Here is a 48,322-nt window from a genome sequence, read left to right as displayed (position 1 = left end):
CTGATAGAAACAGAAGCCACTGGAGCACCTCAAAAACACCATCATACACTAAATCAGTAAGTTGGCAGCATCACCTACGCTTCCATATTATATTCATCATTTTTCCTTAATTATATTGTACAGTAAATTGCAATGCGGATTTTACCTGGCCGGTGGTTATGTTATTAACATCGTCAATGTAATAAGCTACTTTATATTCGGGTATTGTATAATCACCTGAGCCGATATAATTCAATGCAAAGTTATTGTTAAACTGATCGAATCCGCTTCCATCGGGGTTTTGAAATTGCACATATACGCCTTGCGCATAGCCGGTTCCGGTCTCACCGTTCATCACGCCATCCACCGAGCCGTGAGTGCCGTATAAGGCGCTAAATTTGTAAGAGATACCCGTAATTGCGCCCGGACAATTTGTTAATGTTATCGTAGGTATTGGCGTAGCCAGTTGTGCCCCACTGACTGCATTACCGCCATAAAGTGTTGTAAGATTCACTTCTTTTGGGGCATTTATCGTGCATGGCGTCATGGTAGGCTGCGAAGAAACTCCCGAGCGTGCAAGAAATGATTTATCCGAATAAGTGCTTCCCGGCGGGTTGTGATAATTTAATGTGACGTCAGGAACAGCGACAAGAGGTCCTGGCGGTATCTGCTCTGTAAGACGAACTAATTCATACTTGATGTGTATGTAACCACTCTTGCTTAAACCTTCCGGGAAAGTCAGCGTGTGAGGTGCTGCTTTCGCCAAATTTGGTGTGGTATCTGTTGGGGTTGAAAAATTGAGTTGATATGCAATGCCAATACCTGGATTGCTAGTTTGATATATGGTTGCTCCGTCGCCCGTTGTTCCGACCACCGTCCCATTTACTGTAAGATCGGCATATGCACTGCCAGAACCTCCGGACGCGATATTGATCCAATAAAATTTATTCCAGTCATCAAACCAGGTTGTTCCACCTACACTCGTTGGTATGCTCCACGTTGAAAAATCATGAGGGTAAGTGACTACCTGTGCAGTATCAGTCTGAAATTGCGATGCTGTTGTTGTTAACGGCAGTGATGCAATGCCTGAGATAAGAAAGATGATTACCCTTTGTTTATTCATAGCATTGTTTCCTCTTTTCTGGCTCAATTTATTCGCACCTTCCATGGCTCTCTAATACACTATTTGTCGATTGCTGTTGAGTGACATTGAATTCAACCCGGCAATTTTGGTGCGCATCGTTTCCCCATTTAACAGCGAGTACACCACTGTCTGGCATACCTGTCATATAGACTTGTCCGTTATCGCCGACGATAAAGCTGTTTGCATTTTCACTGTTAAGCAGGGTGACAATGGCTCCGAAAGGTATTGCTTCTCCCGATGGTTTATCCAGCATCATTAATACACGATTACCTACGCGAATATTAAAGTTTGCTCGCGCGATAGCGCCACGTGTCGGCGTTACTGTACGTGAGGAGAGCTCAACATCTGCATTTTCAGGTAATGCTTCAGTGTTAAGTGAAATAGTGTTTTCACGATAGGGGCTGATATAAGGAACGATCGTGTAGCCACGAAAGTCGGTGTTTACACCGGTCTGGTTACTGATATTTACACCGCTGGCACCTGGCGCTTCAACCAGTGCAGTGGTTTCTCCCAGGGACTGGCTTAGTGTGATGCCATTGGCATGAACAACAATACCCCCATCAATACCATAGTTCACCCGGTGCTGGTTCTGGTCATAACTGTACGCAGCATTGACGCGACCATAGGTTCCCTGATAGTCCAGGCTGGCATAACCGCCATTACCTACACCGTGATCCGTTTCACTTTCCTGAATATTCCAGTTGAGGTTCTGATCGTCAAGCGCAGAACCATTCAGGCCTACAGAATGACTGGTATCGCCGTGTTTACTGGTATTCAGACTGTAGCTCGCCCAACTGTTATTCAACCAGCGATTTAATGGAATATTGATATTAAATGAGAAAATCTGATCGCTATTGTAGTACTTATTACGCGTTGTATTATTGTCGCGGTAATTACTATTGTCGTTGGTATTACGGTTATAACTGTAATTCAGGCTGTAAGTCATGCCGCTCCAGCTATTACTGTAGCCAACGCCAACAGAACGCATTTGTCGATCGCTGTTCCAATAATCTTCGCTAATGGCATTAAGCGATACTGAACCAGCATTCTGTCCAAGATTTTGGTTAAGCAGGAACTCCGCTCGATTACGCCGCCGTTCTGGCATGTTTTGATTATTTTCACGCCAGGTGTCGAGCGTTTCTTGTAGTGAATAATAACCCGATGTGGAATAGCGGTAGCCCGCGATAGAAACGTTAGTCCCGGTGGCGAGAATGTTTTTACTATAGCGTACCCGTACTGACTGACCGCTGGTTTTCTCTTGTTCCTGCTGTTGGGACCAGGCCTGGGCGGTATCGATAGATAAGGCGCCCATTTCACCCAGGTTTTTACCCATACCGAAAATTAATGATTGATAATGTTGCGAGAATTGCCCACCGCCATATAAGGTAAATCCAACGGGCAGGCCATATATGGCAGTTGCTTGCGTGAAATACTCTTTATCAACACGACTGTCATAAGAGCGGTATTTTCCGCTGGTCACGCTATATTTCAGGCGGCCTTCACGTTGCAACACGGGGAGCGATGCAAAGGGAACAACCTGGTGCTGTTCACTGCCATCCGCTTCTTTGACCGTTACGTCCAGATCGCCGCTACTTCCGGTCGGATACATATCCGTGATTTCAAATGCGCCTGGCGAAACATAAGTTTGATAAATGGTATAACCATTTTGTTTAACAATAACCTGCGCATTGGTTCTGGCGATTCCGCGTACAACAGGTGCATAACCACGCATACTGTCAGGTAACATATCGTCATCAGAAGCTAGCTGCACACCGCGAAACGGAACGCTATCAAACATATCTGACGGAGAAGAGCTTTCTCCAAGCGTGAGCTGGCTCTTGAGCGAAATGATATTTCGCTGGGCATAGGTATACAGAGAATCCCAGTTGTTCTGGGTATCACTACCAAAAGTGTTACGACTCCAGGTACTGTAATTACGTAAGCGCCATGGCCCGATATTTAATCCAGGAAGGAGATTAAGATAATAGCTGTCAGAATCAGATGAATTGCTATCACGCGATTTTGTATTAGCACCGGTGAAATTGTAGTTCAGCAGTAACGCATTTATTCCTTCATCCAGATTTTCAGGCGCCACGTATCCACGCGGTTTCGCTTCTACTGCCGCTTGAGGTATTTCCACCATTAGCTGCTGACGGTTAAAAATGAGTTTTGCCGAGGCCATCGGAATTGCCGCGAGATTGGCGCAGCCTTCATTATTGATCAGTTGCGGGAATAACTCGGTACGAACACCAAATTGCTTTAATTTTTCCACCGATATGCATGGTTGCAATATGTTCTGACCCTGAAGGTCTTTCTGCATACTGAAAGTAATATCGTGTGTACCCAGCGACATTTTGTTTAGGTAAACGTCAACACGATAGGTTCCAGGAATCTGACCGACACCCTCTTCAAAAGCGATAAGATCTGAAATACCTGAGCCAGGGCCGTCGATTCCCAGTAATGCGGGGTTAAAATATTCGCGTGCATATGCCGATGAGGCGAGAGACAGGGCGCATTGCAGAGCAACGAAACAGGCAATTTTGTTCCGTATCATTTTCTTTTTATTGATTCTTGAACTCATTACACATCCTTATGCAGTTAAATGACGTCTTACAAAGAAGCGTTGTGTACGTCGCCTGCTGCACCGTAATCACTGATGATTGTCCAGCTTACATTTCCTGTTGTGTTGGCTGGAATTTGAAATGTCGCACTACTCATAGGAGCAACATATGTGGCATCAGGTAATGCTTTTCCGCCAATCTTGACCTGACTGAAGTTCATATAGTAAGCAGTTGGGTTGGTGACAGTGATTTGCTGTCCGCTACGTCGCCAGGTCAAATTTTTCACGACTTGTTCTGGTAATGTGGACGAAATCTCATGTGGTCGATAAATCAATTTAATTCGCGTTTTAATGGCAATTTGCAAGGTGTTGACATTTTCCTGCTTTTCAGTTGCAGGTATCGTTTTAATATTCATCCAGTACATCGTTTCGCGATCTGTCGGCAGATTGCCGCCAGCGCGAATAATGCGCAACGCATTTTCTTCAGTGGCGCCCAGGCGGAACAGAGGGGGGGTAATAATAAAAGGGGCTTTGGCGTTGGTTTGCGGATCTCCATCGACCCATGATTGAATAAGGTAGGAGGATTTATCCGGATTTTTCAGGTGCAGAGACGTTTCTTTTTTATCGCCGTTATAAATAACTCGTGTTCCTCCAACAATGACACCCGCCTGTGCAACAGAGTTGGATAATAACAATGCAGTAGCAAGAAAATAAGTCGATAATTTCATCTCAAAAACCTTTAAAAGGTAAAACCGAGTAACTCGGTTTTACCTGACGTAATTATATTAAAATCAGGCGTATCTTAGTTATACGCTAACGTAAAGTTCACAGTACCATTTGCACTACCAACCGCTATGGTATCTTCTGTAGCGATATAACGTGCAAAGAAGTCCAGGTTAGTGTCGCCAGTGCTATTGAGAGCCGTGCTATCGGATTCAGTACCGAGAGGCAGCACGCTACCGGAAGAATTCATGAGCTGAATTGCAACACCTTTTGCTACACCGGTTGTACCGTAATCAGTAACTTGTAAAGCATCCTGATTGATCTGATCCGGAGTACCATCGTATTTAACAGCAACATTTTTGAGCTCATTCGGGCAATTTTTTAATACCAGTGTAAATTTGGTATTTGCAGCAGTAGTCCCAGCCGTAGCGTTAAAAGCTGTTTTAGCAATTGTGCCTAATTTCACTGTCATTGGAGATGACAGCGTACTGTTAACTTCACAGCCTGATTCAATGATATCTCCAATAAAATTTATTTTACCATCATCTGCAGAGGCGACAGAGCTAAGACCAGCGGTTGTTACTAAAACCAGAGCGGCTAGTTTGAATTTCATTTACATTATCCTTGAGATTGCAGCAAATATGCTTACTTTGACAGTACTAAGGCACTGCCATCACTCCAGTGAATTTTAAATTCCTCAGGAAAAAATATAATATTAAAGCACGAAACGTTAAACACCTTATTTTTACTTAAATATGTTTTTAGGCATACTTAATTGATTCGTATTGCGTATGATTGGTGGTGAAGTTTGTGAGGATTGCTGGGGGGGGGTACAATCATATTGATGATTTAAATGTGTGCTGTCGTATAAATATCTTTGGGCAATCAAAAAGAGGCCAGTGAACAGATAAATTTGAACATAGAAGCTAAAATAATTTATTGTATTTCTTTGTTTATTGGGGAAGTGAATGTTTTTAATTAATGGAAAATGTAACAATGAGTTACCGGCTTGTGACAGGAGCATACAGTTCGGTGATGGATGTTTTACAACGGCTGTGATAAACCGTGGGCAGGTAGTACTCTTGACCGCGCATTTAACACGTTTACGTGAAGCCTGCTCCCGTTTAAGCATTCCTTATTCCGACTGGTCTATACTGGAAGATGAGATGCAAAGTCTGGCACGACAAGCTGAGCGTGGCGTTTTAAAAGTTATTATCACTCGCGGCAGTGGTGGTCGAGGATATAGCATCGCCCACTGCGAATCGCCTGGGCGCATTTTATCTGTCTCCCCCTTTCCTGAACATTACACCCGCTGGCGGCGGGAAGGTATTACTCTGGCGCTAAGTCCAGTACGCCTTGGGCGTAATCCTTATCTCGCAGGAATTAAACATCTTAATCGGCTTGAGCAAGTACTGATCCGCTCTCATCTTGAGCAGACAAACGCCGATGAGGCGCTGGTTCTTGACAGCGATGGGTGGGTTACGGAATGCTGTGCGGCTAATTTGTTCTGGCGCAAGGGCAACGTAGTTTATACGCCGCGTCTGGATCAGGCTGGTGTCAACGGAATTATGCGACAATTCTGCATCGGTTTACTGGCACAATCCTCTTATCAGCTTGTCGAAGTACAAGCCTCGCTGGAGGAGGTGATGCAGGCAGATGAGATGGTAGTCTGTAATGCGTTGATGCCAGTGATTCCCGTGCGTGCCTGTGGCGAAGCCACCTTTTCGTCAACAACGCTATATGAATATTTAGCCCCACTTTGTGAGCACCCGAATTAGTCATGAAAAAAGTGTTATTGATTGTCTTGTTATTGCTGGTGGTACTGGGTATCGCCGCTGGTGTGGGCGTCTGGAAGGTTCGCCATCTCGCCGACAGCAAATTACTTATTAAAGAAGAGACGATATTTACCCTCAAACCGGGAACCGGACGTCTGGCGCTCGGTGAACAGCTTTATGCCGATAAGATCATCAATCGCCCACGGGTATTTCAATGGCTGTTGCGTATCGAGCCGGATCTTTCTCATTTCAAAGCCGGAACTTACCGCTTTACACCGCAGATGACTGTGCGTGAGATGCTGAAATTGCTGGAAAGCGGTAAAGAAGCACAGTTTCCACTACGCCTGGTGGAAGGGATGCGTCTGAGCGATTACCTCAAACAATTGCGTGAGGCACCGTATGTCAAGCACACGCTGAGCGACGATAAATATACCACCGTGGCACAGGCGCTGGAGCTGGAAAACCCGGAGTGGATTGAAGGCTGGTTCTGGCCAGACACCTGGATGTATACCGCCAATACCACCGATGTTGCGTTACTCAAGCGAGCACACAAGAAAATGGTGAAAGCGGTTGATAGCGCCTGGGAAGGGCGTGCGGACGGTCTACCTTATAAAGATAAAAACCAGCTGGTGACGATGGCATCAATTATCGAAAAAGAAACCGCCGTTGCCAGTGAGCGAGATCAGGTTGCCTCGGTCTTTATCAACCGTTTACGCATTGGTATGCGCCTGCAGACCGACCCGACGGTGATTTACGGGATGGGAGAGCGTTATAATGGCAAACTTTCTCGTGCAGATCTGGAAACGCCAACAGCGTATAACACCTACACCATTACCGGTTTGCCGCCAGGCGCGATTGCTACGCCGGGGGCGGATTCGCTGAAGGCTGCTGCGCATCCGGCGAAAACGCCGTATCTCTATTTTGTGGCCGATGGTAAAGGTGGTCACACGTTTAATACCAATCTTGCCAGTCATAACAAGTCTGTGCAGGATTATCTGAAAGTGCTTAAGGAAAAAAATGCGCAGTAAGTATATCGTCATTGAGGGGCTGGAAGGTGCAGGCAAAACCACCGCGCGCAACGTGGTGGTTGAGACGCTTGAGCAACTGGGTATCCGCGACATGGTTTTCACTCGGGAACCTGGCGGTACGCAACTTGCCGAAAAGTTAAGAAGCCTGGTGCTGGATATCAAATCGGTAGGCGATGAAGTCATTACCGATAAAGCCGAAGTGCTGATGTTTTATGCCGCGCGTGTACAGCTGGTAGAAACCGTCATCAAACCGGCACTGGCAAACGGCACCTGGGTGATTGGCGATCGCCACGATCTCTCCACTCAGGCGTATCAGGGCGGTGGTCGTGGTATTGACCAGCATATGCTGGCAACGTTGCGTGATGCCGTTCTTGGGGATTTTCGCCCTGATTTAACGCTCTATCTCGATGTTACCCCAGAAGTCGGCCTTAAGCGCGCGCGCGCGCGCGGCGAGCTGGATCGCATTGAGCAAGAGTCTTTTGATTTCTTTAATCGCACCCGCGCCCGCTATCTGGAACTGGCTGCACAAGATAAAAGCATTCACACTATTGATGCAACACAATCGCTGGAAGCCGTCATGGACGCGATTCGCACCACCGTGACTCACTGGGTTAAGGAGCAGGGCGAATGAGATGGTATCCATGGTTACGACCTGATTTCGAAAAACTGGTAGCCAGCTATCAGGCCGGAAGGGGTCACCATGCGCTACTGATTCAGGCATTACCTGGCATGGGCGATGATGCCTTAATCTACGCTCTTAGCCGTTATTTACTTTGCCAACAACCGCAGGGGCACAAAAGTTGTGGTCATTGTCGCGGATGCCAGTTGATGCAGGCGGGGACGCATCCCGATTATTACACTCTTGCTCCCGAAAAAGGGAAGAATGCTCTGGGCATTGATGCCGTGCGTGAAGTCACTGAAAAGCTGAATGAACACGCACGATTAGGCGGTGCGAAAGTTGTCTGGGTCACTGATGCCGCCTTGCTGACCGATGCTGCTGCCAATGCCTTGCTGAAAACGCTGGAAGAGCCGCCAGCGGAAACCTGGTTTTTCCTCGCTACACGAGAACTTGAACGCTTACTGGCAACACTGCGCAGCCGTTGTCGCTTACATTACCTTGCACCGCCGCCAGAACAGTACGCAGTGAGCTGGCTTGCGCGTGAAGTGACAATGTCACAAGAGGCCATAATAACCGCATTGCGTCTGAGCGCCGGTTCGCCTGGCGCGGCGTTGGGGCTGTTTCAGGGAGATATCTGGCAGGCACGTGAGATACTTTGTCAGGCATTGGCACACAGCGTGCAATCGGGTGACTGGTATTCGATGTTGTCGGCACTGAACCACGAACAAGCTCCGGCGCGTCTGCACTGGTTGGCAACTTTGTTGATGGATGCGCTCAAATGCCATTATGGTGCTTCACAAGTCACCAATGTTGATGTTCCTGGTGTTGTCACCGCACTGGCAAACCAGCTTTCTCCCTCTCGCCTGCAGGCTATACTGGGGGATGTTTGCCAAAGTCGTGAGCAGTTAATTTCTGTCACAGGCGTAAACCGCGAGCTTGTCATCACCGATCTTTTACTGCGTATTGAGCATTACCTGCAACCGGGTGTTGTGTTACCGGTTCCTCATCTTTAAGAGAGACATTATGTTTTTAGTCGACTCACACTGCCATCTCGATGGTCTGAATTATGAATCTTTGCACAAGGACGTGGATGACGTTCTGGCGAAAGCCGCTGCGCGCGATGTGAAATTTTGTCTGGCGGTCGCCACAACATTGCCCGGTTACCTGCATATGCGGGATCTGGTCGGTGAACGTGACAACGTCGTTTTTTCTTGCGGCGTGCATCCGCTAAATCAGAATGATCCCTACGATGTGGAAGATTTACGCCGTCTGGCAACAGAAGAGGGCGTTGTTGCGCTGGGTGAAACCGGGCTGGATTATTATTACACGCCGGAAACAAAAGTCCGTCAGCAAGAATCCTTTATTCACCATATCCAGATTAGTCGCGAACTGAACAAGCCGGTTATCGTCCATACACGTGACGCCCGCGCCGATACGCTGGCTATTCTGCGCGAAGAAAAAGTGACGGATTGTGGTGGCGTACTACACTGTTTTACAGAGGACAAAGAAACGGCGGGCAAGTTACTGGATCTCGGATTTTACATCTCCTTTTCCGGCATTGTGACCTTCCGTAATGCGGAACAACTGCGCGATGCCGCGCGTTATGTCCCGCTGGATCGACTCCTGGTGGAAACTGATTCGCCTTACCTGGCGCCAGTGCCACATCGAGGAAAAGAGAATCAACCTGCAATGGTTCGTGACGTTGCAGAATACATGGCTGTGTTGAAAGGTGTTGCCGTTGAAGAACTGGCGCAGGTAACCACCGATAACTTCGCCCGTCTGTTTCACATCGACGCTTCCCGCCTTCAGTCCATCAGTTGAATGAATTTTTTTTAAGCTCGTAATTAATGGTTAAAACGAGTAAAGTTCACCGCCGCAAATTGGGCGGTGGCTAACCATGTTTGTAATATCTTGACATATGTTTTGTCAAAATGTGCAACTTCGCTAAAGACCTGAAGTTGAAACGTGATAGCCGTCAAACAAATCGACACTGAATTATTTTACTCTGTGTAATAAATAAAGGGCGCTTAGATGCCCTGTACACGGCAAGGTTCTCCCCCCTTGCCACGCGTGAGAACGTAAAAAGCACCCATACTCAGGAGCACTCTCAATTATGTTTAAGAATGCATTTGCTAACCTGCAAAAGGTCGGTAAATCGCTGATGCTGCCGGTATCCGTACTGCCTATCGCAGGTATTCTGCTGGGCGTCGGTTCCGCGAATTTCAGCTGGCTGCCAGCCGTTGTATCGCATGTTATGGCAGAAGCAGGCGGTTCCGTCTTTGCAAACATGCCACTTATTTTTGCGATCGGTGTCGCCCTTGGCTTTACCAATAACGATGGCGTATCCGCTCTTGCCGCAGTTGTTGCCTATGGCATCATGGTAAAAACCATGGCTGTGGTCGCGCCGCTGGTACTGCATTTACCTGCTGAAGAAATTGCCGCTAAACATCTGGCGGATACTGGCGTACTTGGGGGGATCATCTCCGGTGCGATTGCAGCGTACATGTTTAACCGTTTCTACCGTATTAAGCTGCCTGAGTATCTTGGCTTCTTTGCCGGTAAACGCTTTGTACCGATCATTTCTGGTTTGGCTGCCATCTTTACTGGCGTTGTGCTGTCCTTCATTTGGCCGCCGATTGGTTCCGCAATCCAGACCTTCTCCCAGTGGGCTGCTTACCAGAACCCGGTAGTTGCGTTTGGTATTTACGGCTTCATCGAACGTTGTCTGGTGCCGTTTGGTCTGCACCATATCTGGAACGTACCTTTCCAGATGCAGATTGGTGAATACACCAACGCAGCAGGTCAGGTTTTCCACGGCGATATTCCGCGTTATATGGCGGGTGACCCGACTGCGGGTAAACTGTCTGGCGGCTTCCTGTTCAAAATGTACGGTCTGCCGGCAGCTGCGATTGCTATCTGGCACTCTGCTAAACCAGAAAACCGCGCTAAAGTTGGCGGTATCATGATCTCCGCTGCGTTGACCTCGTTCCTGACCGGTATCACCGAGCCGATCGAGTTCTCCTTCATGTTCGTTGCGCCGATCCTGTACATCATCCACGCGATACTGGCTGGTCTGGCATTCCCAATCTGTATTTTGCTGGGAATGCGCGACGGTACGTCGTTCTCACACGGCCTGATCGACTTCATCGTACTGTCTGGTAACAGCAGCAAACTGTGGCTGTTCCCGATTGTCGGTATTGGTTATGCGATTGTTTACTACACCATCTTCCGTGTGCTGATTAAAGCTCTGGATCTGAAAACGCCGGGCCGTGAAGACGCAACTGAAGATGCGAAAGCTACCGGCACCAGCGAAATGGCACCGGCTCTGGTTGCCGCATTTGGTGGTAAAGAAAACATCACTAACCTCGATGCATGTATTACTCGTCTGCGCGTCAGCGTTGCTGATGTGTCCAAAGTGGATCAGGCTGGCCTGAAGAAACTGGGCGCAGCGGGCGTAGTGGTTGCTGGTTCTGGTGTTCAGGCAATTTTCGGTACTAAATCCGATAACCTGAAAACCGAGATGGATGAGTACATCCGCAACAACTAATCAGTAAAATGTTGGGGAGACTAAGGCAGCCGGATGGCTGCCTTTTTTACAGGTGTTAATCAGAACTGATACGTGCCGGTAATACTAAAATTACGTGGTGCGCCGTAGACGACAGAACCTTCCACGTTAGTGTCATAGGTTTTATCGAACAGATTATTGACGTTACCCTGCAACGAGAAGTTTTTTGTCACCTGGTAGCGGGTGAACAGATCCACCAGCGCGTAGCTACCTTGCTCGACGCGGAAGGTGCCATACGGTGTCACGGTGTCGGTATACACGCGATTTTGCCAGTTAACACCACCGCCGACCGTCAACTCTGGCATGACAGGCAACCGATAGCTGGTAAACATTTTAACCGTGGTACGCGGCAGATTCGGGTTAACGGCATTCCCTTCGTTATCTTCCGCCAGATAGCGCGTTGCGCCAAACGTCAGTTGCCAGTTGTCGGTAATTGCGCCGTTAAGTTCAAATTCCACGCCTTTACTTACTGTCCCATCCACCGCTTTATAGGCGGTTTCGCCGTTACTGCCGGGGATAGGCATTCCGGTGGACTGGGCGACATTATCCTGCTCAATACGGAAGATGGCTAACGTGGTGGTCAGACGGCTATTCATCCAGTCTGATTTCAGACCCAGTTCGTAGTTGTTACCGGTGATCGGCGCCAGATATTTACCCGCACTGTCACGATCATTTTGTGGCTGGAAAATAGAGGTATAGCTGGCGTAGGTCGACCAGTTGTCATTGATGTCAAACACCAGACCAGCATAAGGCGTGGTGTGGTTTTTCTCCATGCTGTAAGTCAGCGTATCAACCCGCCAGTTGGTATAACGTGCGCCGAGGATCAGATGCAGCGGATCGGCAAGGGTGACACGAGTGGCAGCATATAACGATTTCATATGTGTGGTATCGTCCTGTGCCAGGCTTTGCGGTGCCCAGTTGGTCTGCGGGAAGTTACCGTTGAAGTTGTAGAAACTGCCAATTTCATTGGGGAAAACGTTGGCCCAGGAGCTGAAATAGCGGTTGTTTTGTTTACTGTAGCTACCGCCGAGCATCAGATTGTGCTGGCGACCAAACACTTCATAACTACCGTCGGCAAACAGATCCAGCGCGTCAACTTTACGTTTGCCACTGTTCCAGCCAGTGCCGCCCACATAATCAAATCCGGGGCCATAGCTGCCATATGGTCCCACCAGCGTTCCATCTGCTTTATTTACGTAGGCGTCGACATACATCATTTTGCTGTCAAATTCGACTTCGGAATGGGTGGCATTCAGCGTCGCCTGCCAGGTATCGGCAAATCGTTGCTTCAGTGACAGAAAGACTTTGTTGATCTCTTTGTCGTTATACGCCCAGTCAGGCGCGGTGCTGCGGGCGCGATCGTAACTGTTGCTGCTGCCATCGGTATTCCAGCGTGGCAGGCCACCCCAGGTTGGGCTATTAACATCAATACGTTGATATTCATAACCGGCAGAAAGCGTGGTCAGCTCGCCCAAATCAGCATCCACAATGCCGGAGAAGAAAGTTTTTTCGCTGTTGTAGCGATCCAGCCATAAATCGTTGTTCTGATAGCCGCCGATAATTCGCGCGCGGACTTTACCATCTTCCGTGAGCGGACTTTGTAAATCCGCCACATAACGTTCTTTGTTCCAGCTTCCGTATTCCGCCGAGACATCGCCTTTAAATTCACGGCTGGTGGCATGTTTACGAACCATATTAATCGCCGCAGAAGGATTGCCAGTACCCGTCATTAGCCCGGTCGCGCCACGCACCACTTCTACACGCTCGAACAACGCCATATCAGTGAGTGCATCGCCCAGATTCCAGCGTGATTCAAAATAGGTGGGAATACCATCGACCATATAGTTATCGATCTGGAATCCACGCGAATAATAGAGGGTACGGTCGGAGTCAGCCTGGCTTTTGCTAATCCCGAGGGTATTTTCCATCACTTCGCCCAGCGTTTGAAGTTGCTGATCCTCCATTCGCTGCTGGCTGACAATAGTGACCGACTGTGGAATATCACGTTGGGTCATCTGCATTTTAGTACCTACAGAGGTAGACGTTACGCTGTAATCATTTTCGTCATCAACTGGAGCATTGGTTGCTCCCTCAACAATCACCGTTTCTTCGGCGGTTGGCACGGCCAGAGTGGAGGAAGGAAATAAGGCCAGAGCAATGCAGGCTGCGAGCAGCGACGGCGTGGCTGCGGCTTGATGCTGATTATCCCTGTTAAATTGTGTCGAAAGCATCTGAAATCTCTTGATTTATGTTGTAGTCAGGCTCATTCCAGAGGAAGGTGATGAGCGTTTATATTTAGCGCGCTAATAATTTTGCATGGTAATGCAAATGAGAAATATACGCATTCATATTCAACATGTAAACCAAAGAGAAAGTGTGTTTTCGGTTCATTCATAGGCATAAAGGGGAATAATGGCGATGTATGCGGCAGTAAAACGGTTTTTTGCTTAATAAATCGTGGGTTAAGGTTGAAAGAGCGGGTTTAACTCGACCATACTCTATACTCGCAGTGTGGCGCGGCGTAGCATGGCGCAACGCATGGCTATTTAAAAAAGGAAAATGTCGTGGCAGAAGAAACTATTTTCAGCAAAATTATTCGTCGTGAGATCCCCTCCGATATCGTCTACCAGGATGATCTGGTAACGGCGTTTCGCGATATTTCGCCGCAAGCGCCAACACATATTCTCATCATTCCTAATATCCTGATTCCTACCGTGAACGACGTCTCTGCCGAGCATGAGCAGGCGCTGGGACGCATGATCACTGTAGCGGCAAAAATTGCTGAGCAAGAAGGCATTGCCGAAGATGGCTATCGTCTGATCATGAACACCAACCGCCATGGCGGGCAAGAGGTGTACCACATCCATATGCACTTGCTGGGTGGCCGTCCTCTTGGCCCAATGCTGGCGCATAAAGGTCTGTAACGATGAGAAAAGGATGCTTTGGGCTGGTGTCTCTGGCGCTGTTATTGCTGGTGGGGTGTCGTTCACATCCGGAAATTCCGGTGAATGAAGAACAGTCGCTGGTGATGGAGTCATCTCTTCTGGCTGCGGGCATCAGTGCAGAAAAGCCCGTTCTTTCAATGTCTGATATTCAGCCTTCAGCATCCTCGACGCTTTATAACGAAAGGCAAGAACCCGTTACCGTTCATTATCGTTTTTACTGGTATGACGCCAGAGGGCTGGAGATGCATCCTCTGGAAACGCCCCGCAGCGTTACCATTCCCGCACGTTCGGCGGTAACTCTGTACGGCAGCGCCAATTATCTGGGGGCGCACAAAGTCAGACTTTATCTATATTTGTAAGGGGTGAATCTTGATGACAAAAATGAGTCGCTACGCCTTAATCACCGCGCTGGCGATGTTTCTCGCCGGGTGTGTGGGGCCTCGAGAACCTGCACCGGTAGAAGAGGTGAAACCTGCGCCGGAGCAACCAGCCGAGCCGCAACAGCCAGTACCAACCGTGCCATCGGTGCCGACGATCCCGCAGCAGCCAGGGCCAATTGAGCACGAAGATCAAACTGCACCGCCTGCGCCGCATATTCGTCATTATGACTGGAACGGCGCAATGCAGCCGATGGTCAGTAAAATGCTTGGGGCTGATGGTGTGACCGCAGGCAGCGTTCTGCTGGTTGATAGCGTTAATAACCGTACTAACGGTTCGCTGAATGCCGGAGAAGCGACCGAAACGCTACGTAATGCGCTGGCCAATAACGGTAAATTTACACTCGTTTCTGCCCAACAGCTTTCAATGGCCAAACAGCAGTTAGGTTTGTCGCCGCAGGACAGTTTAGGCACTCGCAGTAAAGCGATTGGCATTGCCCGTAACGTCGGCGCTCATTATGTGCTGTACTCCAGTGCCTCTGGTAACGTCAACGCACCGACCCTGCAAATGCAACTCATGCTGGTGCAGACGGGTGAAATTATCTGGTCAGGTAAAGGTGCCGTTCAGCAACAATAATCCCATCACGCGCGACGAATTATTGTCGCGCTATTTCCCGCAGTATCATCCCGTCGCGACGTTTAATCATGGACTTAGCGGCGGGAGTTTTCTCATTGAACATCAGGATCTGCGTTTCGTTGTGCGTCAGACTCACGATCCTGATGCACCGCAGTCCGTGTTTCTGCGCCAGTATCGGGCGTTATCACGATTGCCGGCATACCTTGCACCGAAGCCACATCTCTATCTCCGTGGCTGGATGGTGGTCGACTATTTGCCCGGCGAGGTAAAAACGCAATTGCCGGATACCGACGAACTGGCAGGCTTGCTGTATTATCTGCATCAACAACCGCGTTTTGGCTGGCGAATAACCCTGCTACCGTTACTGGAACGGTACTGGCAGCGAAGCGATCCGGCGCGGCGGACAGCGGATTGGCTGCGACTATTAAAACGTCTGCGCAAAATACGGGAACCACAGCCATTACGCTTAAGCCCATTGCATATGGATGTTCATGCCGGAAACTTAGTGCATAGTGAGTCAGGGTTAAAACTCATTGACTGGGAGTATGCCGGTGATGGCGATATCGCACTGGAACTGGCGGCGGTGTGGGTGGAAAATACTCACCAGCATCGGCAATTGGTCAATGACTATGCCGCGCGGGCGAAGATTAATCCGGCGCAATTATGGCGTCAGGTCAGGCGCTGGTTTCCCTGGTTGCTGATGCTCAAAGCAGGGTGGTTTGAGTACCGTTGGCAACAAACCGGCGATCAACAATTTATCAGGCTTGCCGATGACACCTGGCGGCAGCTATCAATAAAACAATAAGGAGAGCAGTGTGGGTCCAGTAATGTTGGATGTTGAAGGTTACGAACTGGACGCGGAAGAGCGTGAAATACTGGCGCACCCGCTGGTGGGAGGGCTGATTCTCTTTACGCGTAACTATCATGATCCTGCGCAATTACGCGAACTGGTGCGCCAAATCCGCACAGCTTCGCGCAATCATCTGGTGGTGGCGGTGGATCAGGAAGGTGGGCGAGTGCAGCGTTTTCGTGAAGGTTTTACCCGCTTGCCAGCGGCGCAATCATTCGCTGCGCTGTTGGGAATGGAAGAAGGCGGCAAACTGGCGCAAGAGGCAGGCTGGTTGATGGCCAGCGAAATGATCGCCATGGATATTGATATCAGCTTTGCACCCGTGCTGGACGTAGGGCACATTAGCGCGGCGATTGGCGAGCGTTCTTACCATGCCGATCCCGAAAAAACCCTCGCAATCGCCAGCCAGTTTATTGATGGTATGCATGAAGCCGGAATGAAAAGCACCGGTAAACATTTTCCTGGCCACGGTGCAGTAACGGCAGATTCGCACAAAGAGACACCGTGCGACCCACGTCCGCAAGCGGAAATTCGCGCCAAAGATATGTCGGTCTTCAGTACGTTAATTCGCGAAAATAAACTCGACGCCATTATGCCTGCGCATGTAATCTACAGCGATGTTGATCCGCGTCCGGCTAGCGGTTCTCCCTACTGGTTGAAAACTGTTTTACGTCAGGAGCTGGGGTTTGACGGCGTGATTTTCTCAGACGATTTATCGATGGAAGGTGCCGCGATTATGGGCAGTTATGCCGAACGTGGGCAGGCATCACTGGATGCGGGTTGCGATATGATCCTGGTCTGCAATAATCGTAAAGGGGCCGTCAGCGTGTTAGATAATCTGTCACCGATCAAGGCAGAGCGTGTTACACGTTTGTATCATAAAGGTTCATTTTCGCGACAGGAGCTGATGGACTCGGCTCGCTGGAAAGAGATCAGCGCCCGTCTGAATCAGTTACATGAACGCTGGCAGGAAGAGAAAGCAGGTCACTAACCCTGGCTTATGTGAGGAAGCGATGATTATCTATTTACACGGTTTTGACTCTAACAGTCCGGGTAACCACGAGAAAGTTTTACAATTGCAGTTTATTGACCCGGATGTGCGCTTGATAAGCTACAGCACTCTGCATCCGAAACACGATATGCAGCATCTGCTCAAAGAAGTAGACAAAATGCTGCAACTGAACGTCGACGAGCGCCCGCTAATTTGCGGCGTTGGTCTGGGCGGATACTGGGCGGAACGGATTGGTTTTCTCTGTGATATCCGCCAGGTGATCTTCAACCCTAATTTGTTCCCTTACGAGAACATGGAAGGGAAGATTGATCGCCCGGAAGAGTACGCCGACATCGCGACTAAATGTGTGACTAACTTCCGCGAGAAGAATCGCGATCGTTGTCTGGTGATATTGTCGCGTAATGATGAGGCGCTTAATAGTCAGCGGACATCTGAAGAGTTGCATCATTATTACGAGATTGTCTGGGACGAAGATCAGACGCACAAATTCAAAAATATCTCTCCGCATTTGCAGCGCATTAAGGCGTTCAAAACCCTCGGTTAAAGCTATCCTCGGTCGCATCAGGTAACCTTGCCTATATCTGATGCGCCCCGGATTCTGTAGGTTGGATGAAGCGTCCACGCCACATCCGACAGCCGTGTACCAATGCCTGATGCGATGCTGCGCATCTTATCAGGCCCACCAATTGCCCTCTATATACGCCTCACTCTCCCGAGTCCGCTTAAATAATAAACAATAAACTCTGTTTTTTGATCTCACCCGGTAAAGTCGCCTATCTTTTCAGCAACAAAACTTGATTAACATCAATTTTGGTATGACCAATGCACCATTCATGTTATTCTCAATAGCGAAGAACATTTTCATTGCTGTAACCTGTTGTTAATTAAGAGCTATCTTAATAACTATTAATTAACAATTGGTTAATAAATTTAAGGGGGTCACGTTGACTACGCCATTGAAAAAAATTGTGATTGTCGGCGGCGGTGCTGGTGGGCTGGAAATGGCGACACAGCTGGGGCATAAGCTGGGACGCAAGAAAAAAGCCAAAATTACGCTGGTCGATCGTAACCACAGCCACCTGTGGAAACCGCTGCTGCACGAAGTGGCGACTGGCTCGCTTGATGAAGGCGTCGATGCACTGAGCTACCTGGCTCATGCGCGTAATCATGGTTTTCAGTTCCAGCTGGGTTCCGTAATTGATATTGATCGTGAAGCGAAAACAATCACTATTGCAGAACTGCGCGACGAAAAAGGTGAACTGCTGGTTCCGGAACGTAAAATCGCCTATGACACGCTGGTGATGGCGCTGGGCAGCACCTCTAACGATTTCAATACGCCGGGTGTAAAAGAGAACTGTATTTTCCTCGATAACCCGCATCAGGCGCGTCGTTTCCATCAGGAGATGCTGAATCTGTTCCTGAAATACTCCGCCAACCTGGGCGCGAATGGCAAAGTGAATATTGCGATTGTTGGCGGCGGCGCGACGGGTGTAGAACTCTCCGCTGAATTGCACAACGCCGTCAAGCAACTGCACAGCTACGGTTACAAAGGCCTGACAAACGAAGCGTTGAACGTAACGCTGGTAGAAGCGGGCGAACGTATTTTGCCTGCGCTGCCGCCACGTATCTCTGCTGCCGCCCACAATGAGTTAACGAAACTGGGCGTTCGCGTGCTGACGCAAACCATGGTCACCAGCGCCGATGAAGGGGGGCTGCACACTAAAGATGGCGAATATATTGAGGCTGATCTGATGGTGTGGGCTGCCGGGATCAAAGCGCCAGATTTCCTGAAGGATATTGGTGGGCTGGAGACCAACCGTATCAACCAGCTGGTGGTGGAACCGACGCTGCAAACCACGCGCGATCCAGACATTTATGCTATTGGCGACTGTGCGTCATGCCCGCGTCCGGAAGGGGGTTTTGTTCCGCCGCGCGCTCAGGCCGCACACCAGATGGCTACCTGCGCAATGAACAATATTCTGGCGCAGATGAATGGCAAACCGCTGAAAAATTATCAGTATAAAGATCACGGTTCGCTGGTATCGCTGTCGAACTTCTCTACCGTCGGTAGCCTGATGGGTAACCTGACGCGCGGCTCAATGATGATTGAAGGACGTATTGCGCGCTTTGTGTATATCTCGCTGTACCGAATGCATCAGATTGCGCTACATGGTTACTTTAAAACCGGATTAATGATGCTGGTGGGGAGTATCAACCGCGTTATCCGTCCGCGTTTGAAACTGCATTAATCAACTTGTACTGGCGGATGCGGCGTAAATGCCTTATCCGCCCAGGATAAATAGTATGAGCGGCAGGCCTGATAAGACGCGTTAAGCGTCGCATCAGGCATTCCCTCAGACTCCTCCGAATCCTTAAGTATTTCCTGCCATTCCTGCGCTTTTCATCTTCTGTCTGATGGTTGTTTCACCCCTTCGCTTGCATGATTGACATAACTGCAAAGAAGGAGGTGTTCCCGTGAATAAATCAATGTTGGCGGGTATCGGGATTGGTGTCGCGGCTGCGCTGGGCGTAGCGGCAGTGGCCAGCCTGAACGTGTTTGAACGTGGCCCGCAATACGCTCAGGTTGTTTCTGCAATCCCAATCAAGGAAACGGTTAAAACACCGCGCCAGGAGTGCCGCAATGTCACAGTGACTCATCGCCGACCGGTGCAGGATGAAAATCGCATTGCGGGTTCGGTTCTGGGCGCTGTGGCTGGTGGGGTGATAGGGCATCAGTTTGGCGGTGGTCGCGGTAAGGATGTTGCTACAGTCGTCGGGGCGCTCGGTGGTGGATATGCTGGTAACCAGATTCAGGGCTCTCTCCAGGAACGTGATACTTACACCACCACCCAACAGCGTTGTAAAACGGTGTATGACAAGTCAGAAAAAATGCTCGGCTATGACGTGACCTATAAGATTGGCGATCAGCAGGGCAAAATCCGTATGGACCGCGATCCGGGTACACAAATCCAATTAGATAACAACGGACAACTGGTTCTGAATAACAAAGTATAACAAGGCTGTACTCTGCAATTTAGCCCCTCATTCGCTCAGGCTGAGGGGCTTTTTTTGCGCTTTATTTCACCAGTTCCGGCCATAAACGCAAAGTGGTTCGGGCAATCTGCATCAGTTTTTCCAGCGATGCGCCTTCGCGGGCGCTGATCGACATCCCCTGAATAATACAGTTAAGGAATTCCGCCAGATGCGTTACGTCACAGTGGGCAGGGATTTCCCCGCGCGCCTGGCGTTGACATAAAAACTGATGCAAGGTGCGTTCTTGCATCGCGTGGCGTGATTTCAACGTATTGGCGATATCTCCTGAATCCGGGGAGAGCGTGGTGCAGTTGTTGATCATAAAGCAGCCAGCAGGGGTGTCTTTGCTAGTAAAGCAGTTGGCGATGGCAGCGAAATAGTCAGTCAGCGCAGACTCCACACTTTTCTCTTCACAAAACAGTTGTGCTTCGTGCTTTGCGGCAAAACGGTCGATATAGCGATCAAGTACGGCGCGGAATAATCCCTCTTTATTGGTGAACTCCGCATATAGCGTTGGCGCTTTGGCTCCGGTCGCTTCGACGAGATCGGCAAGAGAAGTGGCTTCATAACCATGCTGCCAGAACAACTTCATGGCCTTATCAAGCGCGGCTTCCCTGTCGAACACTTTTGGGCGACCACGGCTTTTTTTTACACAATGTGTTGAGTCAGTTGCCATGATGCCGTTGTACCTTGTAGCTGTGAATGAACGGTTATTATAAAAATAATCACTTCTGTTCACCAGTCCAGAAGACAGAAAAATAATTTCCCTCTATTTAACTGAAATTTAAAGGGTTTTAATTTAATTAATGATTGTTATAAAAACATCTTGTATGTGATCAAGATCACATCTATCATTTAGTTATCGATCGTTAAGTAATTGCTTGCGACGCTATTCATCTGCATAAGGTCACTATTATGAAAAATGTAAAAACCCTCATCGCTGCGGCGATTTTAAGCTCCATGTCATTTGCCAGCTTTGCGGCTGTCGAAGTTCAGGCAACACCAGAAGGTCAACAAAAAGTGGGCACTATCAGTGCTAACGCGGGGACAAATCTGGGATCGCTGGAAGAACAACTGGCACAAAAAGCAGATGAGATGGGCGCAAAATCTTTCCGTATTACTTCAGTAACCGGTCCGAATACCCTCCACGGAACGGCAGTAATTTATAAATAAGCATTAACCCTCATTAATGCCTGTTATTGCTGCTATTTCCCCGCAACACCCTGTGCTGCGGGGATTTTTTTGTCCGCGATTTACAGCGTTTGCTGATTCACTTGATGACGACGCACATCAGCCGGCATTCCGGAACGCACGTCCATTACGTGCTGCATCACTTCGGCGTCAGTTTGCGCAGCATTTTTAAATGCCTGCATCGCACTGTTGAGCGTAATCGGCAACAATTGCGGATCGTCATCTATCTTCTCTGACAGCGGCTGGTGCACTTCCACCAGACGTGCGCCGTTTGGCTCGGCGGAGACTTTAATCGGCGTGTTGATAATGTTCACTTTGGTGCCGGGGCTGACCTGGCTGAAAAGTGTTTTGATATCGTCATCACGCAGACGAATACAGCCAGAACTTACCCGCATACCAATACCGAAATCGGCGTTCGTACCGTGAAGCAAATAGACACCGCCATAGGCCGCCAGACGAATCGCATGATGGCCCATCGGGTTATCCGGTCCTGCCGGAACGACTGGTGGAAGCTCAATCCCCTGGGCTTTATAACGGGCGCGGATGTTTGCAGTCGGCGTCCAGGTTGGGTTTGCACGCTTGTCCGAAACGGTAGTCACCATTGTCGGCGTCAGCGTGTCACCCCCCAACTGACCAATGCCGATGGGGTACACGGTCACTGAATTTTTGCCTGGTGGGTAGTAATAGAGACGCAACTCCGCAATGTTGATCACAATGCCTTCACGCGGCGCGTCTGGCAGTAAAGTTTGCAATGGAATGGTTAACACACTGCCTGCGCGCGGTACATACGGATCAACGCCGGGGTTAGCCTGTAACAGCGCGAGAAAGCCGACGTTATATTTTTTGGCGATCGCTTCCAGCGAACCGCCGTCATTTTCCACCACATGAAATTTGTTTTCGCCCACCAGACGACTGCCCGCAGGCGGCAGCGGCCAGGTGTTGGCTTTTGCCGGTAGCGTCAGCGCCACGGCAGCGGCGAACGTAAAAAACGTTAGCCAGCGAGAAAAACGCGTTTTGATCATCACCAAAAGTCCATAATAAATATAAGGTTATTGTAATAAAAAGATAAGTCTGAATTATGGATGGTGACAGTGTCGGATAGTGCAGGGAAGTGCAAAGAATTTGTAAATGTTGGGGATGGGGGCGAAGAAACGCCCCCAATTTACCATTAAGCGATCGCGTTCTCTTCCAGTTCACGCATAAACTGGCGCACCCATTCGATTCGCGTTTTCCGCTCGCTCAAATCCTGAATAAACTTCAGGCGCGTCGGGCCATCAAGGCGGTAATGCTGCGGCTGTTTTTGCAGCAAACCAATCAGCCAGGCAGGATTCACGTGATTCTTCTCAGCAAATTCGATCACACCGCCTTTCTCGTTTCCTTCCAGCTTCCTGATCCCCAGCTTCTGCGCTTGCTGGCGCAGACGGGCAATATCCAGTAGGGTTCGCGCCGGATCCGGCAGCAGGCCGAAGCGATCGATAAGTTCGACTTTGATCTCTTCCAGCTCGCTTTCCGTTTTGGCGCTGGCAATACGTTTATAGAACGACAGACGGGTATTTACATCAGGAATGAAGTCATCCGGCAACAGCGACGGCATCCGCAGTTCGACTTCCGTTTGCTGGCTGGTGAGATCTTCGAGCGACGGCTCGCGTCCGGCTTTCAGTGCATCGACGGCATTTTCCAGCAACTCCATATAAAGCGAGAAACCGATAGTTTCCATCGAGCCACTTTGTTCTTCGCCGAGCAGTTCACCGGCGCCGCGAATCTCCAGATCGTGCGTTGCCAGCGCAAAGCCCGCGCCAAGGTCTTCCAGAGAAGCAATCGCTTCGAGACGTTTTTGCGCATCGGTAGTCATCGCTTTTGGATGCGGCGTCAGCAGCCATGCATATGCCTGATGATGTGAACGTCCGACGCGACCGCGCAACTGGTGCAGCTGCGCCAGACCGAAGTGATCCGCGCGTTCAATAATAATGGTGTTGGCGGTAGGGATGTCGATCCCGGTTTCGATAATTGTGGTACAAACCAGCACGTTAAAACGCTGATGATGGAAATCATTCATCACCCGTTCCAGTTCGCGCTCACGCATCTGCCCGTGACCGATGGCGATCCGCGCTTCTGGCACCAGTTCTGCCAGCCGTTCGGCGGCTTTCTGGATGTTTTCCACATCATTGTAGAGATAATAAACCTGTCCCCCGCGCAGAATTTCACGCAGGACAGCCTCTCTGACCACCAGACTGTCATACTCACGGACAAAGGTTTTAACTGCCAGACGACGGGCGGGCGGCGTGGCGATAATCGACAGATCGCGCATTCCGCTCATCGCCATATTCAGCGTTCGTGGGATCGGCGTTGCGGTAAGTGTCAGAATATCCACGTTCGCGCGCATCGCTTTAATGCGCTCTTTATGACGCACCCCGAAGCGGTGTTCTTCATCGACAATCAGCAGGCCTAAATCTTTAAACTTGACGTCACTTTGCAGCAGTTTGTGCGTACCGATCAGAATATCGATTTTCCCTTCCGCCACTTCCGTAAGGATTTGCGTCTGCTCTTTGGCGCTGCGGAAACGGGAGATCATTTCGATGCGTACCGGCCAGTTGGCGAAACGGTCGCGGAAGTTGTCGTAATGCTGCTGCGCGAGCAGAGTTGTTGGCACCAGCACCGCCACCTGCTTGTGGTTCTCTACCGCCAGGAAAGCGGCGCGCATCGCTACTTCTGTTTTACCAAAGCCAACATCGCCGCACACCAGACGATCCATTGCCAGCGGCTGACACATGTCGCTAAGCACCGCATTAATGGCCTGCGCCTGATCCGGCGTGGTTTCGAACGGGAAGCTGTCGCAGAACAATTGATATTGCTCACGATCGTGTTTAAACGCGAAACCCTCTTTGGCGGCGCGTTGAGCGTAGATATCCAGCAATTCCGCCGCCACATCACGCACTTTTTCTGCCGCTTTCTGCCGAGCGCGTGACCACGCATCGCTGCCAAGTTTATGCAGCGGGGCATTTTCTTCTGCACCACCCGCGTAACGGCTAATCAGATGCAGCGACGACACCGGAACATACAGTTTGGCGTCGTTGGCATAGGTGAGCATCAGATACTCGCCAGTAATGCCGCCAGCTTCCAGCGTGGTCATTCCGGCATAGCGCCCGACACCGTGCTCCAGATGCACCACCGGCTGACCAATATGCAGCTCCGCGAGGTTACGGATCAGTGTATCGGGGTTGATGGTGCGGCGAGAGTCCTGACGACGACGGGCAACGCGTTCACCGAGCAGATCGCTTTCGCAAATCAGCGCCAGATTACGTACCGTATCGACAAAACCATGCTCTGCAGCGCCAATCATCAGATAACGCCCACGGTCGCTGGCTTCATCAAGACGCATAATGCGTTGCGGAGCAATTTTAATTCGCGCGAGCAGTTCACCCAACGCTTCACGGCGGCCTTCACTTTCTACCGAGAACACCACCGGACCGTCGAAAGACTCGAGGAACTTACGCAGCGCATCCAGCGGCGCTTTTTGTTGTGCCTGAATGGCCAGGTCTGGCAGTTTCTGGAAACCTAAATTGGCATTCGCTGCTTTTGTCGGTAAATGTTCAGTTTTTAGCTGCACACGCGGCCAGTTTTTCAGCTCTGAAAAGAGCTCGTCTACCCGCAGCCAGAGCGATTGTGGTGGCAACAGTGGACGCATCGGATCGACGCCGCGATTCTCAAAACGCGCCAGCGTGTCAGCCTGGAAACGTTCGGCACTGTTTTCCAGATCGCCAGTATTCACCAGCAGTGTATTTGCAGGGAAATAACTGAACAGTGGCGGCAACGGTTCGCTGAAGAACAGTGGTTGCCAGTACTCGATCCCGGCAGGCAATGTGCCTTTGCTCACTTGTTGATAAATATGTTCTGGATCGCGTTTTACTTCGAAAGAATCACGCCACTGACTGCGGAACAGTTCAATTGCCGCTTTATCGGTCGGAAATTCGTGTGCGGGCAGTAGGTTGATGGCTTCAACTTCCTCCAGCGTGCGCTGGCTATCGACATCAAATACTCGCAGGCTGTCGATTTCATCATCAAAGAAATCAAGACGATAAGGCAACTCACTCCCCATCGGGAAGAGATCCAACAACGCACCGCGCGTGGCGTATTCACCGTGCTCCATTACCTGATCAACATGGCGATAACCGGCGCTGTCCAGTTGGGTACGCAATGCATCTCGTGACAGGCGCTGACCTTTTTTCATCACCAGCGCATGACCGTGGAGAAAACTGTGCGGGCAAACGCGCTGCATAAGCGTATTCACCGGAACAATCAGTACACCACGCTGCATTGTTGGTAACTGGTAAAGAGTGGAAAGACGCGAGGAGATAATATCCTGATGAGGCGAAAAACTGTCGTAAGGGAGGGTTTCCCAGTCCGCCAGATTCATCACCATCTGGTCGGTGAACTGGCTGATTTCATCATGCAAACGCAGAGCATTTTGCATATCTGGTGCGATGAGCACCACCGGTCCGGCGTGACGTTCGGCAATTTCCGCTACCAGCGTCGCACAGGCAGCGCCGGTTAACTCGCCCAGCAGACGCTGTTCACCCGCTTTGACGGGCAGCGTATAACGATATTGTTCAGGCATAACGGTTGTCAGATTCTCGTTAGGATATGCCTCAACATATGGGGGCATATCTCTGATAAGCAATGCTGTTCATTATCCGGAATCGACATGGTTTAGCAAATTGAATCGCCCCGGCTGGGGCGATGGCTTAGCGAGAGTAACTGGTTGCAGGCAGAGAAGGCGGGGAGAACAACAGATCGCTGAATGCGCGTTGTGAAATTTTGCGTACCAACAAGCCAGCAACAGTACAAATCAACAAACTGACAAAGGGGTAAACCAGCAGGAGCGTCAGTTCGAGTTGCGGCGACCAGCGTGCTGCGTTCATTTGCGGAATCAGACTCAAGCTGAATATCTCTACCAGAATGCGATGGGTGGTGTAGATGGCAATGGTGTTGGAACCAATCACATTCAGCAGGCTGGAGGAGCGCATACCGAAACGCTGCTCGTACTGATAAAACAGCTTCATGATCACCACAATCGATACCAGCGACAGGAGTAGCGACACGTTAAACAACCAGGCACTGACCGCCAGAACGGCCAGCAGCGAAGACATCAGCAGATGGCGGCGCAACGGTACTTCTTTAACACAGGTCATTAATGTTGCGCCAAACCAAGCGCCAAGGCTGTAATAAGGCAAATTGCGGATCACACTGTTCATTCCCCACCACGGCGTGGGAACGAAATTAACAGCCACACTCATTAGTACAAACAGGGCGAATAATGGCAGCGCCTGGCGGTTAAAAATTTTACACACCACGAAATAGACAATTAAAGCATACAGATACCACAAGCTGGTGCTGGCGGTGATCATCCCGTGCAGGAACTCACCGGTGGAATCGGCATAAGCAGCATTTGAGGCATTGCTGTAATCGCGCTCAGGTGCCAGCCACTGATTCAGTGCGCTCAGCGCCAGCCACTGGACGATACCCCACAGCGCCAGCACCCAGAAGATGCTCCAGATCCGTTTATCGAGACAATTTCCCCACGGCACACTGTCGATATAGCGGCGAATCAAATAGCCGGAGATAAAGAAAAAAACCGGCATACGAAAGGGTGCAAGATAAAGATTGAAATAGATCCAGCATTTGCTCAGGACTTCCGATAACGGATGCTGAAAAGTGGTCATATGCGGATAAAAGGTAATGACCGAGTGATAAACCACCACCAGACAGATGCATAACCCTTTGATCTGGTTAATCCATAGTTCTTTTTGTTTCATCAGAAGAACACGCTCTTTTATTAATTTACCAACAACTGATCCTGCTGGTTATTAACCGAGGTGTAATGGGTATCTGTCTGTATTAGATGATTTTTCAGATTAAGATCAGGCTGCAAGCCTGCTGGTAAAATATGGCAATTTAGCCGATTGATTTATGGATGCTTTTCAGATTAGCCCTGATGATCACTTACAGTTCAGGCGTTTACCCATCCTGCTTTCGCTTATATACTCGTGTCTTTGCTAACAGCAACCAGACGGATTTCATGTACCAACCTGTCGCTCTATTTATTGGCCTGCGTTACATGCGTGGGCGTGCAGCGGATCGCTTCGGTCGTTTCGTCTCCTGGCTTTCTACCATCGGCATTACCCTCGGGGTGATGGCGCTGGTCACAGTATTGTCAGTGATGAACGGCTTTGAGCGCGAGCTGCAAAACAACATCCTTGGCCTGATGCCACAGGCGATCCTCTCTTCGGAGCAGGGCTCTCTTAACCCGCAGAAACTCCCGGAATCGGCAGTCAAACTGGACGGCGTAAATCGCGTCGCGCCTATCACTACTGGTGATGTGGTGCTGCAAAGCGCACGCAGCGTGGCGGTAGGCGTCATGCTAGGTATCGATCCGGCGCAAAAAGATCCGCTAACCCCGTATCTGGTCAATGTGAAGCAAGCCAACCTCGAGCCGGGGAAATATAATGTCATCCTCGGTGAACAGCTTGCCTTACAGTTAGGTGTCAATCGCGGCGACCAAATCCGCGTGATGGTGCCTTCCGCCAGCCAGTTCACGCCGATGGGGCGTATTCCAAGTCAGCGTCTGTTCAATGTGATTGGCACTTTTGCCGCCAACAGTGAAGTCGACGGCTATGAAATGCTGGTGAATATTGAGGATGCCTCGCGTCTGATGCGTTATCCGGCAGGTAATATCACCGGCTGGCGTCTGTGGCTGGATGAGCCGCTGAAAGTGGATTCGTTAAGCCAGCAAAAACTGCCAGAAGGCAGTAAATGGCAGGACTGGCGCGACCGTAAAGGTGAGCTGTTCCAGGCCGTGCGTATGGAAAAAAATATGATGGGTTTGCTGCTGAGCCTGATTGTCGCCGTTGCGGCGTTTAACATTATTACCTCGCTGGGGCTGATGGTGATGGAGAAGCAGGCCGAAGTGGCGATTTTGCAAACGCAAGGTTTAACTCCGCGACAAATCATGATGGTCTTTATGGTACAGGGTGCCAGCGCCGGAATTATTGGTGCGATCCTGGGCGCGGCGCTTGGTGCGCTGCTTGCCAGCCAGTTGAATAATCTGATGCCGATAATCGGCGTCCTGCTTGATGGCGCGGCGCTGCCGGTCGCTATCGAACCTTTACAGGTCATTATTATTGCGCTGGTGGCGATGGCTATCGCGCTGCTTTCTACGCTTTACCCTTCCTGGCGCGCTGCCGCCACTCAACCCGCTGAGGCTTTACGTTATGAATAAGATCCTGTTGCAATGCGACAACCTGTGCAAACGCTATCAGGAAGGCAGTGTGCAAACCGACGTGCTGCACAATGTCAGTTTCAGCGTGGGTGAAGGCGAAATGATGGCTATCGTCGGCAGTTCAGGTTCCGGTAAAAGTACCTTACTGCACCTGCTGGGCGGGCTGGATACGCCAACTTCCGGCGATGTGATTTTTAACGGTCAGCCGATGAGCAAACTGTCGTCGGCGGCAAAAGCAGAACTGCGCAACCAGAAGCTGGGCTTTATTTATCAGTTTCACCACCTGCTACCGGATTTTACCGCCCTGGAAAACGTAGCTATGCCGCTGCTGATTGGCAAGAAAAAGCCCGCTGAAATCAACAGTCGAGCGTTGGAAATGTTAAAAGCGGTGGGGCTGGAGCATCGCGCGAATCACCGTCCATCCGAACTTTCCGGCGGCGAACGTCAGCGTGTGGCGATTGCCCGTGCGCTGGTCAATAACCCGCGTCTGGTACTGGCAGATGAACCTACCGGTAACCTTGACGCACGTAACGCCGATAGCATTTTCCAGTTGCTTGGGGAATTGAATCGCTTGCAGGGCACCGCCTTCCTGGTGGTTACTCACGACCTGCAACTGGCGAAACGTATGAGCCGCCAGTTAGAAATGCGTGATGGTCGTCTGACGGCGGAACTGAGCCTGATGGGGGCGGAGTAATGGCGATGCCTTTATCGTTATTAATTGGTCTGCGTTTTAGTCGCGGACGGCGGCGTGGCGGCATGGTGTCGTTGATCTCCGTCATTTCTACCATTGGCATTGCACTTGGCGTGGCGGTATTGATCGTCGGCTTAAGCGCGATGAACGGCTTTGAACGTGAACTGAATAACCGCATTCTGGCGGTAGTACCGCATGGCGAAATTGAAGCAGTGGATCAGCCGTGGACTAACTGGCAGGAAGCACTGGATAACGTGCAAAAAGTGCCAGGTATTGCCGCTGCTGCGCCGTATATCAATTTCACGGGGCTGGTGGAAAGCGGAGCAAATCTGCGCGCGCTTCAGGTTAAAGGGGTTGATCCGCAACAGGAACAGCGCCTAAGTGCGCTGCCCTCGTTTGTCCAGGGTGATGCCTGGAACAATTTTAAAGCCGGTGAGCAGCAGATTATTATCGGCAAAGGCGTAGCGGATGCGTTAAAAGTGAAGCAGGGCGATTGGGTGTCGATCATGATCCCAAATTCGAATCCCGAGCATAAACTGATGCAGCCAAAACGTGTGCGCTTGCAAATTGCCGGAATTTTGCAGCTGAGCGGTCAACTCGATCACAGTTTTGCCATGATCCCGCTGGCGGATGCCCAACAATATCTTGATATGGGTTCCAGTGTGTCAGGTATTGCCCTTAAAATGACGGATGTATTTAACGCCAACAAACTGGTGCGTGACGCGGGCGGAGTGACCAATAGCTATGTTTATATCAAGAGCTGGATCGGCACTTACGGCTATATGTATCGTGATATCCAGATGATCCGCGCCATTATGTATCTGGCGATGGTACTGGTGATTGGCGTAGCCTGTTTCAACATCGTCTCCACTTTAGTGATGGCGGTAAAAGACAAGAGTGGCGATATCGCAGTATTAAGAACGCTGGGCGCGAAAGACGGTTTAATTCGCGCCATTTTTGTCTGGTATGGATTACTGGCAGGGTTGTTCGGCAGCTTGTGTGGTGTGATTATCGGCGTAGTGGTTTCGCTGCAACTTACTCCGATCATCGAGTGGATTGAAAAGCTGATCGGTCATCAGTTCCTCTCCAGCGATATCTATTTTATTGACTTCCTGCCATCGGAATTGCACTGGCTGGATGTCTTCTACGTACTGGTCACAGCATTGTTGCTGAGTCTTTTGGCAAGTTGGTATCCGGCGCGACGCGCCAGCAATATTGACCCTGCGCGAGTCCTTAGCGGCCAGTAAAGGCAGTACATTAAAACAAGGAGCGGCAATGTATTACGGGTTTGATATTGGTGGAACAAAAATTGCGCTTGGCGTATTTGATAGCAGTCGGCAGTTGCAGTGGGAAAAGCGGGTGCCGACACCGCGTAACAGCTATGACGCATTTTTAGATGCAGTGTGCGAGCTGGTCGTCGAAGCCGATCAGCGTTTTGGCTGTAAAGGTTCTGTCGGCATCGGTATTCCGGGAATGCCGGAAACAGAAGATGGCACGCTGTATGCCGCCAATGTCCCCGCTGCCAGCGGTAAACCGCTGCGTGCCGACCTGAGCGCACGTCTTGAGCGCGATGTGCGACTTGATAATGACGCGAACTGTTTTGCCCTTTCTGAAGCCTGGGATGATGAATTTACCCAATATCCGCTGGTGATGGGGTTAATTCTCGGCACCGGCGTTGGCGGTGGACTGGTGTTTAACGGTAAAGCGGTGACGGGTAAAAGCTATATTACCGGCGAGTTTGGTCATATGCGTCTGCCGGTCGATGCGTTAACCATGATGGGGCTTGATTTCCCATTACGCCGCTGCGGCTGTGGTCAGCATGGCTGCATTGAAAATTATCTGTCTGGTCGCGGTTTTGCGTGGCTGTATCAACACTATTATCATCAACCGTTGCAGGCTCCCGAAATTATTGCGCTTTATGATCAAGGCGATGAGCAGGCAAGGGCGCATGTTGAGCGTTATCTGGATCTATTAGCGGTTTGTCTGGGAAACATCCTGACCATTATTGACCCTGATCTGGTGGTCATTGGCGGTGGTTTATCCAATTTCCCGGCAATCACAACGCAACTGGCGGACAGGCTGCCTCGTCATCTCTTACCTGTAGCTCGTGTTCCGCGCATTGAACGCGCGCGCCACGGTGATGCAGGCGGAATGCGTGGAGCTGCCTTCCTACATCTAACCGATTAAACAACAGAGGTTGCTATGCTGTCGCGTCGGGGTCATCGGTTAAGTCGTTTTCGTAAAAATAAACGCCGCCTGCGCGAGCGTTTACGTCAGCGTATTTTTTTCAGAGATAAAGTGGTGTCGGAAGCAATGGAAAAACCAAGAGTACTCGTACTGACAGGGGCTGGTATTTCTGCGGAATCAGGTATTCGTACCTTTCGCGCCGCAGATGGCCTGTGGGAAGAACATCGTGTTGAAGATGTTGCTACGCCAGAGGGCTTTGATCGCGACCCTGAACTGGTGCAAGCGTTTTATAACGCTCGTCGCCGACAGTTACAGCAGCCAGAAATACAGCCTAACGCCGCGCATCTTGCGCTGGCTAAACTGCAAGATGCCCTCGGCGACCGCTTTTTGCTGGTGACGCAGAATATCGATAACCTGCATGAACGCGCAGGCAATACCAATGTGATTCATATGCATGGAGAATTGCTGAAAGTACGTTGTTCGCAAAGCGGGCAGGTTCTCGACTGGACTGGTGATGTTACGCCAGAAGATAAATGTCATTGCTGCCAGTTTCCGGCTCCGCTGCGCCCGCACGTGGTGTGGTTTGGCGAAATGCCGCTTGGCATGGATGAAATTTATATGGCACTGGCGATGGCGGATATTTTCATTGCCATTGGCACATCCGGGCATGTTTATCCGGCGGCCGGTTTTGTTCATGAAGCAAAATTGCATGGCGCGCACACCGTGGAACTCAATCTTGAGCCGAGCCAGGTTGGTAACGAATTTGCCGAGAAATATTACGGCCCGGCAAGCCAGGTGGTGCCAGAGTTTGTTGAAAAGTTGCTGAAGGGATTATAAATCAGGAGTAATAGCCTGATGCGCTACGCTTATCAGGCCTACGGTAGGGCGCAATTAATTGAATTTGCGGGTTTTGTAGGCCTGATAAGGCGTTAACGCCGCATCCGGCATAATACACGCGCACTTTATCGGCCTCTTTTAACTTTTACTCGTATGAATTTTTTCATGGGCGGGACTTCCTGTTCCTGCGTGATTTTTTAGAGGAGGGGACCATGATTATTAGACCGATACCACCGAAAATAATGCCTGCTATGCCAACAAAGCCCCATTCAAAAAAATTAACCCAGGGATTGTTTATTTCGGCTTCTTCTGGATGCCCTGGCGGATAATAGACATTGACTTTGTCACCTTCGCTATCTTCATAAAAATCACTACCAATATTTGAATTAAAAATTAGCGTGTAATCTGGTGTAGGGCGAAAGGCAACCACTGGATACCAGGAACCATTATCACCGACGTCGTTTGAATGATTGTTGTACCAGACGGCATCAACAATGACCCCTTCGGTATGCATCGCATTTTTGGTATAGGTGAACTGGTTGTAAAATATAACAACAGAAATAACGAGCAGTACCAAACCAATACCGACGAAAGAGCGGGATAAAACGTTACTGTCCTGACTCATATGTCACTTCCTTGCTAAATAAAAAACGGGCGGTAATACCACCGCCCGTTTGCTGAATTAACGTCCTGCTTTCAGCTTCTGATAATACTCTTCATAAATGCTGCTGGCTGCGCCAACGTCATTCTGCCATTCACCATTTTTAATGGTTTCAGCATCCGGGTAGAGCGTTTTATCGTTCGCTACTTCCGGGCTTAACAGCTTACGCGCCGCAAGGTTTGGCGTTGGATAACCGATAGTTTCGGCAACCTGTTTTGCCACATCCGGGCGCAGCAGGAAGTTGATCAATTTCAGCGCGCCTTCTTTGTTTTTGGCATTTGCCGGGATCGCCAGGCTGTCCATCCAGAAAATGCCGCCTTCTTTCGGCCACACCACGTCAATTGGCGTACCCGCCTGGCGCGCAACGAAAGCAGAACCGTTCCAGATCATGCCGAGGTTAACTTCGCCTTCCATGTACGGGTTAGCCGGGTTATCGGAGTTAAACGCTGCGACGTTTGGCATCAGTTTTTTCAGCTCGTTATATGCAGCTTCAATCTCTTTCGGATCGGTGGTGTTACCGGAATAGCCCAGCTTACGCAGCGCCATCTGGAACACTTCACGGGCATCGTCGGTCAGCAGCAGGCTGCCTTTGTACTCAGGCTTCCACAGATCGGCCCAGCTGGTAACGGATTTCGGATCCACCGCATCACCGTTAACGCCAATCGCCGTCGCACCCCAGATATACGGAATGGAGTAGTCGTTATTCGGGTCAAAAGGCTTGTTGAGCATGTCTGGATCGAGATTGCTGAAGTTCGTTAACTTCGACTTGTCGATCTTCTGGATCATCCCTTCTTTACGCATTTTATCGACGTAATAGGTTGAAGGAACCACCAGGTCATAGGCACCGTCTTTGTACGTTTTCAGCTTGGCATACATGGTTTCGTTCGACTCGTAAGTCGAATAGATAACCTTAATACCGGTTTCTTTGGTGAACTGTTCAAGCAGTCCTGGCGGCACGTACTCGGTCCAGTTGTAGAAATACAGCGTGTTGTTGTCATCGGCGTGAGCGGCGCTCATGCCCAGTGCCAGAGCACCCGCCGCGAGCAGGTGGCGTGACCATTTTTTCATTTAACGTCCCCTGTGTTACCTTTCGTTTTATCACGAGCAATAAGCTGGCTGGCAATTACCATTACCAGCGACAGCACCAGTAATATGGTTGCCAGCGCGTTAACTTCCGGCGATACGCCGACTTTGACCATCGAATAAATTTTTAACGGCAGAATTTCATAGCTCGGTCCGGTGACAAACGACGAAACTACCACATCGTCCATCGACAGGGTAAAGCTTAGCACCCAGCCCGCAGCCACAGCTGGCATTGCCAGTGGCAAAATGATTTTCCGTAGAATGGTAAATTCGCTGGCGCCGAGATCTTTCGCCGCTTCCAGCATCCGCACATCAAAACCTTTCAGGCGCGAATACACTGTCACCACCACAAATGGCAGGCAGAAGGTGATATGCGAGAACAGCAGCGACCAGAAGCCAAGCTGAATACCCAGCAGCATAAACAGCACCAGCAGCGAAATCGCCATCACGATATCTGGTGACATCATCACCACAAACAGCATTCCGCTAACGAACGGCTTACCACGAAAGCGATAACGGTACAGTGCAACTGCCGTCAGTGAACCGATAAGCGTAGCAAACGTCGCCGAAAACACCGCCATTGTTAGTGAATGCTGCGCTGCCTGTAACAGGCTGTCGTTGTTCATCAGCAGGCTATACCATTTGGTGGTAAAACCCTGCCAGTTGATGCCAAAGCGCGAGCTGTTAAAGGAGTTCACAATCAAAATAATGATTGGGATATACAGGTACGCGTAGATAGCGGTCATAAAACCGCCGCGAAGCAGTCGACCGATCATTCGAGTTCCACCTTCTTATTCAGCAAACGAGAAGCGCGCCAGTAAACCAGCAACATCAGGCCCATTACGATAGTCAGCGTAATGCTGGTGGCGGCGCCAAACGGCCAGTCGCGAATATTAAGGAACTGAACCTTGATGACGTTACCGATCAGCAGGTTTTTCGCACCACCCATCAGGTCGGATACATAGAACAAGCCCATAGCTGGCAGCATCACCAGCAGACATCCGGCAATAATTCCCGGCATCGTCAGCGGAATAATAATACGGATAAAAGTCTGCAATTTGCTGGCACCGAGATCGCGCGCCGCTTCCAGTAAAGGTTTATCCAGTTTTTCAATACTGGAATAGAGTGGCATCACCATAAACGGCAGCAGAATGTAAACCAGACCGATAATCACCGCGCTGGGGGTGAACATGATGCGAATTGGGGTATCAATAACGCCCAGCCACAGCAGGAACTCGTTGAGATAGCCTTTGGTGCTGAGGAAAATTTTTAGCCCGTAGATACGAATCAGCGAGTTTGTCCAGAACGGAACAATCAGCAGAAACAGCAGCAGCGGTCGCACTTTATGCGGCAGTTTTGCCAGAAACCAGGCAAACGGGTAGCCCAGCACCAGGCAGGCGAGAGTGGCGATCAGCGCCATATTCAGTGAGTGCACGAGCACTTCAAAATAGAGCGGATCGAGCAGACGTGTGTAGTTATCCAGCGTAAAGACCATTTTGACGAAACTCGCGTCGTCGCGGGTCAAAAAGCTGGTGCCAATGATCATCAGGTTGGGCAGAAAGACAAACAACACAAGCCAACCGACGATAGTGACAATCACTACATTCTGGAACTTACTTGTGTTCTTCATCAGCCAGTACGACCTCCCAGCTTTCTACCCAATTAATGGCCATTTTCTGGTCGAGTGAGTGGTCAAAGTCAGGATCGTCTTCGTTGAAGAATTCGCTGACCATCACCATCTTGCCATTTTCCAGTTCGACAACCGACTCCAGCGTCATGCCTTTGTAGTTACGCTCGCGAACGTAACCAATCAGCCCTTCGACGTGGTTATCATCGTTGATTTCGTCAACGCGTAAGTCTTCCGGGCGTAACAGAACATGCAGTTTTTGCCCAGGTTCAACGGCGAAGTTAACGTAGATATTACACTCGCGGCCTTCAACGTTGGCGCGTACGCGTTGCTCGTCGAGACGTTCGATCACCGTGGCGTTAAACATATTGATTTCGCCAATGAATCCGGCAACAAACAGGTTTTTGGGTTCTTCGTAGATTTCACGTGGTGTGCCGTCTTGTTCAATGCGACCATCGCGCATCACCACAATCCGGTCAGACATAGTGAGTGCCTCTTCCTGGTCGTGGGTAACGAAGACGAAAGTAATGCCAAGTTTTCGCTGTAACGCTTTTAACTCGTTCTGCATCTGTTTGCGCAGTTTGTAATCCAGCGCGGAAAGCGATTCATCAAGCAACAACAGACGAGGCTTGTTAACCACTGCGCGGGCAATGGCCACGCGTTGCTGCTGACCGCCAGAGAGTTGATGCGGTTTGCGTTGAGCGAAGGTTTCCAGTTGTACCATCCGCAGGGCTTCCATCACGCGAGGCGTAATTTCAGCAGCGGGGGTTTTTTGCATACGCAACCCAAAGGCCACATTTTCGAATACGGTCATGTGGGGGAATAACGCGTAGCTTTGGAAAACGGTGTTCACATAGCGGTTTTCCGCCGGAACGTGGGTGATGTCCTCGTTATCCAGCATGATGCGCCCGGAATCAACAGTTTCCAGACCCGCAATCAGGCGAAGAACGGTTGTTTTACCGCAGCCAGAAGGGCCAAGCAGCGTGAGGAACTCGCCATTGTTGATAGTCAGATCAAGCTGGGGAATGACTTCTTTACCATCAAAGCATTTGCGAATTCCCGCCAATTGCACCAGCGGTGAAAGCGAACTCGGTTGTTTATTCAATTTTTTACTCTGTCCCATGTAAACGCAACGGATGGCTTACCGATGCGGGGTTTGTGGTTAACCACCTTGGTGACTCTTAATGAGGGCGGTAATTCTACGGCAAACCATCGGAATCGCCAATCCTTGTGTGAATTACTGGCTTAGCTTTATATTGATTAAGGTAATGTTGATAAATATTCCCGCTTGCAGGGGTAAAAGTGACCTGACGCAATATTTGTCTTTTCTTGCTTCTTAATAATGTTGTCACGAAAAGTGAGGGTGACTACATGGATAAACTACTTGAGCGTTTTTTGAACTACGTGTCTCTGGATACCCAATCAAAAGCGGGAGTGAGACAGGTTCCCAGCACGGAAGGTCAGTGGAAGTTATTGCATTTGTTGAAAGATCAGCTCGAAGAGATGGGGCTTATCAATGTGACCTTAAGTGAGAAAGGAACGCTAATGGCGACGTTACCGGCTAACGTTCCTGGCGATATCCCGGCGATTGGTTTTATTTCTCATGTGGATACCTCTCCGGATTGCAGCGGTAAAAATGTAAATCCGCAAATTGTTGAAAACTATCGTGGTGGCGACATCGCGCTGGGTATTGGCGACGAAGTCTTGTCACCAGTGATGTTCCCGGTTCTGCATCAATTGCTGGGGCAGACGCTGATCACCACCGATGGCAAAACGCTATTGGGCGCTGACGATAAAGCCGGTATTGCGGAAATTATGACCGCGCTGGCGGTATTGCAGCAGAAAAACATTCCGCATGGCGATATTCGCGTCGCCTTTACGCCAGATGAAGAAGTGGGGAAAGGGGCGAAACACTTTGATGTTGATGCCTTTGATGCTCGTTGGGCTTACACCGTCGATGGTGGTGGCGTAGGCGAACTGGAGTTTGAAAACTTCAACGCCGCATCGGTGAATATCAAAATTGTCGGTAACAACGTTCACCCTGGCTCGGCAAAAGGCGTGATGGTTAACGCGCTATCGCTGGCTGCACGCATTCATGCAGAAGTTCCGGCGGATGAAAGCCCAGAAACTACCGAAGGTTATGAAGGTTTTTATCACCTGACGAGCATGAAAGGCACCGTTGAGCGCGCCGATATGCACTACATCATTCGTGATTTCGATCGTAAACAGTTTGAAGCGCGTAAACGTAAGATGATGGAGATTGCCAAGAAAGTGGGCAAAGGGCTGCACCCTGATTGCTACATTGAACTGGTGATTGAAGACAGTTACTACAACATGCGCGAGAAAATTGTGGATCATCCACATATTCTCGATATCGCCCAGCAGGCGATGCGCGATTGTGATATTGAACCGGATCTGAAGCCGATCCGTGGCGGCACCGACGGCGCGCAGTTGTCGTTTATGGGATTACCGTGCCCGAACCTGTTCACTGGCGGTTACAACTATCATGGTAAACATGAGTTTGTGACCCTGGAAGGAATGGAAAAAGCGGTGCAGGTGATCGTGCGTATTGCCGAGTTAACGGCGCAACGGAAGTAAGCGAAAAGGGATGCGGCATGTGATGCCGCATCCGGATTACATCCAAACTTACCCTTCGAAGAACCAATACCCGCTATTGACCAGCGCCGCGAGCATCGCGAGGAATGATGGATCTTCCAGCGCATCGCCAAAATTCTCGGCAGTCAGCACAATATTACTGGCGAGCGCATCCAGTGCCGGACGGTGCGGAGAATCGATCTTTTCACCATTGGCGTATACATCATCACCAATGCGCAATACGCGCAGACCACCCAGGCGCACCAGCACATCACCTTGTTTCAGCGCATCGTAGATTTCATCCGGCTGATAAGGCGGCTCTGGCGGCGCGATATCCAGTTCATGACGTGACTGGGAAATAAACTCGCCAAACCATTGCTTAAAGTGTTCCGGCTGGTTGATCAGTTCAAGCATCATCTCACGCAATTTATCCATCTCTTGCGGCAGAACATCAGCCGGATGGGCGCGAGGAGGGATATCCGGATCGCTGTAATAATTACCGCCCAGCTCACGTTGCAGAACATAATCGGCAAAACCGCTGATCAGCTCCCGCGTATTGGGCGCACGAAAACCGACAGAGTAGTTCATCGCATTTTCCAGCGCGTAGCCCTCGTGCGGGAATCCCGGCGGAATATAAAGAATATCGCCAGGCTCCAGCTCTTCATCGATGATGGCTTCGAACGGATCGACCTGTAACAGATCCGGGTGCGGGCAGTGCTGTTTCATTTGCAGCTTTTCGCCCACTCGCCAGCGACGACGACCGGTTCCCTGGATAATAAACACATCGTATTGATCGAGATGCGGGCCGACGCCGCCGCCGGGTACGGAAAATGAGATCATCAGGTCGTCAATGCGCCAGTCCGGCAGTTCACGAAACGGACGCATCAGCGCGGCGGTTGGTTCATGCCAGTGATTTACTGCCTGCACCAGCAATGACCAGTTGGTCTCACCGAGATGATCGTAGCTTTCGAATGGACCGTGGCTGACCTGCCATTTACCATCCTGGTGACTGACCAGCCGACTGTCGACTTCGCTTTCCATCGCCAGACCCGCTAACTCGTCTGGAGAGATTGGGTCAATAAAATTATTAAAGCCGCGTTTAAACACTACCGGACGTTTCTGCCAGTGGCGTTCAAGAAAATCGGGCCAGTTAAGGGTAAGTTGGTATTCCATGTTAAGCATCCACAGGCTGGTATCTGCAACCGATTATAACGGATGCTTAACGTAATGCGTGAAGAAAGGGCATATTTATTCACTCTTTGGCGAAGAATGCTGGCGACCAAAAATCACTTCCATTCGTGCACCGCCGAGCATACTCTCTCCGGCGATGATTTTTCCGTCGTATTGCTCGGTAATTTCACGTGCGACTGCCAGACCGACACCTTGTCCGGGGCGCAAAGTGTCAACACGTTGACCACGGTCGAAGACCACTTCACGCTTGCTTTTCGGGATACCGGGGCCATCATCCTCGACCACAATATAGAGATGATCATCGGTTTGTCTGGCTGAAATTTCGACAAACTCAAGACAGTATTTACAGGCGTTATCCAGTACGTTGCCCATCACTTCGACAAAATCATTCTGCTCACCCACAAAGCTGATTTCTGGCGAGATATCGAGGGAAATATTAACCCCTTTACGCTGATAAACTTTGTTCAGCGCCGAGGTGAGATTGTCCAGCAGTGGGGCGACAGGATGCAATTCGCGGCTAAGTAATGTTCCACCGCGCATACTGGCGCGATGCAGGTAGTAGCCAATTTGTTGCGAGATGCGGCTGATTTGTTCCAGCATTACTGGCTCTGCTTCGCTGACGCTCATCTTCTCACTACGCATGGAACGTAGCGTACTTTGCAGCACCGCCAGCGGTGTTTTCAGACTGTGCGTCAGGTCGGTGAGCGTAGTGCGGTATTTGTCATAACGTTCACGCTCACTTTTTAACAGTCGGTTCAGGTTACGTACCAGGCTGGTAAGTTCCCTCGTGGTGGTAGGGTTGAGTAGTTCCCGGTTGTGCTCTTCCAGTTCGCGGACTTCTTTTGCCAGGGCTTCGATAGGGCGTAAACTCCACCAGGCGGCGACCCATAACAGAGGGATCACTAACAGCAGGTTGGCTGAGAGCACATAGACAAACCAGCTCCACACCATATAGGAACTTTTAAGCTCTACAGGGATGGTATCAACCACCACAATGGTTAACTTTGGCATCTGCGACGTTGCCGGATAGATGTTTACTGCCACCGAGTGAGTCATCTCAGCGTCGTCGTCATCTTCCCGTACTTCCTGCAACTGTTGCTGTATAGAATGATCTTCACTCAGCAAGATGCTGGTATCGTTAACATCCGCTTCTATTTCATGGAAGCCATTAGATTTCAGCCAGTCAGGCTGGATCATTTTCATCAGCCAGGGAACGTCACGCTGCGCCCATAAAAGTTGCCCGTTCTCATCATAGATCAGTGTCATAGTAGGGCTTTGCTTGTCGATATTTTCTGGCAATTCGACATGCAATTTGTTGTTTTCCCACTTCGCGAGGGTATAGAACAGGTTGCTCTCGCCACGTAACAGCCGAAACGTGGTTTTATCGAAACTGACGCTATAACCGATCAGCGCGACCATCCCGTAGGCAAGCGAAAGCACCAGCACTACCGCTGCCGTTGCCAACAGAAAACGAACCCGTAGCGAGAGTGGGGAAAAAATACGCAGTAATTTTTTCATCAGCGCAATTCGAACAGATAGCCCTGGCCGCGAACGGTGGTAATCACTTCTTGCGGATATTGCGTCTGAATTTTCTTACGCAGTCGGCCCATTAATACATCAATGGTATGGCTTTCCCGCAATTCGGCATCCGGATAGAGCTGTAACATCAGCGAATCTTTGCTGACCACTTTGCCGTTATTACGGATTAGCGTTTCCATAATGGTGTATTCAAACGCGGTCAGTTTGATCACTTCGTCGTTAATGGATAATTCACGGCGGGAGAGATCAACCTGAAACGGTGGCAGCGAAATAACCTGTGAAGCCAGACCGCTATTACGCCGCATCAACGCCTGCATACGCGCCATCACCTCTTCAATATGAAACGGTTTGGTCACGTAATCATCAGCACCGGCACTTAAGACTTCGACTTTGTCCTGCCAGCTTTCACGGGCGGTCAATACCAGAATCGGTAGTGAAACATCGTTGCTACGCCAGCGGCGGATCAGCGACAGACCATCTTCATCAGGCAAGCCAAGATCGACAATGGCAATATCCGGTAAATGTTCATTGAGATAATAATCTGCTTCTTTGGCATCTTCTGCGTCATCGACCTGATGACCAGCGTCCTGAATCTGAACTTTAAGATGGTGACGTAACAACGCATTGTCTTCGACAACCAGTACGCGCATTTTTATTTCTCCCTGTCTTAATTATTAAAATAGTGTAACGCGATTATGTATTTATGGGAGTAAACATTAATTAAACCAGCGGGTAGGGGAGGTAACACAGGAAAAGATTCGCTTAAGAAGCAGGCCGGACAGCATCGCCATCCGGCCTTGACAGGGGATTATTTCAGCTCATCAACCATCGTGATGGCACGACCAATATAATTAGCCGGCGTCATCGCTTTCAGGCGCGCTTTCTCTTCTTCTGGCAGCGCCAGAGCGTCGATAAATTGCTTCATGCCTTCGGCGTCAACGCGCTTACCGCGAGTCAGCTCTTTCAGCTTTTCATACGGTTTTTCAATGCCATAGCGACGCATGACTGTCTGGATCGGCTCAGCCAGCACTTCCCAGTTGTGATCCAGTTCATCCAGCAGATGGTCACGGTTCACTTCCAGTTTGCTCACGCCTTTGAGGGTAGACTGGTAAGCAATCAGTGCATAACCAATACCCACGCCGAGGTTACGCAGCACGGTGGAGTCGGTCAGGTCACGCTGCCAGCGGGAAACCGGCAGTTTGCTGGCCAGGTGCTGCAACACTGCGTTGGAAAGCCCCAGGTTCCCTTCGGAGTTTTCGAAGTCGATCGGGTTAACCTTATGCGGCATGGTGGAAGAACCAATCTCACCAGCAATGGTTTTCTGTTTGAAGTGGTTAAGAGCGATATAACCCCAGACGTCACGGTCAAAGTCGATCAGAATAGTGTTAAAGCGCGCAACGCAATCAAACAGTTCGGCAATGTAGTCGTGCGGTTCAATCTGCGTGGTGTACGGGTTCCACTGAATACCCAGCGAGGTGACGAACTCTTCGCTAAACTGATGCCAGTCAACTTCCGGGTAAGCGGCGATGTGGGCGTTATAGTTACCGACCGCGCCGTTGATTTTGCCGAGGATCTCCACCTGGTTAAGTTGGCGGTACTGGCGTTCCATACGGTAGGCAACGTTAGCCATCTCTTTCCCGATGGTTGACGGCGTGGCTGGCTGACCGTGGGTACGGGACAGCAGCGGAATATCGCGGTACTGAATAGCGAGATCTTTAATGCCATCAATCAGTTGACGCCAGTATGGCAGGATCACTTCATCACGCGCGGTTTTCAGCATCAACGCGTGGGAGAGGTTATTGATATCTTCCGAAGTACAGGCAAAGTGAATGAATTCAGATACCGCGTGCAGTTCCGGGATATCTGCCACTTTTTCTTTCAGGAAATACTCAACCGCTTTAACGTCGTGGTTAGTGGTACGCTCGATGGTTTTGATGCGTGCAGCATCTTCTTCGCTGAAATTAGCGACGATTGCATCAAGGTAACCGATTGCGTCGGCAGCAAAAGCAGGAACTTCCTTGATCGCTGCGTGCGCGGCTAGTTTTTGCAGCCAACGTACTTCAACTTGTACACGGAATTTCAGCAAACCATATTCGCTGAAAATCCCGCGCAGCGCGCTGACTTTATCGCCGTAGCGTCCATCGACAGGGGAAACGGCGGTCAGTGAGGATAATTCCATAGATCACAACTCCGGGGTTAAATGAGCAAGAATTTGTTTTGCCTGAGTGGTCAGGCGATTACGAGAAAACATCAGTTGCAGACGTCCACCGCCGACCTGGTGCCAGAGCACGGCGGCGCGAATGCCTGCCAGCAGGGTTGCGCGAACTTTCGCCTGCACCTGCGGGCTTTGCAGTACAGCAGGGGAACCGGTGACCTGAATGCGCGGGCCAAGCGGGCTGATAACATCAACATAGATAGCAGCCATCGCGCTCATCAGCGTTTCGGACTGTAAATCGAAGTGTTCGAGCTGGCGTTGCAGGCCGTTGATCCGGTTGCCCAGAGTGTCGAGCGCACCTTTGGCAGATGAAAGTTTACGCTCAAGCACCATCAGGCTAAGGGTGTAGCGGGTTAACTCAGCGTTCAAACCCTGACGGCTGCTGGCATTGAGCACGCCGAGCAGGGTTTCCAGCCCGACGCGTAGGTTGGCTTCGCTACCGCCAAAAACCGCCAGCGTGGAGCTGGGGTTCATATCAATAATACTGTTGAGTGAAACGTGTAGCGCATCGGCATCACAATGCCCCTGGTGAGCGAGTTGTTGCACCAGGCGAGCCGACTGACAAATACCGGCCAGGGCGAGGGTGATGTCATAGTAATTCTTTGCCACGTTCACTGCTTCCTTGTTTTAAGTAAAGAAAATAATCAGACCGGCAGCGGCAGACGCTGCTCAATAATACCGCCACCGAGGCACACTTCACCGTTGTAGAAGACGGCAGACTGACCCGGAGTCACTGCGGCAACGGGTTCATCGAAAATCACTTCAATGCGATCATCGTCCAGCGCCTTGACGGTGCATGGGATGTCGGTCTGGCGATAGCGGGTTTTCACCGTGCAACGCATAGTGCCGGTGAACGGTTCACGATCGACCCAGTGCAACTGCTGGGCAATCAACCCGACAGACATCAGACGTGGATGCTCATGACCCTGCGCGACAACCAGAATGTTATTCTCAACGTCTTTATCGACGACGTACCACGGTTCTTCGGTGCCATCTTTAGTGCCACCGATACCCAGACCTTTACGCTGACCGAGGGTGTGATACATCAGCCCCTGGTGTTCGCCAATTTCATCGCCATCAACGGTAATGATTTTGCCCGGTTGCGCCGGGAGATAACGCCCCAGGAACTCGCGGAATTTACGTTCGCCAATAAAGCAAATGCCGGTAGAGTCTTTTTTCTTCGCGGTAACCAGACCGAGATCTTCAGCAATCTTACGCACCTGCGGTTTTTCCAGTTCGCCGACCGGGAACAGGCTTTGCGCAATCTGCTCATGGCTAAGCGTGTAAAGGAAGTAGCTCTGGTCTTTGTTGCTGTCCAGACCACGCAGCAGGCGGCTCTTGCCATCGACATCTGCGCGACGAACGTAATGACCGGTAGCGATATAATCGGCACCTAAATCTTCGGCGGCAAATTCGAGGAAGGCTTTAAATTTGATCTCTTTGTTGCACAGAATATCCGGATTCGGCGTGCGACCGGCTTTATATTCGGCAAGAAACAGTTCGAAGACGTTGTCCCAGTATTCAGCAGCAAAGTTGACGGTGTGCAGTTCAATGCCGAGCTTGTCGCAGACAGCCTGGGCATCAGCCAGATCCGCTGCCGCCGTGCAATATTCCTCACCGTCGTCTTCTTCCCAGTTCTTCATAAACAGGCCTTCGACCTGATATCCCTGTTGTTGCAACAGCCAGGCAGAAACAGAGGAATCGACACCGCCGGACATGCCGACGATTACTTTTTTTGCGGTTTCAGACATTGGATCACTCACGACATTGAACTTCAAGGCGGCGTATTCTATCACGCAGCCTTTTAGATGACACCCTTTGTAAAAGGCCAGTTAAAATCGCCAATCATCTCCAGCGGATAGCGTTGCCCGCTTTGATAACAACGAATACTTTCCGCCACCAGCGGCGAACGAAGATTTGACGCCTGTAAAATTTCTTCGGCGCTGACCCAACGGCAGCAGTCGATATCGCTGTCATGAGGCTGGGTCGGGCATATTTGCTCAAGTTCAATGGCAAAGAGGAAACGCAAAAACGGCGTTTTATCTGGCGCAATCCACTGATGCATACGGATGAAATGTTGCGGTTTCGCGCTGATGCCCGTCTCTTCCCACAGCTCACGCGCGGCGGCTTCCACTAAGGTTTCATCTGCTTCCAGATGCCCGGCAGGTTGGTTCCATAACGCTTTACCATTAATCGTCTCTTCAACGACTAAAAATTTGCCTTCTGCGTGCACCACGCAGGCAACGGTAACGTGCGGTTTAAACATTGTGCTTCCTTATTCTGTGGTTTCTCGCCATTCGCCATTAGCAAGATTATCCAGCGTGTAACTCCCCATCGCATAGCGAATCAGTCGCAGTGTGGGGAAACCAACATGGGCGGTCATGCGGCGTACCTGGCGATTACGCCCTTCATATAAGGTGATCTTCAGCCAGCTGGTGGGAATACTTTTTCGTTCACGAATTGGCGGATTACGCGGCCATAACCACTCCGGTTCTTCAGCCAATTCCACGCCAGCGGGCAGGGTAGGGCCATCATTTAAGGTTACGCCATTGCGCAAGGCTTCAAGAGCGTCTTCCGTAGGAATGCCTTCCACCTGCACATAATAGATTTTCCCGGTGCGTTTGCCCGGCTGGGTTAAACGCGCCTGTAACGCGCCATTATTAGTCAGCACCAGTAACCCTTCGCTATCGCGGTCGAGACGACCAGCCGCATAAACGCCCTGAACCGGGATGAATTCTTTTAATGTTTTACGCCCTGCTTCATCGGTGAACTGCGGAAGAACATCATAGGGTTTATTGAACAGGATCACGCGCGTGGGCTGGTTTTCAGGTTTTCGCCTGGTAGAACGTTGCGAGCTGAATCGCTTAACCTGGTGATTTCTAAAAGAAGTTTTTTGCATGGTATTTTCAGAGATTATGAATTGCCGCATTATAGCCTAATAACGCGCATCTTTCATGACGGCAAACAATAGGGTAGTATTGACAAGCCAATTACAAATCATTAACAAAAATTGCTCTAAAGCATCCGTATCGCAGGACGCAAACGCATATGCAACGTGGTGGCAGACGAGCAAACCAGTAGCGCTCGAAGGAGAGGTGAATGGAAAGTAAAGTAGTTGTTCCGGCACAAGGCAAGAAGATCACCCTGCAAAACGGCAAACTCAACGTTCCTGAAAATCCGATTATCCCTTACATCGAAGGTGATGGAATCGGTGTAGATGTAACCCCAGCCATGCTGAAAGTGGTCGACGCCGCAGTCGAGAAAGCCTATAAAGGCGAGCGTAAAATCTCCTGGATGGAAATTTACACCGGTGAAAAATCCACACAGGTTTATGGTCAGGACGTCTGGCTGCCTGCTGAAACCCTTGATCTGATTCGTGAATATCGCGTTGCCATTAAAGGCCCGCTGACCACCCCGGTTGGTGGCGGTATTCGTTCTCTGAACGTAGCCCTGCGCCAGGAACTGGATCTCTACATCTGCCTGCGTCCGGTACGTTACTATCAGGGCACTCCAAGCCCGGTTAAACACCCTGAACTGACCGATATGGTTATCTTCCGTGAAAACTCGGAAGACATTTATGCGGGTATCGAATGGAAAGCTGACTCTGCCGACGCTGAGAAAGTGATTAAATTCCTGCGTGAAGAGATGGGCGTGAAGAAAATCCGCTTCCCGGAACATTGCGGTATCGGCATTAAGCCGTGTTCTGAAGAAGGCACCAAACGTCTGGTTCGTGCCGCGATCGAATACGCAATTGCTAACGATCGTGACTCTGTGACCCTGGTGCACAAAGGCAACATCATGAAGTTCACCGAAGGCGCGTTTAAAGACTGGGGCTACCAGCTGGCGCGTGAAGAATTTGGCGGTGAACTGATCGACGGCGGCCCGTGGCTGAAAGTTAAAAACCCGAATACCGGCAAAGAGATCGTCATTAAAGACGTGATTGCTGATGCATTCCTGCAACAGATCCTGCTGCGTCCGGCTGAATATGATGTTATCGCCTGTATGAACCTGAACGGTGACTACATTTCTGACGCCCTGGCAGCGCAGGTTGGCGGTATCGGTATCGCCCCTGGCGCAAACATCGGTGACGAATGCGCCCTGTTTGAAGCCACCCACGGTACTGCGCCGAAATATGCCGGTCAGGACAAAGTTAACCCGGGCTCTATCATCCTCTCCGCTGAGATGATGCTGCGCCATATGGGTTGGACTGAAGCCGCAGACCTGATTGTTAAAGGTATGGAAGGCGCGATCAACGCGAAGACTGTAACCTATGACTTCGAACGTCTGATGGAAGGCGCTAAACTGCTGAAATGTTCAGAGTTTGGTGATGCGATCATCAAGAACATGTAATTTCTGCATGCGTTAAAAACTGTAACGGGCGTATAACACGCCCGTTGTTTTATGATGATGTAAAATCTTCCCCAAAACTTTCCCCAAAACCCTTCCCCAAAACTGGCTATTTTCTATGCTGTTTTCATATCTACGATAACCCAGTCTTTACCACGATCATCATTGTATCGGTCGGTCATTTTTCTGGATTTATGACCTAACAACTTTTGCGTATCCAGACCCTGTTCCCGATATAACCGTTCTGACAGAGATCGCTGCTCATGAAATGTGGGCGCAGTTCCTTGCTCCCATTTTATGCCACATTTTTCCCTGGCCTTTTTAAAAGCCGTTGTCAGAGTATTTGCAGAAACCTGGTCCCCTCTGTTTGCTTGAGAGGTTGTGTGACGGTAATGGACCAGATATTTACTAACAACAGCATCCCTGCACTGAGATATAACTTCACGAAGGGTAATATTCAGAGCATCGCATTTCAGGTTAAGCGGAATAGCAAGTTTTGAACCGGTTTTTTCCTGAGTAATGTGCAACATGTCGTCCCAGATATCAGAGAATTTCAAATGGCTTTGTTGAATAAATCAGATTTCGGGTAAGTCTCCCCCGTAGCGGGTTGTGTTTTCAGGCAATACGCACGCTTT

General features: G+C 50.1%; 44 protein-coding genes and 1 pseudogene. 22 read left to right on the top strand and 23 right to left on the bottom strand.

The window, feature by feature from the left end:
- Positions 1–106: 106 nt before the first annotated feature.
- The 4 genes from FC814_RS14785 to FC814_RS14770 form a co-directional block, all read right to left on the bottom strand.
- Positions 107–1,102, bottom strand: coding sequence for a fimbrial protein (locus FC814_RS14785; RefSeq protein WP_001041735.1), 996 nt, complete (start codon positions 1,100–1,102; stop codon positions 107–109).
- 28 nt (positions 1,103–1,130) lie between these two features.
- Complete coding sequence (locus tag FC814_RS14780) at positions 1,131–3,704, bottom strand: fimbria/pilus outer membrane usher protein (protein ID WP_137326108.1); 2,574 nt, start codon at positions 3,702–3,704, stop codon at positions 1,131–1,133.
- Between the two features lie 29 nt (positions 3,705–3,733).
- Entirely contained in the window at positions 3,734–4,411 is a 678-nt protein-coding gene (locus tag FC814_RS14775; protein WP_000778187.1) for a fimbria/pilus periplasmic chaperone, read from the bottom strand.
- A gap of 74 nt (positions 4,412–4,485) precedes the next feature.
- Entirely contained in the window at positions 4,486–5,019 is a 534-nt protein-coding gene (locus FC814_RS14770) for a fimbrial protein (protein WP_000669543.1), read from the bottom strand.
- A gap of 355 nt (positions 5,020–5,374) precedes the next feature.
- On the opposite strand from FC814_RS14770, the gene pabC reads away from it, so the two are divergent.
- From pabC to ptsG, 6 genes are all read left to right on the top strand, one after another.
- A complete protein-coding gene (gene pabC, locus FC814_RS14765) occupies positions 5,375–6,184 on the top strand; it encodes an aminodeoxychorismate lyase (protein WP_137326107.1) in 810 nt (269 codons plus the stop codon).
- A 2-nt stretch (positions 6,185–6,186) separates the two neighbouring features.
- Positions 6,187–7,209: a cell division protein YceG gene (gene yceG, locus FC814_RS14760; RefSeq protein WP_000756886.1), complete on the top strand. Its 1,023-nt coding sequence runs from the start codon at positions 6,187–6,189 to the stop codon at positions 7,207–7,209.
- The gene (tmk, locus tag FC814_RS14755; protein WP_001257008.1) at positions 7,199–7,840 is read left to right on the top strand and encodes a dTMP kinase; all 642 of its coding nucleotides are present in this window, start codon (positions 7,199–7,201) and stop codon (positions 7,838–7,840) included. The genes yceG and tmk overlap by 11 nt, the downstream gene beginning before the upstream one ends.
- Positions 7,837–8,841 carry a DNA polymerase III subunit delta' gene (holB, locus tag FC814_RS14750; protein WP_137326106.1) on the top strand — a complete coding sequence of 335 codons (1,005 nt, stop codon included), beginning with the start codon at positions 7,837–7,839 and terminating at the stop codon, positions 8,839–8,841. The genes tmk and holB overlap by 4 nt, the downstream gene beginning before the upstream one ends.
- A 10-nt stretch (positions 8,842–8,851) precedes the next feature.
- Positions 8,852–9,649, top strand: a complete 798-nt coding sequence (locus FC814_RS14745) for a metal-dependent hydrolase (protein ID WP_137326105.1) — start codon at positions 8,852–8,854, stop codon at positions 9,647–9,649.
- Between the two features lie 292 nt (positions 9,650–9,941).
- Positions 9,942–11,375 (top strand): PTS glucose transporter subunit IIBC, encoded by a 1,434-nt coding sequence (gene ptsG, locus FC814_RS14740; RefSeq protein ID WP_000475698.1) that lies wholly within the window; start codon positions 9,942–9,944, stop codon positions 11,373–11,375.
- A 59-nt stretch (positions 11,376–11,434) separates the two neighbouring features.
- Here the strand turns inward: ptsG and fhuE are convergent, their stop codons facing one another.
- The gene (gene fhuE / locus FC814_RS14735; protein ID WP_137326104.1) at positions 11,435–13,624 is read right to left on the bottom strand and encodes a ferric-rhodotorulic acid/ferric-coprogen receptor FhuE; all 2,190 of its coding nucleotides are present in this window, start codon (positions 13,622–13,624) and stop codon (positions 11,435–11,437) included.
- 333 nt (positions 13,625–13,957) lie between these two features.
- Here fhuE and hinT point away from each other — a divergent pair, with 333 nt between their 5' ends.
- From hinT to FC814_RS14695, 8 genes are all read left to right on the top strand, one after another.
- The gene (gene hinT, locus FC814_RS14730; RefSeq protein WP_000807125.1) at positions 13,958–14,317 is read left to right on the top strand and encodes a purine nucleoside phosphoramidase; all 360 of its coding nucleotides are present in this window, start codon (positions 13,958–13,960) and stop codon (positions 14,315–14,317) included.
- A 2-nt stretch (positions 14,318–14,319) separates the two neighbouring features.
- Positions 14,320–14,697, top strand: a complete 378-nt coding sequence (locus tag FC814_RS14725) for a YcfL family protein (RefSeq protein WP_001225287.1) — start codon at positions 14,320–14,322, stop codon at positions 14,695–14,697.
- A 13-nt stretch (positions 14,698–14,710) separates the two neighbouring features.
- Positions 14,711–15,352, top strand: a complete 642-nt coding sequence (gene lpoB / locus FC814_RS14720) for a penicillin-binding protein activator LpoB (protein ID WP_000164436.1) — start codon at positions 14,711–14,713, stop codon at positions 15,350–15,352.
- Entirely contained in the window at positions 15,333–16,157 is an 825-nt protein-coding gene (gene thiK / locus FC814_RS14715) for a thiamine kinase (RefSeq protein WP_001116778.1), read from the top strand. Before lpoB ends, thiK begins: the two co-directional genes overlap by 20 nt.
- A 10-nt stretch (positions 16,158–16,167) precedes the next feature.
- Entirely contained in the window at positions 16,168–17,193 is a 1,026-nt protein-coding gene (nagZ, locus tag FC814_RS14710; RefSeq protein WP_137326103.1) for a beta-N-acetylhexosaminidase, read from the top strand.
- 22 nt (positions 17,194–17,215) lie between these two features.
- Entirely contained in the window at positions 17,216–17,758 is a 543-nt protein-coding gene (gene ycfP / locus FC814_RS14705; protein ID WP_000587921.1) for an alpha/beta hydrolase YcfP, read from the top strand.
- A gap of 400 nt (positions 17,759–18,158) precedes the next feature.
- Positions 18,159–19,463 (top strand): NADH-quinone dehydrogenase, encoded by a 1,305-nt coding sequence (gene ndh / locus FC814_RS14700; RefSeq protein WP_000211045.1) that lies wholly within the window; start codon positions 18,159–18,161, stop codon positions 19,461–19,463.
- Positions 19,464–19,689: 226 nt separating this feature from the next.
- Positions 19,690–20,229 carry a glycine zipper 2TM domain-containing protein gene (locus tag FC814_RS14695; protein WP_024212421.1) on the top strand — a complete coding sequence of 180 codons (540 nt, stop codon included), beginning with the start codon at positions 19,690–19,692 and terminating at the stop codon, positions 20,227–20,229.
- 61 nt (positions 20,230–20,290) lie between these two features.
- Here FC814_RS14695 and comR read toward each other — a convergent pair whose 3' ends face one another.
- Entirely contained in the window at positions 20,291–20,923 is a 633-nt protein-coding gene (comR, locus tag FC814_RS14690) for a TetR family copper-responsive transcriptional repressor ComR (protein WP_032225406.1), read from the bottom strand.
- A 239-nt stretch (positions 20,924–21,162) separates the two neighbouring features.
- Here comR and bhsA point away from each other — a divergent pair, with 239 nt between their 5' ends.
- Positions 21,163–21,420, top strand: a complete 258-nt coding sequence (gene bhsA, locus FC814_RS14685) for a multiple stress resistance protein BhsA (RefSeq protein ID WP_000800147.1) — start codon at positions 21,163–21,165, stop codon at positions 21,418–21,420.
- A gap of 80 nt (positions 21,421–21,500) precedes the next feature.
- Here the strand turns inward: bhsA and ldtC are convergent, their stop codons facing one another.
- The 3 genes from ldtC to FC814_RS14670 all read right to left on the bottom strand — a co-directional run bounded on the left by ldtC (position 21,501) and on the right by FC814_RS14670 (position 27,251).
- Positions 21,501–22,463, bottom strand: coding sequence for a L,D-transpeptidase LdtC (gene ldtC, locus FC814_RS14680; protein ID WP_105281017.1), 963 nt, complete (start codon positions 22,461–22,463; stop codon positions 21,501–21,503).
- Between the two features lie 143 nt (positions 22,464–22,606).
- On the bottom strand, positions 22,607–26,053 hold the full coding sequence (gene mfd, locus FC814_RS14675; protein ID WP_137326102.1) for a transcription-repair coupling factor: 3,447 nt from the start codon (positions 26,051–26,053) through the stop codon (positions 22,607–22,609).
- A gap of 127 nt (positions 26,054–26,180) precedes the next feature.
- Positions 26,181–27,251: an acyltransferase family protein gene (locus FC814_RS14670; protein WP_000810304.1), complete on the bottom strand. Its 1,071-nt coding sequence runs from the start codon at positions 27,249–27,251 to the stop codon at positions 26,181–26,183.
- A 263-nt stretch (positions 27,252–27,514) separates the two neighbouring features.
- Between FC814_RS14670 and lolC the strand changes: the two genes are divergently transcribed.
- Genes lolC through cobB form a run of 5 tightly spaced genes read left to right on the top strand, consistent with a single transcriptional unit; the run spans position 27,515 to position 32,429 of the window.
- A complete protein-coding gene (gene lolC, locus FC814_RS14665; RefSeq protein ID WP_137326109.1) occupies positions 27,515–28,714 on the top strand; it encodes a lipoprotein-releasing ABC transporter permease subunit LolC in 1,200 nt (399 codons plus the stop codon).
- Positions 28,707–29,408, top strand: coding sequence for a lipoprotein-releasing ABC transporter ATP-binding protein LolD (lolD, locus tag FC814_RS14660; protein ID WP_001033695.1), 702 nt, complete (start codon positions 28,707–28,709; stop codon positions 29,406–29,408). The genes lolC and lolD overlap by 8 nt, the downstream gene beginning before the upstream one ends.
- Positions 29,408–30,652 carry a lipoprotein-releasing ABC transporter permease subunit LolE gene (lolE, locus tag FC814_RS14655; protein ID WP_137326101.1) on the top strand — a complete coding sequence of 415 codons (1,245 nt, stop codon included), beginning with the start codon at positions 29,408–29,410 and terminating at the stop codon, positions 30,650–30,652. The genes lolD and lolE overlap by 1 nt, the downstream gene beginning before the upstream one ends.
- Positions 30,653–30,680: 28 nt before the next feature.
- A complete protein-coding gene (nagK, locus tag FC814_RS14650) occupies positions 30,681–31,592 on the top strand; it encodes an N-acetylglucosamine kinase (protein WP_000291315.1) in 912 nt (303 codons plus the stop codon).
- Between the two features lie 15 nt (positions 31,593–31,607).
- Positions 31,608–32,429 (top strand): Sir2 family NAD+-dependent deacetylase, encoded by an 822-nt coding sequence (gene cobB, locus FC814_RS14645; protein WP_032225396.1) that lies wholly within the window; start codon positions 31,608–31,610, stop codon positions 32,427–32,429.
- A 163-nt stretch (positions 32,430–32,592) separates the two neighbouring features.
- Here cobB and FC814_RS14640 read toward each other — a convergent pair whose 3' ends face one another.
- Genes FC814_RS14640 through potA form a run of 5 tightly spaced genes read right to left on the bottom strand, consistent with a single transcriptional unit; the run spans position 32,593 to position 36,923 of the window.
- Complete coding sequence (locus FC814_RS14640; protein WP_105289695.1) at positions 32,593–33,054, bottom strand: DUF3592 domain-containing protein; 462 nt, start codon at positions 33,052–33,054, stop codon at positions 32,593–32,595.
- 57 nt (positions 33,055–33,111) lie between these two features.
- Positions 33,112–34,158, bottom strand: a complete 1,047-nt coding sequence (gene potD / locus FC814_RS14635; protein ID WP_000759317.1) for a spermidine/putrescine ABC transporter substrate-binding protein PotD — start codon at positions 34,156–34,158, stop codon at positions 33,112–33,114.
- A complete protein-coding gene (gene potC, locus FC814_RS14630; RefSeq protein ID WP_000580316.1) occupies positions 34,155–34,949 on the bottom strand; it encodes a spermidine/putrescine ABC transporter permease PotC in 795 nt (264 codons plus the stop codon). The genes potD and potC overlap by 4 nt, the downstream gene beginning before the upstream one ends.
- Entirely contained in the window at positions 34,946–35,803 is an 858-nt protein-coding gene (potB, locus tag FC814_RS14625; RefSeq protein WP_000799415.1) for a spermidine/putrescine ABC transporter permease PotB, read from the bottom strand. The genes potC and potB overlap by 4 nt, the downstream gene beginning before the upstream one ends.
- Positions 35,787–36,923, bottom strand: coding sequence for a spermidine/putrescine ABC transporter ATP-binding protein PotA (potA, locus tag FC814_RS14620; protein ID WP_000531593.1), 1,137 nt, complete (start codon positions 36,921–36,923; stop codon positions 35,787–35,789). The genes potB and potA overlap by 17 nt, the downstream gene beginning before the upstream one ends.
- 248 nt (positions 36,924–37,171) lie before the next feature.
- On the opposite strand from potA, the gene pepT reads away from it, so the two are divergent.
- Complete coding sequence (gene pepT / locus FC814_RS14615; protein WP_000359429.1) at positions 37,172–38,398, top strand: peptidase T; 1,227 nt, start codon at positions 37,172–37,174, stop codon at positions 38,396–38,398.
- A gap of 48 nt (positions 38,399–38,446) precedes the next feature.
- On the opposite strand, the gene roxA is transcribed toward pepT, so the two are convergent.
- From roxA to rluE, 8 genes are all read right to left on the bottom strand, one after another.
- The gene (gene roxA, locus FC814_RS14610; protein WP_137326100.1) at positions 38,447–39,568 is read right to left on the bottom strand and encodes a [50S ribosomal protein L16]-arginine 3-hydroxylase; all 1,122 of its coding nucleotides are present in this window, start codon (positions 39,566–39,568) and stop codon (positions 38,447–38,449) included.
- A 75-nt stretch (positions 39,569–39,643) separates the two neighbouring features.
- Complete coding sequence (gene phoQ / locus FC814_RS14605) at positions 39,644–41,104, bottom strand: two-component system sensor histidine kinase PhoQ (protein ID WP_000735366.1); 1,461 nt, start codon at positions 41,102–41,104, stop codon at positions 39,644–39,646.
- Complete coding sequence (gene phoP, locus FC814_RS14600) at positions 41,104–41,775, bottom strand: two-component system response regulator PhoP (protein WP_001265482.1); 672 nt, start codon at positions 41,773–41,775, stop codon at positions 41,104–41,106. Before phoP ends, phoQ begins: the two co-directional genes overlap by 1 nt.
- Positions 41,776–41,933: 158 nt before the next feature.
- Complete coding sequence (gene purB / locus FC814_RS14595) at positions 41,934–43,304, bottom strand: adenylosuccinate lyase (protein WP_137326099.1); 1,371 nt, start codon at positions 43,302–43,304, stop codon at positions 41,934–41,936.
- A gap of 3 nt (positions 43,305–43,307) precedes the next feature.
- Positions 43,308–43,949, bottom strand: a complete 642-nt coding sequence (gene hflD, locus FC814_RS14590; protein WP_001297479.1) for a high frequency lysogenization protein HflD — start codon at positions 43,947–43,949, stop codon at positions 43,308–43,310.
- A gap of 35 nt (positions 43,950–43,984) precedes the next feature.
- Entirely contained in the window at positions 43,985–45,091 is a 1,107-nt protein-coding gene (gene mnmA, locus FC814_RS14585) for a tRNA 2-thiouridine(34) synthase MnmA (protein WP_010345559.1), read from the bottom strand.
- Positions 45,092–45,144: 53 nt separating this feature from the next.
- A complete protein-coding gene (nudJ, locus tag FC814_RS14580) occupies positions 45,145–45,606 on the bottom strand; it encodes a phosphatase NudJ (RefSeq protein ID WP_000476081.1) in 462 nt (153 codons plus the stop codon).
- 9 nt (positions 45,607–45,615) lie between these two features.
- Positions 45,616–46,269: a 23S rRNA pseudouridine(2457) synthase RluE gene (gene rluE, locus FC814_RS14575; RefSeq protein ID WP_001248687.1), complete on the bottom strand. Its 654-nt coding sequence runs from the start codon at positions 46,267–46,269 to the stop codon at positions 45,616–45,618.
- 170 nt (positions 46,270–46,439) lie between these two features.
- Between rluE and icd the strand changes: the two genes are divergently transcribed.
- Complete coding sequence (gene icd, locus FC814_RS14570; RefSeq protein WP_000444487.1) at positions 46,440–47,690, top strand: NADP-dependent isocitrate dehydrogenase; 1,251 nt, start codon at positions 46,440–46,442, stop codon at positions 47,688–47,690.
- A gap of 113 nt (positions 47,691–47,803) precedes the next feature.
- Here the strand turns inward: icd and FC814_RS14565 are convergent.
- Positions 47,804–48,247: pseudogene (locus FC814_RS14565) on the bottom strand (tyrosine-type recombinase/integrase); the annotation flags it as partial.
- Positions 48,248–48,322 lie beyond the last annotated feature (75 nt).

Origin of the sequence: Escherichia sp. MR, from assembly GCF_005280595.1 — a bacterium.
Lineage (GTDB): Bacteria > Pseudomonadota > Gammaproteobacteria > Enterobacterales > Enterobacteriaceae > Escherichia > Escherichia ruysiae.
Note: the sequence above shows the minus strand (reverse complement) of the source record. Positions and strands in the feature narration are given on the sequence as shown.

Excerpts from the sequence above, each read along its gene's own strand:
- mnmA (WP_010345559.1), bottom strand. The coding sequence starts at position 45,091 with ATGTCTGAAACCGCAAAAAAAGTAATCGTCGGCATGTCCGGCGGTGTC.
- yceG (WP_000756886.1), top strand. The coding sequence starts at position 6,187 with ATGAAAAAAGTGTTATTGATTGTCTTGTTATTGCTGGTGGTACTGGGT.
- potD (WP_000759317.1), bottom strand. The coding sequence starts at position 34,158 with ATGAAAAAATGGTCACGCCACCTGCTCGCGGCGGGTGCTCTGGCACTG.
- fhuE (WP_137326104.1), bottom strand. The coding sequence starts at position 13,624 with ATGCTTTCGACACAATTTAACAGGGATAATCAGCATCAAGCCGCAGCC.
- icd (WP_000444487.1), top strand. The coding sequence starts at position 46,440 with ATGGAAAGTAAAGTAGTTGTTCCGGCACAAGGCAAGAAGATCACCCTG.
- nudJ (WP_000476081.1), bottom strand. The coding sequence starts at position 45,606 with ATGTTTAAACCGCACGTTACCGTTGCCTGCGTGGTGCACGCAGAAGGC.
- purB (WP_137326099.1), bottom strand. The coding sequence starts at position 43,304 with ATGGAATTATCCTCACTGACCGCCGTTTCCCCTGTCGATGGACGCTAC.
- bhsA (WP_000800147.1), top strand. The coding sequence starts at position 21,163 with ATGAAAAATGTAAAAACCCTCATCGCTGCGGCGATTTTAAGCTCCATG.
- lolE (WP_137326101.1), top strand. The coding sequence starts at position 29,408 with ATGGCGATGCCTTTATCGTTATTAATTGGTCTGCGTTTTAGTCGCGGA.
- ycfP (WP_000587921.1), top strand. The coding sequence starts at position 17,216 with ATGATTATCTATTTACACGGTTTTGACTCTAACAGTCCGGGTAACCAC.
- FC814_RS14785 (WP_001041735.1), bottom strand. The coding sequence starts at position 1,102 with ATGAATAAACAAAGGGTAATCATCTTTCTTATCTCAGGCATTGCATCA.
- nagK (WP_000291315.1), top strand. The coding sequence starts at position 30,681 with ATGTATTACGGGTTTGATATTGGTGGAACAAAAATTGCGCTTGGCGTA.
- FC814_RS14745 (WP_137326105.1), top strand. The coding sequence starts at position 8,852 with ATGTTTTTAGTCGACTCACACTGCCATCTCGATGGTCTGAATTATGAA.
- tmk (WP_001257008.1), top strand. The coding sequence starts at position 7,199 with ATGCGCAGTAAGTATATCGTCATTGAGGGGCTGGAAGGTGCAGGCAAA.
- phoQ (WP_000735366.1), bottom strand. The coding sequence starts at position 41,104 with ATGAAAAAATTACTGCGTATTTTTTCCCCACTCTCGCTACGGGTTCGT.
- rluE (WP_001248687.1), bottom strand. The coding sequence starts at position 46,269 with ATGCGGCAATTCATAATCTCTGAAAATACCATGCAAAAAACTTCTTTT.
- cobB (WP_032225396.1), top strand. The coding sequence starts at position 31,608 with ATGCTGTCGCGTCGGGGTCATCGGTTAAGTCGTTTTCGTAAAAATAAA.
- potA (WP_000531593.1), bottom strand. The coding sequence starts at position 36,923 with ATGGGACAGAGTAAAAAATTGAATAAACAACCGAGTTCGCTTTCACCG.
- FC814_RS14640 (WP_105289695.1), bottom strand. The coding sequence starts at position 33,054 with ATGAGTCAGGACAGTAACGTTTTATCCCGCTCTTTCGTCGGTATTGGT.
- FC814_RS14775 (WP_000778187.1), bottom strand. The coding sequence starts at position 4,411 with ATGAAATTATCGACTTATTTTCTTGCTACTGCATTGTTATTATCCAAC.
- roxA (WP_137326100.1), bottom strand. The coding sequence starts at position 39,568 with ATGGAATACCAACTTACCCTTAACTGGCCCGATTTTCTTGAACGCCAC.
- pepT (WP_000359429.1), top strand. The coding sequence starts at position 37,172 with ATGGATAAACTACTTGAGCGTTTTTTGAACTACGTGTCTCTGGATACC.
- lpoB (WP_000164436.1), top strand. The coding sequence starts at position 14,711 with ATGACAAAAATGAGTCGCTACGCCTTAATCACCGCGCTGGCGATGTTT.
- FC814_RS14770 (WP_000669543.1), bottom strand. The coding sequence starts at position 5,019 with ATGAAATTCAAACTAGCCGCTCTGGTTTTAGTAACAACCGCTGGTCTT.
- lolC (WP_137326109.1), top strand. The coding sequence starts at position 27,515 with ATGTACCAACCTGTCGCTCTATTTATTGGCCTGCGTTACATGCGTGGG.
- potC (WP_000580316.1), bottom strand. The coding sequence starts at position 34,949 with ATGATCGGTCGACTGCTTCGCGGCGGTTTTATGACCGCTATCTACGCG.
- phoP (WP_001265482.1), bottom strand. The coding sequence starts at position 41,775 with ATGCGCGTACTGGTTGTCGAAGACAATGCGTTGTTACGTCACCATCTT.
- FC814_RS14725 (WP_001225287.1), top strand. The coding sequence starts at position 14,320 with ATGAGAAAAGGATGCTTTGGGCTGGTGTCTCTGGCGCTGTTATTGCTG.
- FC814_RS14670 (WP_000810304.1), bottom strand. The coding sequence starts at position 27,251 with ATGAAACAAAAAGAACTATGGATTAACCAGATCAAAGGGTTATGCATC.
- comR (WP_032225406.1), bottom strand. The coding sequence starts at position 20,923 with ATGGCAACTGACTCAACACATTGTGTAAAAAAAAGCCGTGGTCGCCCA.
- potB (WP_000799415.1), bottom strand. The coding sequence starts at position 35,803 with ATGAAGAACACAAGTAAGTTCCAGAATGTAGTGATTGTCACTATCGTC.
- ptsG (WP_000475698.1), top strand. The coding sequence starts at position 9,942 with ATGTTTAAGAATGCATTTGCTAACCTGCAAAAGGTCGGTAAATCGCTG.
- mfd (WP_137326102.1), bottom strand. The coding sequence starts at position 26,053 with ATGCCTGAACAATATCGTTATACGCTGCCCGTCAAAGCGGGTGAACAG.
- pabC (WP_137326107.1), top strand. The coding sequence starts at position 5,375 with ATGTTTTTAATTAATGGAAAATGTAACAATGAGTTACCGGCTTGTGAC.
- holB (WP_137326106.1), top strand. The coding sequence starts at position 7,837 with ATGAGATGGTATCCATGGTTACGACCTGATTTCGAAAAACTGGTAGCC.
- FC814_RS14780 (WP_137326108.1), bottom strand. The coding sequence starts at position 3,704 with ATGAGTTCAAGAATCAATAAAAAGAAAATGATACGGAACAAAATTGCC.
- lolD (WP_001033695.1), top strand. The coding sequence starts at position 28,707 with ATGAATAAGATCCTGTTGCAATGCGACAACCTGTGCAAACGCTATCAG.